At 43.4% G+C, this 57671-nt stretch carries 34 protein-coding genes and 1 riboswitch (2 of these 35 only partly in view); of the genes, 7 read left to right on the plus strand and 27 right to left on the minus strand.

Translation table 11 applies throughout. The features are described 5' to 3' along the window. Positions 1 to 7, minus strand: partial view of a SusC/RagA family TonB-linked outer membrane protein gene (locus tag AC1DUD_RS06880; protein WP_477372924.1) — the start only. Its footprint begins 3020 nt before the window's first position; the window shows 7 of its 3027 coding nt (coding positions 1-7); it begins with the start codon at positions 5 to 7; its stop codon lies off the left edge, out of view. 346 nt (positions 8 to 353) lie between these two features. Between AC1DUD_RS06880 and AC1DUD_RS06885 the strand changes: the two genes are divergently transcribed. The 7 genes from AC1DUD_RS06885 to AC1DUD_RS06915 all read left to right on the plus strand — a co-directional run bounded on the left by AC1DUD_RS06885 (position 354) and on the right by AC1DUD_RS06915 (position 10896). Next, positions 354 to 2723 (plus strand): beta-L-arabinofuranosidase domain-containing protein, encoded by a 2370-nt coding sequence (locus tag AC1DUD_RS06885; RefSeq protein ID WP_477372926.1) that lies wholly within the window; start codon positions 354 to 356, stop codon positions 2721 to 2723. Between the two features lie 28 nt (positions 2724 to 2751). Next, positions 2752 to 5154 carry a glycoside hydrolase family 127 protein gene (locus AC1DUD_RS06890; protein WP_477372928.1) on the plus strand — a complete coding sequence of 801 codons (2403 nt, stop codon included), beginning with the start codon at positions 2752 to 2754 and terminating at the stop codon, positions 5152 to 5154. A 124-nt stretch (positions 5155 to 5278) separates the two neighbouring features. Then, complete coding sequence (locus tag AC1DUD_RS06895; protein WP_477372930.1) at positions 5279 to 5458, plus strand: histone H1; 180 nt, start codon at positions 5279 to 5281, stop codon at positions 5456 to 5458. Between the two features lie 318 nt (positions 5459 to 5776). Beyond that, a complete protein-coding gene (locus AC1DUD_RS06900) occupies positions 5777 to 8644 on the plus strand; it encodes an ATP-binding protein (protein ID WP_477372932.1) in 2868 nt (955 codons plus the stop codon). A gap of 174 nt (positions 8645 to 8818) precedes the next feature. Continuing rightward, entirely contained in the window at positions 8819 to 9424 is a 606-nt protein-coding gene (locus tag AC1DUD_RS06905; RefSeq protein WP_477372934.1) for a DUF1579 family protein, read from the plus strand. 25 nt (positions 9425 to 9449) lie between these two features. Next, a complete protein-coding gene (locus AC1DUD_RS06910) occupies positions 9450 to 10031 on the plus strand; it encodes a cupin domain-containing protein (protein WP_477372936.1) in 582 nt (193 codons plus the stop codon). 22 nt (positions 10032 to 10053) lie between these two features. Next, a complete protein-coding gene (locus AC1DUD_RS06915; RefSeq protein WP_477372938.1) occupies positions 10054 to 10896 on the plus strand; it encodes a hypothetical protein in 843 nt (280 codons plus the stop codon). A 350-nt stretch (positions 10897 to 11246) separates the two neighbouring features. On the opposite strand, the gene AC1DUD_RS06920 is transcribed toward AC1DUD_RS06915, so the two are convergent. The 26 genes from AC1DUD_RS06920 to AC1DUD_RS07045 all read right to left on the minus strand — a co-directional run. Beyond that, the gene (locus AC1DUD_RS06920) at positions 11247 to 13085 is read right to left on the minus strand and encodes a beta-galactosidase (protein ID WP_477372940.1); all 1839 of its coding nucleotides are present in this window, start codon (positions 13083 to 13085) and stop codon (positions 11247 to 11249) included. Between the two features lie 49 nt (positions 13086 to 13134). After that, a complete protein-coding gene (locus AC1DUD_RS06925) occupies positions 13135 to 15567 on the minus strand; it encodes a glycoside hydrolase family 2 TIM barrel-domain containing protein (protein ID WP_477372942.1) in 2433 nt (810 codons plus the stop codon). Positions 15568 to 15586: 19 nt separating this feature from the next. Then, positions 15587 to 17122 (minus strand): glycoside hydrolase, encoded by a 1536-nt coding sequence (locus tag AC1DUD_RS06930; RefSeq protein WP_477372944.1) that lies wholly within the window; start codon positions 17120 to 17122, stop codon positions 15587 to 15589. Positions 17123 to 17176: 54 nt separating this feature from the next. Beyond that, entirely contained in the window at positions 17177 to 18679 is a 1503-nt protein-coding gene (locus AC1DUD_RS06935) for an RICIN domain-containing protein (protein WP_477372946.1), read from the minus strand. A gap of 71 nt (positions 18680 to 18750) precedes the next feature. Then, on the minus strand, positions 18751 to 20457 hold the full coding sequence (locus AC1DUD_RS06940) for a RagB/SusD family nutrient uptake outer membrane protein (protein WP_477372948.1): 1707 nt from the start codon (positions 20455 to 20457) through the stop codon (positions 18751 to 18753). A gap of 13 nt (positions 20458 to 20470) precedes the next feature. After that, entirely contained in the window at positions 20471 to 23668 is a 3198-nt protein-coding gene (locus AC1DUD_RS06945) for a SusC/RagA family TonB-linked outer membrane protein (protein WP_477372950.1), read from the minus strand. Positions 23669 to 23953: 285 nt separating this feature from the next. Then, complete coding sequence (locus AC1DUD_RS06950) at positions 23954 to 28144, minus strand: hybrid sensor histidine kinase/response regulator transcription factor (RefSeq protein WP_477372952.1); 4191 nt, start codon at positions 28142 to 28144, stop codon at positions 23954 to 23956. 169 nt (positions 28145 to 28313) lie between these two features. Then, complete coding sequence (gene idi / locus AC1DUD_RS06955) at positions 28314 to 28856, minus strand: isopentenyl-diphosphate Delta-isomerase (RefSeq protein ID WP_477372954.1); 543 nt, start codon at positions 28854 to 28856, stop codon at positions 28314 to 28316. Between the two features lie 72 nt (positions 28857 to 28928). Continuing rightward, positions 28929 to 29855, minus strand: coding sequence for a bestrophin family protein (locus tag AC1DUD_RS06960; RefSeq protein ID WP_477372956.1), 927 nt, complete (start codon positions 29853 to 29855; stop codon positions 28929 to 28931). A gap of 91 nt (positions 29856 to 29946) precedes the next feature. After that, positions 29947 to 31383, minus strand: a complete 1437-nt coding sequence (locus AC1DUD_RS06965; protein ID WP_477372958.1) for a SusD/RagB family nutrient-binding outer membrane lipoprotein — start codon at positions 31381 to 31383, stop codon at positions 29947 to 29949. A 5-nt stretch (positions 31384 to 31388) separates the two neighbouring features. Further along, the gene (locus AC1DUD_RS06970; RefSeq protein WP_477372960.1) at positions 31389 to 34571 is read right to left on the minus strand and encodes a SusC/RagA family TonB-linked outer membrane protein; all 3183 of its coding nucleotides are present in this window, start codon (positions 34569 to 34571) and stop codon (positions 31389 to 31391) included. Between the two features lie 377 nt (positions 34572 to 34948). Further along, the gene (locus AC1DUD_RS06975) at positions 34949 to 35518 is read right to left on the minus strand and encodes a TlpA family protein disulfide reductase (protein ID WP_477372962.1); all 570 of its coding nucleotides are present in this window, start codon (positions 35516 to 35518) and stop codon (positions 34949 to 34951) included. 118 nt (positions 35519 to 35636) lie between these two features. Then, a riboswitch (SAM riboswitch) is annotated at positions 35637 to 35749 on the minus strand. A 120-nt stretch (positions 35750 to 35869) separates the two neighbouring features. Then, positions 35870 to 36640 (minus strand): glucosamine-6-phosphate deaminase, encoded by a 771-nt coding sequence (locus tag AC1DUD_RS06980; RefSeq protein ID WP_477372964.1) that lies wholly within the window; start codon positions 36638 to 36640, stop codon positions 35870 to 35872. A 19-nt stretch (positions 36641 to 36659) separates the two neighbouring features. Next, a complete protein-coding gene (gene nagA / locus AC1DUD_RS06985) occupies positions 36660 to 37847 on the minus strand; it encodes an N-acetylglucosamine-6-phosphate deacetylase (protein WP_477372966.1) in 1188 nt (395 codons plus the stop codon). Between the two features lie 286 nt (positions 37848 to 38133). Next, complete coding sequence (locus tag AC1DUD_RS06990) at positions 38134 to 38910, minus strand: isocitrate lyase/PEP mutase family protein (RefSeq protein WP_477372968.1); 777 nt, start codon at positions 38908 to 38910, stop codon at positions 38134 to 38136. 137 nt (positions 38911 to 39047) lie between these two features. Beyond that, positions 39048 to 39428, minus strand: a complete 381-nt coding sequence (locus AC1DUD_RS06995) for a YybH family protein (protein WP_477372970.1) — start codon at positions 39426 to 39428, stop codon at positions 39048 to 39050. Positions 39429 to 39499: 71 nt separating this feature from the next. Then, on the minus strand, positions 39500 to 40315 hold the full coding sequence (locus AC1DUD_RS07000) for a DUF6597 domain-containing transcriptional factor (protein WP_477372972.1): 816 nt from the start codon (positions 40313 to 40315) through the stop codon (positions 39500 to 39502). Between the two features lie 188 nt (positions 40316 to 40503). After that, positions 40504 to 42645 carry a glycoside hydrolase family 43 protein gene (locus AC1DUD_RS07005; RefSeq protein WP_477372974.1) on the minus strand — a complete coding sequence of 714 codons (2142 nt, stop codon included), beginning with the start codon at positions 42643 to 42645 and terminating at the stop codon, positions 40504 to 40506. Positions 42646 to 42682: 37 nt separating this feature from the next. Continuing rightward, positions 42683 to 44665 carry an alpha-L-arabinofuranosidase C-terminal domain-containing protein gene (locus AC1DUD_RS07010; RefSeq protein ID WP_477372976.1) on the minus strand — a complete coding sequence of 661 codons (1983 nt, stop codon included), beginning with the start codon at positions 44663 to 44665 and terminating at the stop codon, positions 42683 to 42685. A 14-nt stretch (positions 44666 to 44679) separates the two neighbouring features. Further along, complete coding sequence (locus tag AC1DUD_RS07015) at positions 44680 to 45639, minus strand: family 43 glycosylhydrolase (RefSeq protein ID WP_477372978.1); 960 nt, start codon at positions 45637 to 45639, stop codon at positions 44680 to 44682. A 278-nt stretch (positions 45640 to 45917) separates the two neighbouring features. Beyond that, positions 45918 to 47090 carry an acyltransferase family protein gene (locus tag AC1DUD_RS07020; RefSeq protein WP_477372980.1) on the minus strand — a complete coding sequence of 391 codons (1173 nt, stop codon included), beginning with the start codon at positions 47088 to 47090 and terminating at the stop codon, positions 45918 to 45920. After that, positions 47090 to 49303, minus strand: a complete 2214-nt coding sequence (locus AC1DUD_RS07025) for an alpha-N-acetylglucosaminidase (RefSeq protein WP_477372982.1) — start codon at positions 49301 to 49303, stop codon at positions 47090 to 47092. Before AC1DUD_RS07025 ends, AC1DUD_RS07020 begins: the two co-directional genes overlap by 1 nt. A 144-nt stretch (positions 49304 to 49447) precedes the next feature. Further along, positions 49448 to 51913 (minus strand): TonB-dependent receptor, encoded by a 2466-nt coding sequence (locus AC1DUD_RS07030; RefSeq protein ID WP_477372984.1) that lies wholly within the window; start codon positions 51911 to 51913, stop codon positions 49448 to 49450. Between the two features lie 164 nt (positions 51914 to 52077). Further along, positions 52078 to 54840 carry a family 78 glycoside hydrolase catalytic domain gene (locus AC1DUD_RS07035; protein ID WP_477372986.1) on the minus strand — a complete coding sequence of 921 codons (2763 nt, stop codon included), beginning with the start codon at positions 54838 to 54840 and terminating at the stop codon, positions 52078 to 52080. A gap of 176 nt (positions 54841 to 55016) precedes the next feature. Continuing rightward, positions 55017 to 56030, minus strand: coding sequence for a zinc-binding alcohol dehydrogenase family protein (locus AC1DUD_RS07040; protein ID WP_477372988.1), 1014 nt, complete (start codon positions 56028 to 56030; stop codon positions 55017 to 55019). A gap of 132 nt (positions 56031 to 56162) precedes the next feature. Beyond that, positions 56163 to 57671, minus strand: the 3' portion of a protein-coding gene (locus tag AC1DUD_RS07045; protein WP_477372990.1) for a UxaA family hydrolase. Its footprint extends 144 nt past the window's final position; 1509 of the gene's 1653 nt are visible here — the last part of the coding sequence; its start codon lies off the right edge, out of view; the stop codon is at positions 56163 to 56165.

The raw sequence follows: 57671 nt of genomic DNA on the forward strand, positions 1-57671 counted from the left end.
ACTTCATAAATTAAATTTTGGGGTTAAAGACTATTTATTACACGCTGTATTTCAGACACGTAAAACTATCCGCGCAACGCCCCTCATTTTTTTAAGAAATTTGCCAATACTGCCCATATCTTAACATTCCTGTTACAATAGCATTAATTTGATATTATATTTATATAAAATTGGTAAATACGTTAATATTTTGCCGGCTGGCCTCTTTCGTTAATTAGAAACTTACTATAAACAACCAATACGTTAAAAAAACGGGTAAAATCCTGCTATCAACTGCAAAATATCATTCAAAATACTTGTGCAAAGCACACTAATTTAGTTGATAGTTATTATTACAGTTACACGAATATATCATGCTAATAAAAAAGTGGTTTAAATTGAACTTATGCCTTGTGGCCTGCTTAGCGGGGGCGCAAACAATACAGGCACAATCCTACGTACCCGAATGGAACGACACCCGGATAAAAATAAAACCGGTGGTTCCGGTTAAAGCTTATTCATTTAATTTAAAGGATGTTCAATTACTGGAGAGCCCTTTTAAAAAAGCCATGGATGTTGATGCGGCTTACTTGTTATCTATAGAGCCCGACAGGTTACTTTCGGCCTTCCGCTCACATTCGGGCCTTAAACCAAAAGGTAAAATGTACGAAGGCTGGGAATCATCAGGTTTAGCCGGGCATACGATGGGGCATTACCTGTCGGCTATTTCCATGCACTATGCGTCAACCCGTAATCCTGAATTTTTAAAACGTGTAAACTATATAGTTAAAGAGCTTGATGAATGCCAGGTTGCCCGTAAAACCGGTTACGTAGGAGCTATCCCTAAAGAAGATACCGTTTGGGCCGAAGTTGCCAAAGGCGATATCCGTTCGCGTGGGTTCGACCTGAATGGTGGCTGGTCGCCATGGTATACGGTGCATAAGGTTATGGCAGGTTTGCTTGATGCTTATTTATATTGTAATAATGCCGAGGCCTTAAAAGTATGTAAAGGCATGGCCGACTGGACAGGCGAAACCATCAAAAACCTTGATGACGAAAAACTGCAAAAAATGCTGCTATGCGAATACGGCGGCATGGCCGAAACATTGGTCAATCTTTACTCCATCAACGGCGATAAAAAATACCTGGAGCTATCGTACAAATTTTATGATAAAAAGATCCTTGACCCGCTGTCGCAAAAACAGGATATACTACAGGGCAAACACTCTAACACTCAGATCCCTAAAATTATAGCCAGTGCACGCAGGTATGAAATTACCGGCGATAAAAAAGACAAAGCCATAGCCGATTTCTTTTGGGAAACCATAGTAAACCATCATTCTTATGCTACTGGTGGCAACAGTAATTATGAATACCTGAGCGATGCTGACAAGCTGAACGATAAGCTTACCGAAAACACTACCGAAACCTGCAACACCTACAACATGCTGAAATTAACCCGGCATTTGTTTGCGGTTGAACCTTCGGCCATGCTGATGGATTATTATGAAAAAGCGCTATACAATCACATCCTCGCCTCTCAAAACCATGCTGATGGGATGATGTGCTACTTTGTACCGCTAAGAATGGGCGGAACCAAACATTACAGCACTCCTTTTGATGATTTTACCTGCTGCGTTGGTTCGGGCATGGAAAACCATGTTAAATACAACGAAAGTATCTACTTTAAAGGCGCTGATGGCAGTTTATATGTAAACCTGTTTATCCCATCGGTGCTTAACTGGGCTTCAAAAGGCTTATCGGTAAAGCAAGAAAGTAGTTTCCCTAATGATGATCACATCTCATTTACGGTGAATACCAAAAAGCCTGTTACGTTGGCTATCCGCGTCCGCAAACCAAAATGGACTAATAATGCCACCATCAGCATCAACGGAAAAGCGCAAACAGCAACAACGGATGACCAGGGCTATATCGTTTTAAACCGCAAATGGAACGACAACGATAAAATTGAATTTACAACACCCGAAAAGCTTTATACCGAAGCCATGCCCGATAATGCTAACAGGCGTGCCGTGTTTTACGGCCCTGTATTGCTTGCAGGCGTTTTAGGCAATACCGAGCCTGATCCGTTGAAAGGCGTTCCTGTGTTTGTGACCAGCGAAACCGACCCTAACCAGTGGCTACAGATGGTTGATAAAAAACAATTGAGCTTCCGCACGGTGAATATTTCAAAGCCTGAGGAAGTTACATTGATCCCTTTCAATCAAACTCAAAATGAATACTATTCTGTTTATTGGGACGTATTTACCCCACAGGCCTGGGTTGTGCAGCAAAAAGCGTATGATGAGCAAAAGAAAAAACAGCAGGAACTGGAAGCCCGCACCATGGATATTTTACGCATAGGCGAAATGCAGCCCGAGCGCGACCATAACTTCAGCGGTGAAAACGCTATTACCGGCGAAGACCATCAAAAGAAATGGCGGTCGACAGAAAACGGCGGCTACCTGCAATACGAAATGAAGGTTGATGCCAATGAGCAAAATACGCTCATTAATAGCTATTGGGGCATGGACAACCGCGGCAGAAAATTTGATATCCTGATTGATGGCGTAAAACTGGCTACTGAAGATTTGAACCAGTACAAGGAAAGCCGCTTTTATGATATCAGCTACACCCTCCCTATTGAGCTAACAAAAGGCAAACAAAAGGTAACTGTTAAGCTATTGCCGCAAAAAGAGAATAGTGCAGGCCCTGTTTACGGTAGCCGGATGGTTAAAAACTAAGCAATAATCAACAAAGAAATTTAAGATCATGATCAATACAAAAAAAACGGCCTGTTTGCTTTCCCTGTCATTGGCAGCGCTCACAAGCCCACTATTGGCGCAGCAGAAGGATTATCCCATCCAACCGGTTGCATTTACCAGTGTACATGTAAATGATAACTTCTGGCAGCCTAAAATGGAGGTAAACGCTACAGTTACCATTCCTTATGTACTGGCGCAATGCAAAGCCAATGGCCGCATGGATAACTTTTTACGTGCAGCTAAAAAACTGGATGGTGATAAGTTAAGCGAGTTTCCGTTTGACGATACTGATGTGTACAAGGCCATTGAGGGTGCATCCTATTCAATGCAAAACAAAAAGAACCCTCAGCTTGACAAATCCATCGATAGCCTCATCACTATTATTGGGGCAGCTCAGGAGCCTGATGGTTACCTTTATACTTTCAGGACAGTTAACGCCAAAAAGCCTCATGAATGGATTGGCGACAAACGCTGGGTGAATGAAGAAATATTGAGCCATGAACTGTATAATTGTGGCCACCTATATGAAGCAGCCGTCGCTCACTTCCAGGCAACCGGCAAACGCACGCTGCTCAACATTGCTATAAAAAATGCCGACTTATTGGTTAAAACCTTTGGGCCGGGTAAAATTGAAGAATATCCGGGTCACCAGATAGTAGAGATCGGCCTTTCAAAAATGTACCGGGTTACGGGCAACAAGCAATACCTTGATCTGGCCAAATTCTTCTTAGATGTGCGCGGCCCAAAAGGCGATTCCTATAACCAGGCTAATAAAAAAGTGATTGACCAGCATGAAGCAGAAGGTCACGCGGTACGTGCTGCATATATGTACACCGGTATGGCCGATATTGCTGCACTTACCGGCGATACCAAATACCTGGCTGCCATTGATGATATCTGGAGCGATGTAGTAACCAAAAAATTGTACATAACCGGCGGTATTGGTGCAACCGGTGCCGGCGAAGCTTTTGGCGATGCATATCAACTGCCTAACATGTCGGCCTATGCCGAAACCTGTGCAGCCATTGGCAACGTTTACTGGAACAACAGGATGTTTTTACTGCATGGTGATTCAAAATATATCGACGTGCTGGAAAGAACGCTTTATAACGGCCTGCTGTCAGGTGTATCGCTAAGCGGTAACAGGTTCTTTTACCCCAACCCGCTGGCATCTATGTTCCAGCACCAGCGCAGTGCCTGGATCAGCTGTGCCTGCTGTATCAGTAACATGACCCGCTTTTTACCATCGTTACCTGGGTATGTTTATGCTAAAAACAAAAACGACCTGTACATTAACCTGTTCATGAGCAACTCAAGTAATATCAAACTTACTGAGGGCAACGTAAACATTGTACAGCAAACAGATTACCCATGGAAAGGCCGGGTTGATATTACCGTTAACCCAGACAAAACCGGCGAATTTACTTTAAGGGTACGCATCCCCGGCTGGGCTAAGCAACAACCTGTACCGGGCGACCTGTACACCTTCATGGATAAAAAATCCTTTCCGCTTACGCTGATGATCAACGGGCAGGCAAAATCATTTGAAACCGAAAAAGGATATGCCGTCTTAAAACGTACCTGGAAAAAAGGTGATAAAGTTTCCCTTTTGTTACCAATGGAAACTGAAAAAGTATTGGCTAACCAACAGGTTAAGGACGACAGGGGCAGGTTTGCCTTTGAACGCGGCCCTATCGTTTATTGCCTTGAAGGTCCGGATAACAAAGATAGCCTGGTACAAAACATTCTGATCAATAAAAACGCCATTGCCGACGCTAATTATCATGCCGACCTGCTCAATGGTGTTGACGTGATCAGTGCTGAAGGAAAAAGCGCCAAACGCCAGCTTAAAACCGACAGCATTTTACAAACAGATCAAATGGTGAAGGCTATCCCCTACTACGCCTGGGCCAATCGTGGGCCAAGTGAAATGACTGTTTGGATCCCGTATGAAGCTTCGGCAGTACGCCCAAAACCGGCACCTACCATTGCCAGCACCAGTAAAGTTAGTGCTTCGTTAAAAAACGTACGCATGTTTGCTGCCATTAAAGACCAGTATGAACCAGCCGATTCAAAAGATACCAACTATCCATACCTACACTGGTGGCCCGCTAAAAACACCAATGAGTTTGTGCAGTATGATTTTGATGCTGAGCATACGGTAAGTGAATCGAAAGTTTACTGGTATGATGATGGGCCATGGGGCGGCTGCCGCATCCCGGTATCATACAAAATCCTGTATAAAAAAGACGGTCAGTGGGTTCCGGTAAAAAACACCACGCCTTACACCGTAAGTAAGGACGGTTTTAACGTGGTTTCATTTGAACCGGTTGCAACTACCGCTTTGAAAATGGAAATTCAATTACCTGTTGATAACTCAACCGGCATTCATGAATGGGCGGTTAAATAAATAACTACCTGCAATAACAACAAAGCCTTTCCGTTTCAAAAAAGCAGAAAGGCTTTGTTGTTTAACTACTTCATTTGCCTGTAAACTAATATTGGCTACATTTGCGGCCTTAAAAAATAAAAAAATGGTAAATTTTGAAAAAGTGAAAGAAGTTATCGCAGCAGCAGAAGCTGACGCGGCAAGCTTTTATGAAAAAGGTAACAAAGCTGCCGGAACAAGGCTGCGTAACGCTATGCAACAATTAAAAGTGCTGGCTACGGATATCCGTAAAGAGGTTACTGAAAAGAAAAATTCTGCAGCATAATTACTGTCAGAAATGTTTTTAGATAAAGCGGGGGCTGGTTTTTCCATGTACCCGCTTTTTCTGTTTATAGTGATCTGGCCAAACATCCACGTACGTGGTTTACCAGCGCTTCACATTACCCTTCATTTTTTCTCAATAATTATACTAATTATCAAAACCATAAGCACTTAATGGTGTTCAAGATTGGTAACCCATGTCAAAATATTATTTTTGACTATCACAGATCGAGTTGTTAATTTCATGTATCACGGAAGTATCTTTTCAAACAGGCTTACCCGTTGGTGTACATTTTTATTGTGCATGCTGTTAGCGTGTGCTGTGAAAAGCACGTATGCACAGGATACTATTCTGTTACACTCCCGTAGTTTTGGTGCAGCACATGAGATCTATTTTAATGATTCGCTTTGGTTTTTTCATCCGGGCGAATTACCCAAAGCCCGGCAACACGAAGTAAGTACAACCGGCTGGGATACCTTGCATTATACGGGGTTCGGAAATCAAAATGCCCCCCGCGGATGGCACGGCGTAGGCTGGTTTGGTTCGTGGATCAGGGCCGACACAGGTTTAGTAAATAAAAAACTATCATTACGCATCAATCACGATGGCGCTTCAGAGATTTTTCTGGACGGGAAACCTATTGGTGGCTATGGCACGGTTGGCAATTCGGCAAAAGCAATGGAAGCAATGACCGCAAGGAGAGAATTGATCCCAATCTGGTTTGCCGACACCCACCCGCATCTTATCACTATCCACTATTCCAATTTCTTTGAGGTTTATACCGACTTTTACGGCTTCCAGACCTGGATAGGCGATTACCAAAAACTCGCTCCAAAAATACGAACCGCCAATGAGCGATTTAATTATATGCTCATGTGCGCAGCTGCGCAGCTTATATTAGGATTTGTACATTTTCTGTTATTCCTCTTTTATCCCAAGCAAAAACTTAATCTTTACTATGCCCTTTTTGTACTGCTAGTAGGCTTTAACGAGATAGGGATATACCTGTTTTATCGTACAAATACGCCCATCGTACAATTTTTTGCGCAATCATTAATAGATGAAGGTAAGGTCATCATGATGTGGGCGGCCATAATGCTACTTTATACGCTTGATTATAAACGAATTCCCCGCTGGCGAGTAATTGTTTTAACTACTGTAAGCTCTTTATATTTTATAGCTTATCTTTTTAAATTTTCAAATCATATTGAGTATTGGTCTGATTATTTCTCCCAAGTTTTCTTTCTTTTCGTATTAGATGGATTTTGGTCCGTATCCCGTCTCATCAAAAAGAAACAGAAGGGAGTGCGACTCATACTCGCTGGTGTGGTAGTAGTTATATTACTCTATTACCTTGCATGGGACGATATATTTCATTTGTGGCCCTACCAGCTTAACTCCATGCGGCTATTTGTAATGGCTGCAGGCGAATTAATTTTACCACTTTGTTTGTCGCTTTATCTTGCAATAGATTTTAAAAGAACGAATCAAAATCTAACCGCAAAGCTTTCGGAGGTGGAAAGCCTATCGGCCCTTGCACTTGCGCAGGAAACTGAAAAACGGGAACTGATAACCGGCGAAGCTAAGCGCCTTGAAGAAATTGTACAACTGCGTACCGCCGAACTCAGGGAACAAGCCGATAAATTGCGTGAGATGGATCTGGTAAAATCGCACTTTTTCACCAATATTACCCACGAATTTAAAACACCTTTAACGTTGATCATCAACCCGGCTAAAGAATTGATGGCAAATAATACTGATGAAGACGTTCAACGATATACAAGGCTCATTGTCAATAATGCATCACGGCTACTGCAGCTCATCAATCAATTATTAGACCTCAATAAGCTTGAAAATGGATTGATGGAAGTAAGCCGCGCACCTCTTGACCTCGTAGCACTTATCAGGATGCATATCCTGTCTTATGAGTCGTTAGTGAAACAAAAAGGTATTTCATTTCATTTTACATCACACCAGGAAAAGCTTTGGATGCTGGGCGACAGGGACAAGCTGGACGCAATTGTTATTAACGTAATATCAAATGCGCTGAAGTTTACTGATGAAGGAAAGGTAGAGGTTATTTTGCAAAAAGATCCTGAATTATCAGGCGATGCGTTCAATCTCATCATACTGGATACAGGCCGCGGTATTTCACAAGCGAAAATACCATTCGTTTTCGATCGATTTTACCAGGCCGATCCTTCAGATACCCGATCGGCCGAGGGCACAGGCATTGGGCTGGCGGTTACAAAGGAACTGGTGGAATTGATGGGAGGGCGAATCAGTATAACAAGCCAGGAAGGCTCATTTACACAGGTAAATATCGGTATGCCTTATCAACCTGCTGACGCCGGGACCGAGCCGGTGTCGGAGATCATTCCTCCTGGTGTAATATTACCCAATACCGATACTCATCCCCCCCCAATCATCGATGAAGAGAAACCTTTAGTACTGATTATAGAAGATCACCGGGAGCTCCGGGACTTTATACATCAATTGCTGGCGGATAAATACCGGGTGTTAATTGCTGCAGATGGAAACGAAGGGATAACCCTTGCCCTGGAGCAGATCCCCAACCTGATCATCACCGACCTCATGATGCCGTATGTTGATGGTTACGGGGTTAGTGCCACGCTTAAAAAGGATGTAAAAACCAGCCATATTCCCATCATTATCCTGACAGCGAAAGCAGATTTGGACAGCCGGATCCAGGGGATTGAAACCGGGGCAGACGCTTATCTTGGTAAACCTTTCGAAAAACGTGAATTGTTTGCACTGATGGAAAACCTGATCAGTGTACGCAATCAACTACGTGAACATTACAGCAAACAGGATCTCTGGTTTAGTGACGCATTGTCTATGCCATCGATAGAACGTGATTTTATAACCCGTGTACGCAATGCGGTAGAAAGCCATTTGAACGAAGAAGGATACAGCGCCGACCAGCTTGCCCGGGATATCGGGCTGAGCCGAACCCAATTACATCGTAAATTGAAAGATCTCATTAATCAGTCGCCCGGCGAGTTGATCCGTATTGTGAGGCTGCAATATGCTCATGAGCTGCTGCAACGCCGCGTTGCCACAGTGGCTGAAGTGGCTTATATGGTTGGCTTTAGCAGCCCTGCCAGTTTCTCGGCAAGTTTCTCCCGTCATTTTGGGTTTGCTCCCAAAACTGTGAGCGCCATATAATTTGTTATTTATTCACAAGTTTAAAATGCAACAAATTCGAAAGTATTTGCAACAAACTCGAAAGTGATTTTATTATTGCTTCTGTTCCTTTGTACATATCTCCTAAAAAATATCTTCAACCAGGCAACGACTGACCAAGGGGTGTTGCAGGTGAGCTAAAATCAAATCTATAACATGAAATACTTACTCAAGACCTGCTCAACTCTTTTATTGGCAGTAATTACAACCAGCATCTCCTTTGCTCAGGATAAAAACGAAATGGCCGAACTTTCAAAAACTAATGCCAACCACTTATTATTGGCGCAGGTTAAAGGAGAATGGTCATTTACCGGCAAACACACCTTTGCAGGCGGACACAAACCAATAGAATTTACAGGCAGCATGACCGGTAAAGATTTGTGGGATGGAAGGTATTTCACAACTGAGGTAACCGGCCAGGACATTCCTATGCCATGGTCGGATGGGAAACTAATTACCCTTCACGAAATGATGCTTTTTGGATACGACAATGTTAAAAAGAAATTTGTTGCTTCCTATATCAACAATGAATTTGAAACCGGCATCATTTCTTTAGAAGGGGCTTATGACCCAACAAAAAAGATCATTACTTATGATGGAGAAACATTATCGCCGAACCGGCCAAACCTGCCGCCGGGAGCCATGCGAAAGTTTCACGCGCTCCTGAAATTTACTGACAGTGATCATTATGAACTTGACTGGCATGAAAGCGTTGATGGCAAGGAGCTTTTTGATACCGTACTGAGTTTTACCCGTAAATAACAGATCAAGATTAACCTATACCTATATGAAACGAAACACATTTATACACACTCTGATAAGTGCAACAGCACTTTTGGCTATTTCATTTGAAGGAATTGCCAAAATCCTATCCAAAATCAGGGAAAAGAAAGGTTATAAAACTGATTCAGGGGCAGACCGTGCCTCAAAACCGATGCACCTGTTTGAGGGCGACACGTTCTATACCAAAGTTTCAACCACCGATACCGATGGCGATCTGTATGTTTATGAATCAACCCGGGTTAAAAAAGGCGGCCCAAATCTGCATGTGCATTATGAGCAGGACGAGTGGTGGTATATTTTGGAAGGCGAGTTTCAGATCAAAGTGGGCGACCAGCTTTTTCATGCCAAACCCGGCGATAGCGTATTTGGCCCGCGCGGCGTTCCGCATGCCTTTACTAAAATAGGCGATGATACGCCCGCTAAAATGCTGACCACGTTTCAGCCTGCCGGTAAAATGGAAGCTTGTTTCCAGGCATTAAGCGATGGCCTGATGAAGGGTAAAACCGAAGCCGAACTTGATGAATTCAGAAAGCAACACGGTTTTGAACGGGTTGGCCCTCCGCTTGACTTATTTAAAAAGTTTTAATTAACCTGTCACGCTAATAACAATGAAGTCACTCTCTGTTACGCAGAAGCTAAGCCTTGTTTATTTATGCCTTGTACCATTAATAGTTGTGGCTATTGGTTTCGGCATCGGCCATGTAAACTATAAAATATATTTGCCGGTTTGGATTGTTAATGCCTGTTTAATGATAGCAGCAGCACGAAGCCTGGGTGATTATCAGTTTAAAAAGAGCGATGGAAAGATAAAGCAACAGATAATCACAGCTTTATTACTATTTACGCCCTGGCTCTTGTTTTCAATTTTTGCGGGAATGGGGCCGCCGCCTGCTACCTTACAGGGCTGGGTTAATACTGCTGCCGAACAGCAGGTCCGTTATACTATACTCATTGCTGGTGGTATTTTATTTGCACTTGGCTCTGCATTGTTGAAAGCAAAATTACAGGCAGCGGGTGAAAATATATATTCGGTAATGGCTTCAGCAGCGATCAACCTCGCGTTGCCGCTCTTTATTATCAACATGGCTTTTTGGGGATATTACCTAACGGACGCATTCCGGGTTTTCATATTACAGGGTGCTGCAAAACGCCCCGATTGGTACGGGCCGGTAAAAAGTTTGTTTTATGTGATCAGCATAGCAGAGGTATTATTGATGTACCTTGGTACAGTGCTTTTTGCCATTTCGTTAAAAGTTACAGGGCTTTTTAACCCGGTTGCCTGCCGGTACTATATCATTTTCGGTTTAGCCGGTATTGTACTGGTTGTGTTACCCCCCTCCTGGCCCGAACCATTCGGTACTGCCGGTTATCTTGTTGCAATACCCGCCATCCCTTTCATAATGCCATACCTCATTGGTGTTCATTTATTAAAACATATAAAAGCTGACTAAACAACTGTCGCAGGTTTAGCGACAGCGTAACCTGTGACCCGGCATACCAGAAGCTTTCAGCTTCAGTCTTCAATCAAATAAAAAGGGGGTTAACATGTTTCCTGCATAAAAAACACTCAATTATCTGATTACAAACAACATAGACAAATACTAACCATGAATTATATTAGCCCTGTTAACCCCCTTTTGTTAGTAGAGTCAATCCCACCCAAAGCTACATATCGCTTAAGTATCTGAATACGACAAAAAAAGCTGATCATGGTTTTATGATACAGCCTCCTTCAAAAACAAAAAGGATGTCACTTCAAAAAGCGACATCCTTTTTTATTGGATTTACAAATGCTCAGAACCTATTTCCCTAAAACATCCAAAACAGGATGATCAATAGCATTTAATGTATTCTCTGATGATTTTATCAACTCAAGTACGGTAATTTGATTATCGCCCTTTTTCAACCACTCAGCAGGCACATAAACAGTTTGCTGCGGACCGTAATACCAGTAACGGCCTAAGTTATGCCCGTTGATCCAAACAATGCCCTTACCCCATTTGCTCATATCAAGATAAGTATCGGCTAATTTATCAACCTTGAAAACGGCTTTTTTCAATTGTGGTGCGTTATTCGCAACTACTTTTTTAACTGATGCAGTTACCTTCACTTTATTAATATCATCAAAAGGCAGGGAATACATTTTCCAGTTTTTCAACTCGGTACCTGCAAACAGCACTTTCTCGGTAATGCCTTTTTTGTTTTTAAGCAGGTACGGGCCAAAATTGATGCGACCAAGGTTTTCAACCAAAATATCCAGTGTTACCTTTCCTTTAGGCAGGTTGACCAAAAGACTATCCTGATATTTACGCCTGTCTACAATACCTACACGTTTGCCGTTTACATAGATCAGCCCGTAATCGCGCAGGTCTTTTATTTTAAGCAAACCAGATTTGCCGCCGCTAATTGTTGTGCGATATAACACAAAGCCATAGGCCTGGTTAAGGTCTTCAAAAGAAAGCGGTGTGCTATTGATCTTTGCGGCCGGCAACACATTAAACAAACTGGTTGATTGCGTAAATTTAATAGCCGGAAGGCTCATAACAGGCTTAGCTGCCGGAACTTCGGGAAGCGTTACACCGGCAGGCAGGTGTTTGCTGATCACCGCCCTGAATTTCATAAACTTATCGGTAGCATTACCTGCCTCGTCCAGCGGCGCATCATAGTCATAACTGCTGATCTGCGGCTCGTATGGGTTTTGATCGTTGTAGTTTGCGCCGTTCATGAAACCACGGGTTGTGCCACCATGAAACATATACATGTTGATAGAGATCCCTGCTGCCAGCACCGAGTCAAGTTTCGGAACATATTTATCTGCAGGTATGGTATGGTGTGCAGTTCCCCACCAGTCAAACCAGGCCGGGTACCATTCGGCAATAAAATAAGGGCCTTTGCCTGCATGGTTTTCGCCAATCAGTTTCTTAACCTTTGCTACATCATCAACACCGTTTATAGCTGGTAAAAGGCCCGGTAAATGACCGTCTTTTATAGCAGGTTCAGGATCGCAGGTATAAAGCTGACCATCGAAACCGGCATCAATAAACATTTTACGGTTAAGGGCAAGGTAATCTTTATCGCTGCCGTATGAGCCATATTCATTCTCTATCTGCACCATTAAAATATTACCGCCATGGTTCACCAGCAGCGGCGATAGTTGTTTACCAACTTCGGTAAGATACTTTTTATACGCTTCCAGATACTTAGGCTCCTTGCTGCGCACCACTAATCCCTGCTCCTTTTCGAGCCAATAAGGATAGCCGCCAAACTCCCATTCGGCACAAACATACGGGCTGGGGCGCAGGATCACCCAAAGGCCTTCCTCCTTTGCTATCTTCACAAATTCGGCTATATCATGATTGCCTGTAAAATCATAATGTCCTTTTTGCGGTTCGTGTACATTCCAGAAAACGTAGGTACCTATGGTATTTAAGCCCATAGCTTTAGCCATTTTCATACGTTGGCGCCAGGCTTCGCGCGGAACCCGGGTATAGTGCATTTCGCCGGAGATGATCTGCAAAGGCTTGCCATCAAGCAGAAATGTAGTATCGCCAAGAGCGAAAGTGTGTTTAGCAGTTTGCGCCTGCGACCTTGTGGATGCAAACAGGATAGCAAAGAGGAACAATAATTTTATAAGCTTCATAAATTAAAAGAATGCAGGATTTTAGTTTTATTAATGATTTTGATGATGATTATTTTACGGTTAATGTTACGGCTGATGATTTAAGGTTACCGGCGCTAAACTGCACCTGTACTTTACCCGGTTTACCGGTAGTTTGTATATATGCTAATAAGCGGCCGTGTAATGCCTTGCGTTTGTCGGACTGATAGTTTTCATGACTGCTGGTGCTGCCGCTTTCTAACCCCTGTAATTTGGCCGGGCCTGTTACAGATACTGTTATCTCATCCGTAGCAGTAAATACCGGGTTGCCGTCTTTATCGGTAATGTAAACTTCAATTTGGCTTAAGCCTTTTCTATTGCTGCCAAATGAGGCATTATCTGCTACCACTTTTAACTGGTAAGCATCGCTGGCAGTTTTTATGCTGTTGGTACAAACTTGAATGCCATTGTTATAGCCTTTAACAATAAGTTCACCGGGCTCATAGTCAACCTGCCATGATGGTACTTGTCCCTTTGCGGTGCTGCGTGATTGTTTACCGAGTGATTTACCATTCAGAAACAGTTCTGTTTCCTGGCAATTGGTAAAGCAATCAACCTTTACTTTATTACCGGGCTGCCAGTTCCAAACAGGCTCGGCAGTGCGGTGGCTCCAGATGCCTTTGTCTTCGGTACTGGTTATGGCACGCGCGCCTATGTAAACCATTGGCTTAGCCGACCATAAACTTTGCCTGAAGAAATACTCAGGCTTTTTAAACCCAGCCAGATCAACCAGACCGGCACCGTTACTACGCTGCGGCCATTTACCGGCCTCGCCAAGGTAATCGATACCTGTCCATAAGTATTGAGCAGAAATATATTCGTTGCTGTCAACCGCATTCCAGGCTTGCTGAGCCATGCCGTTTTCGCTGCCGTAAATGATCCGGTTAGGGTATTTTTTATGATCTTCGGGATAGCGGTATTCCTGGTAATTATAGCCTACAACATCAAGCACATCAGGATAACCCACCTCGTTAGACATTACGACACCGGCTAAGGCAGCAGTTACCGGGCGGGTAGTATCAATGGATTTTACAGCTTTAACTAACTGTTTTGCAATAGGAGTTAATTCGCTTGCCGGTGGATGATCGGGCAAATAACCTTTGCCATAGATCTGCGGATTGCGACCAGTATTCAGCACTTCATGCGTGTAAGGATCATTTGGATAATCGATCTCGTTACCGATACTCCACATAATAATTGAGGGGTGGTTACGCGCACGTAATACCATATCGGCTACATCCCGATCCGCCCATTCCTTGAAATATTCGTGGTAGCCATTTTTGGATGGTGTGCCTACGTTCCAGCCGGCTACCCATTTGTTTTTTCCAACCTCCCACTCATCAAAAGCTTCGTCCATTACTAAAAAGCCCATCTTGTCGCATAGGTCGTACAAATAATCGGCGTGTGGATTATGGCTTAACCGGAGTGAGTTTACGCCGGCATCTTTCAATATTTTCAACCTGCGTACCCAAACTTCCTCAGGAACGGCCACACCGAGTGCTCCGGCATCATCATGGATACAAACGCCTTTTAGCTTGGTGCTTTTATCATTCAAAAAGAAACCTTTATCCTTATCAAAACGGATACTCCTGATCCCTACAGCTTGTGTTACTTCGTCAAACGATTTACCATTACGGCTAAGCGATACTTGTAGTTTATAAAGGTTGGCTTTTTCGGTATCCCATAACTGAGGAGATGATAATTCTTTCTCAAACTCAACATCATGAACACCTGGCTTTGCTTTTATTTGTTTTTGGAGGACTGCAGCCACTTTTCCCTTATCATCAAACAGGTTTACTTTTACCAATACAGCAGCATCCGTAGCCTTGCTATTGGTAATGTTCACCTTAATTTTTACGGTAGCTTTTTCGGCCGAAACTTCAGGCGTAGTAAATGCCACATCCCAGGGGGCAATATGTACAGGGTCTTTAACTATCAAGTACACGTTACGGTAAATCCCCGAACCTGTATACCACCTTGAGTCGGCAAAGTCGCTGTGATCAGCCTTAACAACTATAGTATTAGTACCTTTCAATTTCAGGTACGGGCTTAACTCATACTGAAAGGAGATAAAGCCATTCGGGCGTTTACCTAAATAATGCCCGTTGATCCATACCTCGCTGTTTTTGTATACACCGTCAAAATAAATATATACTTGTTTACCCTGCCAACTGGTGTTACCGGCAAAACTCTTTTTATACCAGCCGATGCCGCCGGGTAAATAGCCGGTTGCACTTGCCCATTCATCGCTGAAAGGCCCCTCAATGCTCCAGTCGTGCGGAAGATCGACAGTTTTCCATTGGGTTTCGGAAGCGATCCCGCTGATACCCGCGCTGATGTCCCCTTTGTGAAAACCCCAGGCCGAATTAAATAAAGCAGGTTTGCCTGTACCCTGCGCGTTGAGCAAGCCAGGCAGCAATACCATGCTGAGTAAAAAAAGAAGTGAATAGTTTATATTTTTCATTGCGATAGAAAATAAGATGCTATTTAATGATACCCGTAAGGGTGACAATGGAACGGGCCGCGATAACATTTTTATCCCCGGTTATTTTAACCGCTTTAAGCTCGTCGGTCACCGATGTCCGGTATGATGTTGTCAACTGAACCTTAGCATTATCCAAATGAAGTGCCACAGTTACATCAATAGCGCTGGGATTAATCACAACCACTGTTAAGTTTTTCCCATTTTTAAATGCTGAAACAAGCAAAGGTTTGTCTTCGGAAGATGAGGAGACTTCGGCATCAACTCTTACAGCCCCAGGGTTAACAAACCTGCTGTAATTGCCCATTGCCCAAAGCATTTTGCTCGCGTAAAAATTACCGTCGGTTTTATTTTTATCGATATAGATAAGGCCATCCTTATAGTCATAGGCCGAAATAGCCGTCCACCATTGCCAGGCCGAAGCATTGGCAGCGGTAAGGTCAGTATGAATTACTGATGCCAGATACAGTGCTGCGTTGATACCCAGATCACGTTTGTTACCGTCAATTTCACCGGCGTTATCACCTAAAATGCAATATTCCGATTGCCAGAAATCCAGCCCTTTAATGGTCGCCACACTATCGGCCAGTGCATTACGATTTTTTACCGACGATGCCATTGGCGACGTAGTAAAATAGCTATGCGCTGAAATGGTTTTGGTTACCGAGGGCAGATCGCCTAAATAATTGGCCGATCCCGGTTTAAAAAAATCATCAATCTGGCCGCCCTTCCCCGGTTTATCGCCTTTGGTGAATAAATAATTAATGCTCCCGGCTTCGCCAACCAAAATTTTTGAGCCAATCTTATTACTCGTAAACTCTTTATTGATAGCGCGGATCACACCTGCTATCTCGGTATTATTATACGGTGCCCCTTCCTGCCCGCCATCGCTCCAATCCCACTGTGGCTCGTTGATCGGGCTTATATAATCAAATTTCACTTTGCTTACCTGCTCAACGCCCTTTACCACTTTGGCCAAAAACGTAGCATAAGCATCATATTTATCGGGAGCTATATTTACTTTACCACCATTGGCATAAGCCTTACCATTAACGGTAAACTGCACCGGCGGACTGTTATTAAAACCTAAAAATTGTTTAACCCCACGTTGCTTAGCAGCCTTCAGAAACCACACCTGCCCGGCTTGGTTTTGCCAGTTATAACTGCCATCATTATTTAAAAAAGATTCAGCACGACGCCACTCGTCTTTAATGCCACTCTCGTTCCCCTGCTGGGTGCTGCCTGCACCAATATTAAACCGCCATAACGATAAACCAATACCTTTTGGCGAGCCATCGGTGTAGGTATCCTGGCTAAAAAGTAAATCAGCAATTTTATTGCGCTTATCATCATGCCAGTTGCCCACAAACTGGCATGACCATGCATCCGACGCACCAAAATTGCTGATAGTTTGGTACGTTTTTGAGAAATTGATATCAATAGTAACTTCTTTGCTTTGGCTGTTTGCAAAAGGGATATTAAGCCCTAAAACAGCGGCAGCCAGCAGCACTTTTTTTATAGTAGTTTTTATTATCATCGTATTTAAATCAACAAATAAAACAGCACTAAACAGTGCTGTTTTATTGCAATATTATTGTTGCACTATTTGCCATTGCTGGTTAGCGCTACCGCCATAAGGCCATTGTATGATGCCTGCGCCATTAGTTGTAGACGCTCCGTTAACATCAAGCGCAAGCCCGCTGTTGCGGTTAATTACTTTGTAAATACCATCGCTGGTTGCAGTAAGCTGCCATTGCTGGTTGTTCCCTCCGTTCCATGGCCATTGTATAATGCCCGCACCGTTAGCTGTCGAACTCATATTAACATCAAGCGACTGGCTGCTGTTGCGGTTAGTTACCTTGTAGTAGCCACCGCCGTTGGCAGCAATAACCCATTGCTGGTTATTACCTCCGTTTTGAGGCCATTGAATGATACCTGCTCCGTTAACAGTTGAACCGCCATTAACATCAAGCGCCTGGCCACTGTTAACGTTTAAAAACCGGTAGTAAGCACCAGTATAAAAAGTGTCGGTACCACCGGCACCTACGCCCCATGCATATTTGATCCGGCTTAAGCCCGATGTATTTGTTGTTGATACGGTAAGACTTGTACCTGTACCGCTTAATTGTTGGATGGCGTAGCTATCGCCTGTACGCACACCCGGCCAGTAAACAGCACCCATGCCAAATGCACGCGCCTGGTTAGTTAAACCCTGCAGGTAGGCTATTTCCTGATCGCCACCGATGGCGCTGGTATAGTTTTTACCGCCTGTCATCGGGATACCAAACTCGGTAAGCACTGCGCGGCTACTGTATGCGCCGATATTGCCTTTTAAGCGATTTTCCCATTGCAGGGCGGTCGTAAGTGTGCCGTTACTAAAAAAGGTATAATCATGTATCGACAACAAACAGCCCGAAAAACGGCTGTCGGCACCCACCCCGGTAATATCCTGCGAATAGGAAGTACCGCTGATGAGGATCCTTCCCTGCGGAACAGAAGGATAATTGGTTAACCACTGGGCACAGATGGTTGTCCAGTCGGTTAGCGAATAACCGTGTGGTTCATTAAATATTTCAAAGTACACATGCGCATTACTGCCGTATTTGGTAACTATGGTTTGCCACATTGACCAAAACTCGGTCGTGTTATCTATCTTTCCGTCTGCCGATGATTTGGCTTCCCAATACCCCAGTATCACGTTCATCCCTTTGCTCAATGCTTTGTCAATAACACCGGTGTATGAGTTCCACCAGGTTTGTGATACGGTGGAATAATTTACAGGCAGCCTCACGGTATTTGCACCTGTATTGTTTTGGATGCCGGTTAAAACGGCATCGGCTTTAGCAGATACCGTGGCATAGCTATCGGCAGATGTTAAGCCGCTTAATACCAATATCCCATCACTAAAATTATCACCATCGGCAGCCCAGTTCACGCCTTTCAGCGCGCTTGCCGGTGTTGAATCTGTAGTAACTGTTTTATCTCCTGTTTTTACTTCATCCGGAGCTGATGTTTTTTTTACTGATACGATATCCTTCTTACACCCCGCCGCCAAACAACACATCGCTAAAAATGCAATACTTAGTTTCTTCATAATTTGCTATAGGTTAGAATTGGGTAGAAAAAAGGGGGAAGAAAGAAGCTCTTCCCCCGGAATATTGGTTGTTAGTAACCTGGGTTTTGTTGCAACTGACCACCCGATGCCTGGATCTCGCTCCTTGGTATCGGTAACCAGTAATGTTTGGTTGCAAATGTGCGGCCATCCAAAGCTACTTTAGATGTATAAACAAAGCTGCCATTTGCATTTTTGGTAATGATCACCCCACCTGCAGGTTTGTTCTCAGTAACGTCGGCAATTTTCCAGCGGCGTACATCGTAAAAACGGTGCTCTTCAAACGCAAGCTCAACACGGCGCTCATAACGTACGGCATCACGCATTTGTGATTGTGAAAGCCCTCCGGCCAAAGCCGGCATATTAACACTTGGACGGGAACGGATCAGGTTGATAGCTGTACGCGCCGATAACGATGAACCTGAAGGAACAACATCCGGCCCGTAAGCTTCGTTAGCAGCCTCAGCAAAGTTTAACAGGACTTCAGCATAACGGAAATAGATCCAGGGCTGGAAACCCGCGTTACCCCATGGGTTTTGCAATGGGTAAGCATCATTCATGTATTTTTTAAGATAGTAACCAGTTTTGGTGGTGTTCCAGTTATCAGGTCCGTCTTTGCTATCCTTACCACCCGGAATATAAGAATCAACTGTTTGTCCGCGGTAAAGGGCACCATTGTATAACACGGTAGCAGCAAACCTTGGGTCACGGTGATCATACGGATGTGTTGCATCATAACCTGACGTTGGATCGGTAATGGCTTTACCATTATCCATTTCATAATCATCAACCAGGTTTTGAAGCGGTGTATTACCAGCCCAGCCGCCATAACCATTAGGTCCATTGGCTATTTCAAGGTGTGTATGGTTGGCATTTTTTGTATATAAACGCTCAAAAATGGCCTCGTTGGTTTCATTGGTTAAAAACAGGTTACCGTAACCGCCAGTGTAAATACCATATTTGTTAAGGCTAATAACCGCCTGAGCAGCGGTAACAGCGTCAGCCCAGGTACCGGCAGCGTAAAGCGGGCTTGCTGCATATAATCGCAGCCTTGATTTTAGAGCCAGCGCCGCGCCTTTTGTGGCACGCCCTAAAAGCCAGCCGCCATCATTATCTAACGGCAATTTTGCAGCCGCATCATCAAGCTGTGCAACCGCATAATCGATACTCTCTTTAATCGAAGCGCGCTTAAACAATGAAGGATCCTGTAAATTATCGGTAAGCTGAGATACTTTATCACCCACTAAAACAACACCACCATAGTTACGGATCAAGTCCTGATAGCGGAAAGCCCTGATAAATTTAAGCTCACCTTCAAGGCGTGTTTTACGCGCCGCGCTCATTGTTATTTTTGGCAGAATGCTCAAAGCATAATTACATTCCCTGATGCTACGGTAGCTACGTGCCCAAAGTACACCCGCACCGCCTAAATTTTCAGGAGCCAGCTGGCCTCTTTGAATAAGCCAGGTAGCATCATCGTTATTATAGATGGATTCGTCGGTTAGGGAGCTCCACATGCTGTATTCAAAGCCGCGGCCAAAACCGGGGTTTGATCCGTCGCCTTCTTTGTCTTGCAACCTTGCACCTATGTAACGGTTAGCTACGAATGCCTCAAATACAGCTGTATCCGTCTCTACTGCAACTGTAGAGATCCTGTCGGTAGCCTGCACATTCAACAGATCTTTTTTACATGATGTGATACTTAGCATAGCACCGCATATCATCATCATATATAATGGGGTTTTATATTGTAGTTTCATTGTTATTTACTGATTAAAATTTCACGTTAACACCCAGGTTAATAATTCTTTGCTGCGGATAAAACTGACCGCTGCCACTGGTTCCTTCCGGGTCATAATCTTTCACTTTGCTAAAGGTGAACAGGTTAAACGCGCTCGCATAAACCCTTAAGCCGCCAAGCTTAATTTTTGAAAGGAATGCTGAATTGAAGCTATAACCTAACTGCGCATTCTTTAACCTTAGGAACGATGCATTATTAAGCCAAAAGGTGTTATTATACAAACCACCACTAATAGCGTTTGAAGCACGGTCGGTTACCCTTGGGTAAGAACCGTTAGTGTTTGAAGCACTAAACCGGTTATCGGCCCAACTGCTGTAAAAGTTACCTACGCTACCTGCTTCTGGTAATACATACTGGCTAACCTGGGCCTGGCCTGCAAACAGAACAGACAGATCAAATCCTTTGTATGCAGCGTTAAAGCTAAACCCGTAAGTGATTTGTGGTATATTACCGTATTTGGTACGAGTTTGGTCATCAGCAGTGATCTTCCCGTCGTTGTTATAATCGAGGTATTTAAGATCACCTACTTTTGCTCCGGTTACATGCGGATAAGCATCAAGATCGGCTTGGGTGCGGAAGATACCGATAGCATCATAAAGCAGTGATGTACCTAAAGGCAAACCGGTTTGACGCTGATAATCTAAAGTACCACTTGCTTCATCAATAAAGATGATCTTGCTTTTGGCATAAGTGATGTTACCGCTTACTCCCCAGCTAAATTCACGACCTGTATGGTTATAACCTAAAGTTGCTTCAAAACCCTTACTGTTTACTTTACCGATATTTTCGGAAGGCACTAAAGGAGTATATGTTGAAGAACCATCATTGTAAGGGTTCACGATGCCTGAAGATCCCGGAAGAGAAGCACTTCTGTTTGTGAGGATATCAGATCTTTTTTGCTGGAAATAAATAGCCTCAATAGTGAAGTTATGCAGGAAAGTGGCATTAATACCAATGTCCAACTTTTTAGCAACTTCCCAGGTGATATTGGGATTGGCAAGTTTTACAAGATTAACGTTAGGCTGAGCAGTGTTTGAACCACTTCCCGGTGCGGTTGCCACCAAACCATTATTAACCAAAACATAATTGTCAAAATACTGGAAACCACTTACGTTATCGTTACCTAACGAACCATAAGAAGCCCTTATTTTTAAGTCATCAAAAAAGTTAACGCTGTTTTTAAACCAGTCTTCTTTCGTAATTCTCCAGCCTACTGATGCAGAAGGGAAGTAACCCCATTGTTTTCCCGGAGGGAAAATCGAGCTGCCATCTGCACGAAATTGACCTTCAAATAAATACTTCTCATCGTAAGCATAAGCCACACGGCTGATCACGCTTCGGCGGTTGTAATTTGAACTGTAGCCTGAGTTAAGATAATCAGTAGCCGCACCACCACCCTGTGAAAGTTCAGGTAATTGCGATGACAAGTAGTTAAAGCGTGTTGCATCAAAATACTCAAGATGGTTTTTGCTTTGCTCATAACCAACAAATGCGTTAATATCGTGTAAACCAAATTTGCGTACAAAATTCAACTTTATATTTGAAGTAATAAGCGACTGGTTGTTTTGCGACTCAAAAAGTGTTGCCTTGTTGTTATTACCCCCCACAATTACAGGTGAATATACCTGCGTAGTGGCGCTGTAACTATAAAGGTTGTACGGTTTGCTGAAGTTTTTATCAAAAGTATTAGACTTATCTACAGAAAAGAAACCATCTAATGAAAGACCTTCGATACCCGGAATAGAGTAGCTGCCTCTCAAAATACCATTGAAAACCTGCGTTGGATTATTGTTAATACCGCCAAGATCGGTTACCTGTACAGCAGGGTTATTATTTTCGATACCTGTTGTTGGTAATCCGTTAGGATAATATGCTGCAACAATAGGTTTTGCCCTGTACACAGAACGGAACAGATCACCAGCCCCTGTTACAGGGAACTGCCTGTCTTCCTGACGGCCCGATAATGATAAACCTACTTTTAAACGTTTGGTAACATTTGCATCAATGTTTGAACGGAAATTGTACTGGTGATATTTGGTAACACCGCTTTTGTAAATACCATCCTGGTAAAGAGTACCTAATGACACGAAATATTTTACATCTTCGCTACCACCGTTAACCGATAGGCTATGCTGATTTTGCAAAGCAGTACCTTTAAGGGTTTGTTTTTCCCAATCAGTATTTGGATAGTTTAACGGGTCAGATCCATCTTTGAATTTCTGGATCTGATCAGCAGTGTACGCCTGGTTCGGGCCGCCATTCGGGTTCGAATCAAGGTTGATCTCGTTCATGATCTGAGCATAAGTTGCAGCATCAGCCATTTTTGGTAAACGGGTTGGTGAAGCAAAGCCCTGGTTAAAGCTGTAATTGATAGTTGGTTTGCCTGTTTTACCGCGTTTAGTAGTGATGAGGATAACACCGTTTGCAGCACGGTTACCGTAAATAGCGGCAGATGCATCCTTTAATACCGACATGCTTTCGATATCGTTAGGGTCGAGCCTTTCCAAACCACCTATCTGGCCTGGGATACCGTCAACTACAATAAGTACGTTGTTGCTGCCGGTTGTAGCCAAACCACGTACAGTAATGTTTGAGCCGTCATAACCAGGTTCACCACTACGGTTATTAACAATAACGCCCGAGAAACGACCTGCAATGGAATTTGACAAGTTGGGTTGAGGGCTTTTTACCAGTTCGGCACCTTTTACCTGCGAAATTGAACCTGTTAAGGTTGCTTTTTTCTGGGTACCGTAACCTACAACTACTACCTCGTTTAATGACTTTGAATCGGCTGTTAATTGTACGTTGATGGTGGTTTGTCCATTAAGAGCTACCTCTTGCGATGTGTAACCGATGTAACTAAACACCAACGTACCTGATGAAGCATTTGGAACGTTAAGGCTAAAGTTGCCTTTGATATCGGTAACCACGCCAGTTGATGTGCCTTTAAGCGATACACTTACACCTGGTAATGTTTCACCTTTTTCGTCGGTAACTTTACCGGTTATCCTGGCATCAGGTAAGCGCTGCTCATTAATAGTACCCGCAAAAGCCATTACCGGCATTTGGATTGTAGCGAAACAAGCAACGGCCATGCTGGCCGCAACGACGAAAAAGCGGGGTGATCTTTTCCGATGAGGAGAATCCTTTTCGAGTAAATTTGGTTTCATATGGTTTTTTAAATTGGTTTTTTAATCGGCTTAAACCTTTCAACTGCGAAGCGCACAAAACATGAAACGGATTTGGTATTGATTAACTACCGCGTCCTTTTCTGTAGTAACTTTCATGCACAGTACAAAAGTTTGGTTTAAACCTTGGTTATTGGTAGGGCTAAATTGCGTTTTTAAGCAAAAATCAGTGAGGGGTAAATTCTGATTAAGAGAGGGGGTATTTAATAAAAAAGCCTCAAAAACAGTGATTTTGAGGCTTTTTAAAGAGGGGGTAAATTAATATTATCAATTCTCTTTGATCACGTCACGGTTCACATTGTAATTGTTATGAAATGGCTTGCGATATTTCTTGATATAATCGGATGGGTTTATTCCAAACAGCTTATTGAATTGCTCCCTAAAGTATTTCAAATCATTTAATCCCACTTTGTAAGCCGTTTCATAAACCGTGCTATCAGTAGTGAGCAAGATCTCGGCAGCTTTACGCAGGCGGATAAAACGGATAAAACTGTTTGCCGATTGCCCCGAAATGGATTTGATCCGTTTGTATAAATTAGAATGGCTCATGCCTATTTCGGCGGCAAGCGTTTTGATACTGAAGTCGGGATCGGTTAAATGCTGCTCAACTATCAAAAGGCATTTTTCCAAAAACTCCTTGTATTCCTGAGAGATCTTCAGATCATTCGACTTGTTAAGCGTTATTTCATTATAGAAATACTTTTGCAGGTTGTTCCTGCTTTTCAGGATGCCGTTAACACGGGCCACCAGGATCTCCTTTTCAAAAGGTTTGCTGATATAATCATCGGCACCGCCCTCAATACCTTTGAGCTTTATTTCTGGCGATGAACTGGCGGTAAGCAATATCACCGGGATGTGGTTTAAAACTGGATCCTCCTTGATACGGCTGCACACCTCAATACCACTTAAACCCTGCATCATTACATCGCTTATCACAATATCGGGCACCAGGTGATAGGCAAGTTCGAGGCCATCCGTACCGTTATCAGCCTCAAAAATCTCAAACTCACCGGTAAAGATCTGTTTAAGGTATGTGCGGATCTGCTGGTTATCATCAATTAGCAGCATAGTTTTGGTATCGGAACTTAAGGCTTCGTGGCTTTTATTAACTATCACAGTGCTTGCGTGTTCTGCTGTATTTAATTCACCTTTGTTCTCCATCAGCTCATCCAGAAACACGGAGGTTTCTGCCACGTCTTCAAAAACAAACTGCTGCCCAAAGTGCTCCCTACCTTTTAACAATGACACATGAAATGTCGTGCCCTGCCCCTCCTGGCTGGTATAATCAATACTTCCTTTATGGTTTTCGATAAATGCTTTAACCAGGTAAAGCCCAATACCAAAGCCGCCTGCCAATGGTACCGAATTTTGCAACTGATAAAACTTGCCAAATAACTGATCGCCGGTACCTTCCGCTATACCACAACCACTGTCTTTTATTTCGATAGTAATTTTATCGTTAAAATCGGTTATCGCACAGCTTACAATACCATATTCGGGCGTAAATTTCAACGCGTTTGAGATCAGGTTAAACAAGGCTATTTCCATCTTTTCCCTGTCGGCATAAATCTCTATCGCATCCTTTTCACTTACAAAATCAAACTGAATATGTTTGGTGCGTGCCTGGTGATTAAAACACAAAAACACCTCATGACAAAGCGATACCATATTAAGTCTTACTATTTTAAGCTTATCGGTATCACTTTCGGCTTTCCTAAACAGCAAAAGCTGATCAACCAGACTCAGCAGGCGCCGGGCATTCCGGTAAATGATGTGCAGGTTTCCAGCATCATCGGTAGCCTCGCCCTTCCCAAACAGCATATCCTTTACCGGGTTAATGATCAGCGTTAGCGGCGTCCGGAACTCATGTGAGATATTAGTAAAAAAGGAAAGTTTACGCTCATTAAGCTCTTTATCTTTTTCGGCCGAAAGCTGGGCCACTTTAACTTCATATTTAAGCCTGGTTTGGCGGGTTTTGTATAAGATGTAGTAATAGGTAACAAGCCCCGCTGCTGCAATGTAAATCAAATATGCCCACCACGTTTTATACCATGGCGGCAGGATCTTAACCTGCAATGTGGCATAATCTTCAAACCATAAACCATCCTGATTGGATGCTTTCACCCTGAAGGTGTAATCGCCGGGTTCAAGATAACGGTAAGTAGCCAACCGCTGATTGCCAACATAGTTCCAGGTTTTATCAAGGCCATCCAGTTTATAGGCAAACTCGCCCTTATCCGGATAGGTATAGTTTAACGAAGCGTATTGGATAGAAAACACGGACTGATCAGGCTGTAGTGTAATTTGCCTTGCTTCGTTAATGGCTTCGGGCAAAGCCGTATGGTTCTTGTCAAGATCCCCAACTTCAACCTGCTTGCCAAAGATCTGTAAACCTGTTATAATAACTTTTGGCTTGTAGTAACTTTGATTTACTTTTTCGGGGTCAAAGAAATTAAGTCCTTCCGTTCCGCCAAAATACATTAAACTGTTAGCGGAATCAAACAAAACAGATCCGGCGTTAAACTGTCCGGCCTGTAGCCCATCCGACTGGTCATAATTCAAGAGCTTGTTATTACGGGTATCCAAATTTGATAGCCCTTTATTAGTGCTTAACCATAAAGAACCATCAGCCGATTCTTTAATGGCCGATACCGTATTATTAGCAAGGCCATTGGTTTCATTAAACTTTTTAAAAACCCTGCTTTTAAGATCATAGGAAATCAAGCCGTCGCCCTCCGTCCCTATCCATAACCGGTGTTGCTTATCGGGGTGTAATGAAAAGATCACCTGGCCGGGCAAGTTGCTCTTTTCATCGGCAGATTTAAAATACCTGCTGAATTTCTTTTGTTCGGCGTTATAAAAGTTGAGCCCCCCACCATAAGTACCCACCCACAAATTGCCATTATCATCTTCTGCTATCGATCGTACATCGTACGAAGTAATGCTACTATTAGCTGGTGTATAATTGGTAAAAGTTTTCGTAACAGCATTAAACAGACACAAGCCACCGCCATTGGTGCCAATCCATAAATTTTTATGCCTGTCCTGGTAAATTACACGAACATCATTACCACCCAGGCTTTTGTCATTTCCCTGGCTGTGTGCATAGTTTGTAAATGAATCTGTTTTTTTATTATACAGCAAAAGGCCTTTTGCATAAGTACCAAACCATAAATTACCGTCCTGATCGGTATATCCGTATAAAATAGCATTATCAGTGATGCTGCCTGGTTGCCCGTCTGCCTTGTATTGTTTTATCAGGGTACCGTTATGGCTGGTTTTGTAAATCCCCTCTCCATCAGTACCCAGCCATAAAAAGCCGTCGAGGTCCTGGCATAGGCCGTAAAACCTTACCAAGCTTTCGCCGCTGGCCCCATATCGTTTTTTGGCGATCTTGGAAAATTTCTCCTTGATGCTGCTTACCATGTAAATGCCATCGCCATAGGTACCTACCCAAACGTTCTTATCCTTATCTATATAAAGTGTTTGGACAGAGCGTTGCGTAAGATAATAGCCATCATCACCGGTTACAGGCTGCAGGAAAAAGTTGTTTGTATCATAGTTAGGGCTTGAGCCAATATTAACTTTAAACAGCCCGCCATCCTGTAAACCAACAAGCAATTGCTTATCACTATCCTCAATAACCGATATGTATCGCTTACTTTTAATACCCGGCTGACTGGTTTGCAGTAAGGTAAATTTGTTTAATTGCCTGTTGTAGTAGCCAAGCCCGCTTCCGGTTGCTATCCACATGTTGTGAAAATGATCTTCAAAGATATCATTGATGCGGGTGGCGGGCAGGTTAGCTACCGGAGATCCTATGCCTTCGAGGTTAGCTATCACACCATTTTTGTGACTAAAAACATTGATACTGCCTTCCTGCGTGCCTATCCATACCAGGCCCTTTGAATCTTCATACAAGCAGATAACCCTGTTGCTTGACAACCGGGGTAAATTAGCCTGCGTATAGTTAAAAACCTTTGCCGATTTGGCATTGAAATAAGAAAAACCCTGCCCGTAAGATGTTATCCATAAATTCCCGTCATGGCTTTGGATGATATTACCAATATCATTTTTGCCTGCACGGTTAGAAGCAAATTTATAATGGACAAATTTTTCGGTACGGCTATCAAATTTGCTGAGGCCATTTCTTGACGACACCCAGATACTGCCGTGGGCATCGCACAAAACTTTCTGTACATAGTTACTGGCCAAAGCAGTTGAATCGCCCAGGCGCGATTTAAAAACCTTAAAAGTTGTGCCGTCAAAACGGTTAAGCCCGTCATTAGTGGCAAACCACATAAAACCCTTATCGTCCTGCGTAATACTATTTACAATACCAAAAGAAAGACCATTTTTTAAAGAATAGTTGAGGATCTTATTTTTGATAGGCGACTGGGCATGAGCCAAAGAAATGATCAAAAAAAGAACAAAACAGCAGAAGGATCCCTTTTTCATTAACAATTGCAGGTTGTGAATTACACAAATAATTGGAAGATTAAAGCTACCTAATTAATTGTTGAATGTACAACTATATTGCGAAAAATGTAAAATACCCGTTACACTAAGTAGAGTTGGCTTATTCAGATATAGAAAACTTGTTATCCTAAGTTGTTGACAGCAGCAATTACTGCATTTCAGATATCGATAATTGTTGGTAATGTGCCATTACTTCGTCAAAACAAATGGCAAGCCATTGGGTGTAATCATCGGGGTTATTTTTCAGCCCGGCTGCCAGCTGAGCCATGGTTGTGTATTTAAATGCAGATACCTCATCAGGGTCCGGCACCGGCAACTCATCAGTAACACCGAAGAACACGTGATCATACTCGTGTTCAATGAGCTCATCCTGGATAGTTGTACAGTAGATGAAAGAAAAAACAAAATTAAGCTCGCAGGCCATTCCCATCTCCTCCTCTAACCTTCTATGTGCTGCCTCAAGTGTGATTTCGCCGGGCCTTGGGTGACTACAGCAGGTATTTGTCCATTTACCGCCCGAGTGATATTTGCCGTCGGCCCGTCGCTGCAATAACAATTCACCTTTTTTGTTAAATATAAAAACAGAAAATGCACGGTGCAGCTTACCCTGAATATGCGCCTCCATTTTTTCCATAGTACCTGTTTGCTGATCGTCGCGATCAACCAAAATCACGGTTTCTTCTATCTTCACTCGCTATAATTATTATTATCTTCAGGTGAAACGCTGATCCCCTGAATTTTGTGTTATTTTATTTTTATACGATTAGGTAAGGTTAGTCGATGATCCGGTTTCAGCTTCCTTAAAATCAGGTAATGGCTGTCCGGCTATTTCAAGCAGGGTGGTTTCTATCATCCGGCACATGGCATTTAAAGCGAGATCATTGTCCTCGGTTCCAAAAGGTTCTTCAATTTCATCAGCAATGGCTTCAAACGCGACAAAGGTATAGGCTATGAAAACGACTATGAGTGGCGTTAACCAACCCAGGCTATCAACCAGGCCAAAAGGCAGCATAAAACAATACAGATAAACGGTGCGGTGCAATAACACCCGATAACTGTACGGGATAGGTGTTGACGCTATCCGTTCGCAACCGCCAACAATGTCCGATAATTTATTGAAGCTTTCCTCAAATGCAGCCTGAATGATCGAATCAATTTTCCCCTGTGCCTTAACCGTACGTACCCAATTCCCCATTTCGCTCAAAAGCATTATCGGCTTATACCTCGTCTCCCCTATTCGCGAAGCCAAATCGGCGGGTAGTCTTTGCTGCAGATCCGCATTCGCATCTGTTCCCCGTAATTGATGCTTTAAGCTGTACGTAAAGGTTATAAGCAATTGAACAAAATATTGCGGCTCCTGATCAGCAATTTGATAGCCTGTAGTGGTAAAAGCCTGCCGGGCCAACGAACGGGTATCATTTAAAGCGGCTCCCCATAGTTTTCTGCCTTCCCAAAAGCGGTCATAACTGGCATTATTCCGGAAACCTAAAAACAAGGCAAGCGCTAAACCAAACAAGGTAAATGGCGCAGGATTTAGCGGCACCTTGAACGAAAACAAAGAGCCATGCAAATAAACTATAATTATAGATACCACCAACAGCAAACCCAGGCGGGGCAATAAGCGTGGCAGTACAGAGCCATGCCAGATAAACAGCATCCTGAACCAATGCTCTTTTTTCCTGATAATCATGCTGCAAATTTCAGCTTTATTTTCAATAAAAAACGGATTTCCCTTTTGGAGAAATCCGTTTTTCAGTTTTATTTAATGAAAGGAAGCTTGCTTAGTTTACATCAAACCAAAGTTTGGTAGTAAGCGCATCGGCTCCCTGTGCGGCAACTGCCGACTGATAGTTAGTTTTGTTTAATGATTGTTCGGTACCCGGGTAAATAAACCTTACAGGTATTTTACCGTTCAGCGTACCGGCAACTGCCGGCTGCAATTGCGGATAATCAAGCCTGCGCCATTCTGTCCAGCCTTCAAGTCCCTGGCCAAACAAGGCCAACCATTTTTGCTCGCCAATTGATTTTTTATAGTTAGATGCATCGTATTTAACAGCCGGCTGTGCTAAATAAGTGGCAATATCCGCCGAAGCGATACTATATTGAGCCAATGCAGCAGTAACAGCCTGTCCATATAAAGAAGCTGCATCTTCGCTAGTAAAACCACGTGCGGCTGCCTCTGCCCTATCGAACAAACTCTCGGCATAGCTCAATATCACAGCAGGGGCGTGTGGCGCTCTGAAATATGTGCCTGGTTTTGATGTTTTGGTAAAACCGTAATTGCTGGCATCACCTACCAATAAGCCATTTGGCAAACCAACGTATTTTTGTGGTGTTGCATCCTGCGTTGGAGCAGCATATATAGATAAGCGCGGATCGTTAAGCGCAAACAGCTTATCAACTATAGTTTTGCTGATCCGATAATCATCACGCGTATCAAACAGGTTGCTTACAGGGTTTTGATTTGGTGAATCAATATAGGTGAACTGAGCTGTTTCAGCGTTCGAGCTGATGTATGAGCCGCCTTCGGCCTGGATATCTGCCAGCACTTGTTTGGCTTTGGCCGGTTCTCTATCGGCTATACGTAAAGCAATGCGAAACCTTAAAGAGTTGGCAAATTTTTTCCATGATGCAATATTGTTACCATATATCACATCACCAGCTATAGCCTTGCCCGAAGGATTGAGCGCTGTTTGAGCGGCTTTCAAGTCATCCAGCAAAGCAAAGTAAACATCCTTTTGGGCATCATATGCTGGTGTAAGGTACTGGTCAATATTGGCTGCCTGCTTGTAAGGGACATTGCCATAAGCCTCTGTCAACAAACTGAACGTCCATGAACGTAGCACCAGCGCTACGCCTTTATAGTTGGTATTACCCTGTGCATCGCCAATTTTAATGATCTGGTTAAGGTTTACAATACTTTTTGCATAGCCCGTGCTCCAAAGCTCTTCAAAAGCGCTGCTGGCATAAATATACCTGTCGGGATCGGTATACTGGATTTTAGACCAGTATTGCACAAAAAGCAAACTGGCATCCATGTTATTGGCTACGCCCCAATAAGTATCGGAAGTGGCTTTGGTAGCTGCGGTCAACAAGTAATCGGGTTGCGCCGTTTGCGAACCGTTAGGGTTTTGATTAAGCTTTACAAGGTCTTTTGTGCACGATGTAACCGACAGTAAAACCGCGGCAGATAGTATGCTGATATATTTAAGTTTCATGATGTTTAAAATTTAAGGTTTACGTTAAAACCGATGTTGCGTACAGTAGGCAGGGTAAGGTCTTCCAATCCCTGGCCGTTTCCTGTATTAAAGGCAGTTTCCGGATCGATGTTCGGAGCATTTTTATGGATGATCCATAGGTTACGGCCAACTACCGAGAATGTAGCCCCCTGGAAACCTATCTTATTAACCCATTTAGCCGGTAAAGAATAACCCAGCTTTACTTCACGAAGCTTGATGTAAGAAGCATCATATACAAATGCCTCGTCAATATTGGTAAAGCCTTTATAATACGACTGTGCCGGTATAATAGTAGTATTTGGCGAACCATCGGCCTTTACCCCTTTAAATATCATACCGTCGTTATATACGGTTACACCTGCCGGAGCTGCACCGGTTACCTGTATTGCCGCTGCCGATGTATTATTGCCCGGATAGTAGTAGCTTAAACCGCCGTTAGCTGCGCCGCGGCCTGGTAAAGTTGAGGCCAGTACACCGGTATAGGTACCTGTGCGGTTTGTGTTTGAATAAATAGATCCGCCAAAGCGTGCATCAACCAAAAAGCTTAGGTTAATACCTTTATAGGTAAAGCTGTTATTAATGCTTCCCAGCCAGTTTGGTGTAAATTTACCCAGATAGCGTTTAGTGGTATTGAATACCGGTGTACCGTTGGCATCAATAATGATTTGCCCGGAAGCGTTACGTGTGTAAGCTGTACCGTAAAGCGCACCATAAGGCTGCCCAAGCGATGCTAAAACCTGTACCGTACGATCCGTGCCTAATACCACACTTTGCAAGCGGCCATCAGCATCAAGTGCAGCTACCTTGCTGCGGTTTAATGAATAGTTGGTGGTGATATCCCAGGTAAACCCTTTAGATTTAATCGGGGTTAAGCCCAGCTGAACCTCAAGACCTTTGTTGTTGATACGGCCCCCGTTTATTACTTTGTAACCATAGCCTGTTGATGAACTTACCTGTACGGTAAGGATCTGGTTGGTACTATTGGTGTTATAGGCACTCACATCCAGGTGTACCCGGTCGTGGAAAAAACCCAGTTCAAAACCAGCCTCGGCTGATGTTGTAGTTTCTGGCTTAAGATGATCATTCAGCTCAGTAGCCGAAAAACTTTGTTGCGGATTTGAGCCAAAAAGCGTTGAAGAGGTAAAAACATTAAGCAATTGATAAGGATCAGTAGCCTTACCTACTTTTGACCAGCCACCTCTTAGTTTTGCATAAGTAAGTACATCGCTTTTAATACCCAATGCTTCAGACAGCACTAAACTTCCGTTAACTGAAGGATAGAAATATGACAGCGCATCTGCCGGTAAGCTCGACGACCAATCGTTACGGGTTGTAAAGTTAATAAATGCGTAGTTCCTGAAACCAAGCTGTGCTGAGCCAAAGTAGCTGTAGGTTTTAAGTTTACCATATTCGCTGGTTGAAACCAACGGATCGCGGGAATTACTCAATGTGTATAAACCTGCAACCGCAAGTTTAGGCGCTATCTGGTCATTTCGCTCGGTTGTTCTAACGGCTATGTTACCACCGCCAAATACGTCAAGCGAAAAATCATTGTTAAGCTTTTTAGTGTATTGCAACCTGGCCTCAGTATTGTTTTCGTTTACGCTGTAAGCATCCTCTTCGTATGAACCAAACGGCGTTCCGTTAGTGCCATACGCCACTTTGATCTTACGGCGGTCGTTATAATAATCAGTCCCGGTACGGAAGTTTGCCGAAAGACCATCAATGATCTTATAATTCAATTCGATGCTACCTATCAAGTGGTTTTTGTGCTGCCCAACTGTATTTTCATAAGCCAGCCAGTAAGGGTTACTGTAGTAGCTGTTATTCCAGTTAAAGGTATTGCCGTTAGCATCCTTATAATTTTTAAGCCTGTTGATATCAACCTGGCGGCCAAACCAGGTAAACTGCAGCATGGTACTGGTTGCGCGTTTACCATATGCGCCAGGAAGGTTATCAGCATCATCTTTACTAAAATCGACAATAGTGTTTACTGTTAATTTAGGATTAATACGATAGCTTGAGTTTAAGGCAAAAGAGTTGCGTCCCTGCGAAGTATTAGGTACAATACCTGTTTGATGCAAGTTATTGTATGATAACCTGAAATCGCTTTTATCGCTGCTGCTTGCTATCGCGATACCATTATTCAAAGTAACACCGGTTTTGAAAAAGTCTTTTACGTTATCGGGATGCGCCACAAACGGAACAGCCTGCCCGTTTGAATAAAATTGCGGGATCAAGGAACCATCCAATGCAGGGCCCCAGCTTTCGTCAACACCATCGTTAACACCGCCGCCTTTGCCATCTACATAACTGAATTTACCATTTGAGCCCTGACCATATTGGTTCTGGTAATTTGGAAGTATCTGCACATTTGAAAAGCTGGTGTTGGAGTTTATCGTAACGCCCAATCCTTTCGCGCCTTTACCTGTTTTAGTCCTGATGAGGATAACGCCTGCGGCCGCACGTGAACCATAAAGTGCCGCAGCGTTTGGACCTTTCAATACGCTTACCGATTCAATATCTTCAGAATTCAAATCAGAAATAGCGTTGGAAAAATCCCTTGAACCATTAGTTCCCAAAAACTGGGTATTATCAACTATAACCCCATCCACTACAAATAGGGGCTGGTTATTGCTGGAAATAGAAGTTTCGCCACGGATAATGATACGCGATGAACCCATATCACCCTGGCTGTTGGTAACCTGTACACCCGCAATTTTACCTGTCAGCGCATTTACAAAGTTGGTTTCTTTTGCCTCAGATATATCTTTTGATTTTAAACCCTGTACGGAATAACCCAACGACTTTTTATCTTTTGAGATATTGAGGGCTGTTATGACAACTTCATTTAATGAATTGGCTGCTTCAACCAACACTATATTTAAGGTTGATGAATTTTGTGTAACCGGTACCTCCTGTGTAGCAAAGCCGATGTAACTTACCCTAAGCACATCATTAACATTGGCATTGATGGTAAATTTACCATCCACATTGGTTTGAGCGCCCGTAGTTTTACCTTTAACAGATACACTAACACCAGGCAGCGGCAGCCCGTCGGTCTTAGCGGTTACCACCCCGCTTATTTTAACGGATTGCGCCGCAACCGTTTGGACGAGAATAAAAGGCAATATAATTGCCAGTAATAGCTTGTAAATTTTTAACATGATAATTAAAATTGTATTAATTTTTGATGCCGATACAGGTACAAAAAACATGGCAATAGCCTTAGCAGGCATAAAATGCCAGGCTTATAAACCTAATTGTAACTGTAAAGAATTGATTAGGGGGCTAGTATTTATTAACGCCATAGCAAGCTGCAGCAAGCGCAGACATTAATACCATACATGCTGTAAGAAATTAACAGCAACAACGCATGCTTTGCATACTTGAATAAAAGGGCTTGCAGGTTGACTGGTTCAATGGAACTAAAGCATTGTTGTGTAAGGGGGTAGTTTTTGCTTTCATAAAAACGGGTATTAAATAAGTGCAGATAGATTGTTTTTTAATTGACGACAGCAAACAGGGCTGCCATTAACGATTTTTAGTTGATAGATGCTGTTTTATTATTCACCAAAGCATCAACAGCTTTTACCATGGATGCAAATTCTTGTTTATCATATAAACGGGTGAGGTAAACGATCTTTCCATCGCGGTCGATAACTACATTGCGGGTAACTCCACTTTTTTTGTTGGCAAACCGGCCAAAAATATCGGCACCAGGATCAAGCGCCAGCGGGTAGCTGATATTTATATCATGATGGAAACCTTTTACTTTTTCGAGCGGCTCATCGCGGTCAACGCCTATTAAAACCAGGCCTTTATCTTTATAAGCCTGCCAGATCTCCTTTTCGAGATGGGGCATTTCCTCGCGGCATACACTGCACCAGCTTGCAGTAAACTGCAGGATAACCACTTTGCCGCGTAATTGCTTTAATGATGTTTTAGTACCGTCGGTGAGTACAAGTTCGAAATCGGCAGGAGCAACATCGCCTGTTTTTACGATATAACCGCGATCTACAGTGGCAGGATCGGCAGCAGTTTGTGTTTGTGCAGCAGCCAGCAATGTGGTTATTGAAAGCGAGCAGGTAAAAAGTAAATGTTTAATGTTCATTGCTATACATGTTAAACCGTAATATCAGCCGGTGATATTTCAATATTTTGTTAGCAAGAAAATGAAGAGAGAAAAGGAAGTATACAACGCCCTGCACTATGCAAGGCAATAGCGTATTACATTATCTTTTCCGCCCCATTTGGACAGATAGGAATTAGCACCTTTATAACAGTGGGCTTACAGGTTGCTAAGACATCACAGGGCCTTTCCCTCAGTCTTTCTTGATAATAAAATATTCAAAGAACCGTTTGATGATACAAATATATATAAATTCTACTAAAACCATAGACTTTATATAATTATTGCAATAAAATGAATTAAGCCCGGGAAGACGTGTCATTTTTAATGCTGCTAAACCTGCTTAATCAGGCTAAAACTATCAGCATCAACAAAAAGTATAGCATTATTATGTGCTTTTAAGATGGTGGAAGGATAACGCTCCGACACAGGTTGTTGCAGGGTATATTTTACCGCATCCGCTTTATTAGCGCCGGGCACCATGCAAAATATATAGGAAGCAGCCACCAGGGCGGGGATAGTTAATGTAAGTGCGTATTCGGGTACTGCATCTAAAGTTTCAAAGCAACCGTCGTTAACCTGCTGTTGCCTGCAGGCCTGATCCAGCTGCACTGTTTTTATTATTTCCGGATCATGAAAGTTTGCTACATGAGGATCGTTAAACGCTATATGGGTATTCTCCCCTATCCCCATGCAAACAATATCAACAGGGTTATTTTTCAACAGCAAGGCATAGCGTTCACATTCGGCTTTGTAGTTTGCCGCATTACCATCAATATAATTGACTGATGCAAATGGGACCCGTTCAAAAAGCATCCGCTTAAGAAAACTGCTGAACAATTGAGTGGCAGCATGAGGTAAACCGAAGTACTCATCCATGTGAAAAGCATTTATTTTTTGCCATTCAATACTGCCGTCGCTCACCAAAGCATCCAGAAATTCATTTTGTGAAGGCGCTGCCGCAAAGATCATATTGATTACAGGCTTATTAAGCAGCAATTCTTTGATTTTTTCGCTCACCATTTTAGCCGCCGTTTGACCAAGGGATGCCCGGTTTTCCAGCACGATCACCTCGAGTTTTTCTGCCTGTATTTGCTTTAACATGGAAGTATTATCAACTATTTTAAATGGAATAAACAATTTTACCGCCGATGATGGTTTTGTGCAGATTGATTTCATCATCAAAGATCACCAGGTCGGCATTTTTACCAACAGTTATTGATCCCATTATATCATCTGATTTCATAATTGTAGCCGGGGTTGTGGTCATCATTTTCACGGCATCAATTACAGGCACGTCGGCAAGGGTGATCATATTTTTAACCAGTTGAATAGTAGTTGCAACGCTTCCGGCAAAGGCGCTTCTGTCGGGTAGTTTTGCCACATTATCTTCTACTATCACTTTCAGACCGTTACGAAGATCGCCTAAAATACTTTCGCCTGGCGGCATTCCGGCGGCACGCATCGCATCGGTTATCAGAGCAATTTTTTCCGGTCCCTTGATCTTATAAACAAGCTTAAGTAAAGCCGGTGGCAGGTGCCTACCATCAGCAATGATCTCCACTGTCATATCCTCCAGCAAATAACCGCTTTCAACAACCCCGGCATACCTGAAAGCGTTACGCCGGGTTACACCCGACATGCACGAATAAAAATGAGTGATATGCGTATATCCGTTTTCATAGGCTTCAAGCACCTCTTCATAAATGGCGTTAGTATGCGCTATGGAAGGTAAGATGCCCTTTGATTTTAGGAAGCGTCCAAATTCAACCGCGCCTTTTAACTCGGGAGCTGCACTCCATCGTTTTACTATGGATGAATGCTGTAAAATTTCATGATATTCTTTTGGATCAGGCAAGCGGATAAAGCGGGGATCCTGCGCACCACGCTGTTCCATAGCGAAGTATGGCCCCTCAATATGCATCCCCAAAAACTGTGCCCCGTCTTTGTTTAACGGTTCCGATTCTTCATACAAACTCAGGGTTTTGAGTAAAGCATCCTGCTCACAGCTTAATGTTGTGGGCATAAAGGCAGTTGTACCGTGACTGGCGTGCAGCTTTGCAATTTCGAGATAAGCCTCTACGGTATTATCCATAAAATCATGCCCGCCGCCGCCATGTACATGAATATCAATAAATCCGGGCGACAGGTATTTACCACCCGCATCAATTACCGTTTCACCTGCACTATCTATATTGCCTTCAGCAATAGCGATGATCTTCCCGTTTCGGGCCAGTAAAGTACCGTTCCTGATGATCCGCGTTGGGGTGATAATTTTTGCATTGACGATTTTTAAATCCGGAAAATCCATTAATGATACTGATAATGTTAAATTCGAAACCAATACGTGTACGTACACGAAAATAATAATTTATTATATTCCTTACAAACGCGACATAAATTATTCACGACTCGGTTTCATAAAATCATTGAAACACTACGCCGTTAATCCTATAAAAAACAAAAAGCCCCTAACGCTCGCCGCAGGGACTTTTAACCTAAACTTATTTGTAGATTTATAACTACATCCACAATAACCTCAAGTATTGCAAAAAAGTTTTCATCTCCTTACAACCTATAGTTGAGATTTACCGGCTTCAATTAAAGAGGCTCGCAAAACTATTTTCGGCAGTTATCTTTTCAATTGAGCTTTCCAACGCCTTGTAAATGTTCATATTCAAAAAAGGGCCTGCACTGATCCTTTTAACACCTGCATCCTGTAATTTCTTAAAATCCGGGAGCCCGGGCATGCACATTACATTAACGGGGAGACGGGACAACGCAGTTACTTTTTCAATATCAGCTATTTGAGTGATACAAGGAAAAAACAAGCCATGTACACCTGTATCCTGGTAAAGTTTAGTCCGGGTTAAGGCGTCTTCCAGTGCATTGGGTAAACCAAGCAGGAAGGAATCAGCCCGCACGTTTATAAATATTTCTATTCCGGCAGCAGTTAATAATGAGGTTATTTGTTTAAGTTTCGTAGCAAAGCTATCCGCATCAACAATACTTCGCTTGCCATCTGTTACTACAGAATCTTCTATGTTGATACCCACCACTCCAATATCATATAGCTTTTTTATGTTATCACTAATCTCCTCCGGTGTATCGCCATAACCACCTTCAAGGTCAACTGTTAGCATGGCTGATGTTGTTGCAGCTATCCTTTTAATAACAAAAAGATAGTCTTCGAAACTCATTTCTTCGCCGTCTGCAAAGCCTAAAGAACCGGCAACAGCCGCGCTTGATGTGCCGATTGCTTCGAAATTTAACTTATCATAAACCTGGGAGCTTTGTGCATTCCATACATTGCCGATCTGCACAGGAACTATTTTATGATGCAGGGCTAAAAATTCTTCAAATCTATTTTTCATGATCGCATTTTTTAATTTATGTTTCAAAAGTAGCTGGGCTGTTCCTGCTTTAATTGTATAAAACGGAACAGTTTTAAGGTGAAAGGTGAAACAAAAATGGCGGGGTAAGCCCTGCCATTTTTGTTTCTGAATTTAAATCAGGCTACGAGATTAGCTTCTGCTCCAAAAGCGTGATCGATGATAATTTTCCAGCTGCCGTCTGGTTGCTGCTTCATCAGCTCGATACCTTTTGCGGCAACCTGTATTTTGCCATTGTCCGTAACGCTCCACTCCGACCGGCCTACGGCTACATCGCCCGATTGCAGGCAGTAAACGGTTTTAATTTCCATTACTCCCGGAACAGCGCAGATGCTTTTTACAGCTTCCTCAAACTGGGCCCTGCCTGACACTTCTTTTCCTGGTTCAGGGAAAATGATACCGTTGGCATCGTACACGTTCATAACTACATTTACATCTTTGGTGTTAAAAGCTGCCGCGAGTACTGCGTGCACTTCCTGTGGTGTTTTTGCTGATTTCATTTTGTTGTATTTTTATTAACAGCAAAACTATGCGGCTTAAATAGCCTAAAATTGTATAAAACGGAAGTGTATTAACCGCCTGCCAATACCTGGTTTATTGGCGATGCCTGCGCGGCAAAAGAATTGGGCGTAAAACCTGTAAAAAGTTTAAACTCTTTTATAAAATGGGCCTGATCAAAATAACCGGAGCTGTAGGCTACGTTGGTCAGCTTTTCTTCGGTAGAGCTTACCAGGTTAAGACTATGCTGAAAGCGGTTTATTTTATAAAACAATTTGGGCGGCAAACCGGTGCATTGCGAAAAAAGGGTATTCAGGTGCCGTGCGGAGATATTATATCGGGTTGAAATGGACAGGATATTATCGTCGCTGTAGTTCTTTTTAAGATTACTTACAATATCCCCGATGAATTTGATCTTCGAATGCTTCTTTTCTGAAACAGATAAGCGGCCCCACAGATAATCTTCGATCATGGCCACCTTTGCATTCAGGTCGGCGGTTTCCAATAATTTTAAATAAAGCGTTCTTAACTTAGGGCCAAACACATGGGTGGCATCAACAATTTCGTTATTAAATTCTGATACGTTTTCGTCAAAAAAATAAGCTGCCGAATGCGGGTAGAAACGGAAACCAAGCATCGTATTTCTTCCTAAGGATTGTATGGCCAAAGGTTTGGTGATCTGCCCCCAGAGCTCCACGGGAGGCGTGGTGTAAAACGTATTGCCTTTTTTTGATTTCCAGTTTCCGGTACCGAGGTTAAAGATCACTTCCATGGTTCCGCTCGGGAACACGATATCATCATAGCTTCTATCCGAATCGGATTCGTACAGGTAGAAGCACTTGGTATAAGGCTGTAGCCTTGGGCCCGGAAGAATTTCTTTGAAAACCATTAATACAAATATAGGATACTACAGGGTCTGCTGAATTGTAAAAAACGGAACAAATTATATAAAAGCTGAAGGCTGAATGCACAAAGCTTAAAGCTAATACATTGACTTTTAATCTCATTTCATATAAAAACAAAAAAGCCATGCGAACTATCAATGCGTTCACATGGCTTTTATTCAATGACCAGGGTTTACTTTTTTACATGTACCGGTTTAATACCTTCATGTGTAGGCGTAACCTGTTTGATCAATCCCTTATCATCAAATTCCATTTTATCGATACATACTTCGCGGTTATATCCTGCGGCATCGCCCATGGTAATTCCTTTAGGATAATTGAACCGGTGATAAACAATATACCACTCATCGGTACCCGGGATCTGGATCACAGAATTATGGCCGGTACCATAAATACCTTTGGCTGCATCTTTGGCAATAACCGTGTTTTGCTCAGGGATCTCGATTGGCCCCAAAGGAGATTTAGAAGTACCGTAATGCACGCTGTAATTAGGGCTGCGGGTATCATTTTCCGACCACATGAAGTAGTAGGTGCCATTACGGTAAAACACATAGGTACCTTCATTATAGTGGGAATACGGGGTTAGGATTTTAGTGGTGCCCGGCTTCAACGAAACCATATCGTCATTTAATTCGGCTACGGCCATATAACCATTGCCCCAGTACAAATAGTTTTTACCGGTTTTCGGATCGGTAAAAACATCGGCATCGATCTGTTGCCCGCCTTTAACACCTTCAGGCAGCTGCGCTACCAAAGGTTTCCCCGAGTCGGTGAACGGCCCGGCAGGATCATTTGCGGTTGCAACTCCTATTTTTTGAGCTGCAGCAAAATAGTAAAAGTATTTATACTCCCCGCCAACCTTTTTTTCGATGATGCACGGTGCCCAGGCGTTCTTTTTTGCCCAGCTAACATCTTGCGGCAAATCAAGGATCTTGCCCTCATCGTTCCAGTTAACCATATCATCCGAAGAAAAAGCTTTAAAATACTTGCCCGACCAGCCATCAAAACCATCGCTGGTTGGATAGATATAGAACTTACCTGTCTTTTCGGCATACAATATCTCCGGATCCGCATAATATCCTGCTATAGCCGGGTTATGAGTTTCCTGAGCGGTAACTTCAAAAACCTGCGCTTTTTTACCCGCGATGCTTACTGAATATTTAACCGCACCTTTTGTAAAATCCTGCGGCTTTGCCGGGCTGATAGTGACGCCGGGAAACAAAGTAAACCGAGGGTCAAAGGATTTTAAATTAGTCCCTGGTTTTACAGGCAGGTGAACTTTATGGCCTACTGTATCTAAAACTATATTGATGGTTTTTATCTGCTTATTAAGATGTGAAAGAATTACGTCCTCGGGCGTTTCCCATTTTGCTGTTAATGCAGCCGCTTCTTTTGAGGTTATTGGCATCACCGTGCCGTGGCGCGGATGGAAATTCATGGATACCTCGTCGTCGATCAGTTTAAAGTTTTCAAGATCGGTTGTCCTCGTAAACTGGTATTTACCTTGGGTATACATATCATACATCAAAATATAACCGCTGCCGTCATTTAACTTGAAGGTGCCTGCCCCTTCTACCGGGTCCTTGGTTTGCTGTACATACTTATCGCGCAATACATATCCCGAGGTTAGTTTATCCGATACTGCAATTTTTATACCGGCGCCAGATCCTTCTGTTTTGAAGAACAGGTAATATTTATTGTCTTTATAAACGATATCGCCATCAATACAGGCACCGCCATCGGGCTTAAAGAATAGCTGTTTTGGCTCGGTTTCCAGGCCTGTAAAATCCTTATTGGCATAAGCGTAATAGATTTTGTCAGCTTCTTCGCCAAAACGCATCGACCAATAGATCACATACTTTTTAGCCTGCGGATCATAAATAGTTTGCGGGGCCCATACCCTGTTTACACCTGCAAATTTTTCATAAAGTTTGGTAATATCAATTGTTTTTGAGGTCCAGTGAACCAGGTCGGTTGATTTTAGCAACACCATCGAATAATCCGGCCCCCAGCCGTATTTTTCGGTGTTCATATCAGTTGCCACCATGTAAAAAGTTTTACCGTCGGCAGCACGCATAATATGAGGATCGCGTACGCCTCCTGTAATACTGATATCAGCCGAGTTTAAAACAGGGCGGTTGTTATTCAACGCGCGGAAATGATAACCATCGTTGCTAAGGGCAAAACGAATTTCTTCTCCGCCTTTTCCACCTGTAAAATAAGTAAAGAGGTAGGCACTATATTTTTTCTGCGACTGCGCTACAGCCGCTGTATACAAGCCAACTAAAACGCCCAGTAAAACTATTTTCTTCATGTATAATTGGTTTGTTTTTTTCGGATTTTCAGGATAATTATTTGCTCTTTTTCGCATTTGCACTGCTAATTCTTACTACGGTCAATGAATAAGCAGGTACATTGAAAGCCCACCTTTTTTGCAGTTTTATAACTGAAGTTTTTGGAAGAATGGCTTGCGGGTTATCGGCCGAGTTTTTCACTTCCGGCTTTCCTGTAATTACAGCAAGCGTTGCCGATTTAGGCAGTTGACCAATTTTTGACAGATCAGCTTCTCCCGAAAGCTCGGTATTGCCGGCATTAGCTATTTTCAGGATAATATCCCCGGTCGCAGAATCACGTACAACCGAGGTGTCCGCCGTAGTGTCAATTGCTGTTTTTTCACCTTTCAGTTTTATTATACCCGGCAAATACTCATTGCCCGAATTAGCGGCAAATTGCTGCTGCACATAATAGTTTACCGTTGGGAAAACCTTAGTACCATTAAAATATATGAGGTTAGGGTTCCAGGAAGTATGACCTATCCTGGCGATAAGCGGAGCGTATGACGCCATCCTTACAACATCACCATTACGCTCTAAATTGGTCATGTATACAGCTTCTGCCAGGGCATTGAACAAGGTATTGCTCCACGAAGCATATTCGCCTATATATACTTTTGATCTTAGCCTGTTATATGAATCATAACGCGCGGTATTTTTTAAAAACCACTGCGGTTTTTCATAATAATGTTCATCAACAATACCAACCGAAAGCTGATCGGCCAGTTTCCACCCCTTATCAAAATCTTCCCCTTTCGGGCTTGGTCCAACGGTACCGATGATCTTAATTTCGGGATGGGCCTTGTGCACAGCATCATAGATCATCCGGAAACGTTCTTCAAATACACCGGTGATCTTATCTTCATTACCTATACCAAGGTATTCCAAATTGAAAGGTGCAGGATGTCCTGCCGCGGCACGTTTTGCACCCCATGTAGAGGTGGCCGGTCCGTTGGCATATTCAATGAGGTCAAGCACATCCTGTACATAGGCGCTCATTTCTTCCATAGGAATGCCCTTTTGCCCGGTGCCGCCTATTTTCCAGGTACCACCCGAATTTTGACAGCTCACGCCTGCCGCAAGTACCGGCACCGGCTTCGCGCCTATATCTTCACAAAACTGAAAATATTCAAAATATCCCAAACCTACCGACTGATGGTAATTCCAGATATTACGTTGTTCTACACGTTGCTCAACCGGGCCGATGGTATTTTTCCAACGGTAAATATTGGCAATGCCATCACCGTGAGTAAGGCAGCCGCCAGGAAAACGCATAAACTTTGGCTTTATATCTGCAATAACTTGCGCCAGATCGGCCCGTAATCCATTTTTATGATTTTTAAAAGTTTCCTCAGGAAACAAAGACACCATATCAATCCCGACTTTCCCTTTTGCCTTGATCAACAACACCAATTTGGCGCTGTCATTATCAAAATTCACATGAATCTGTTCGGCATATTTTTTCCAGCCCTTATTAGCTGTTGTAAATGAAGAAGAACCTAATTCTTTACCCTTCCGGTCAACAAGAGCCACCTTTACAGGTAAAGACTGCCCCGACAGCGAATTCAAAAAAACCGAAAAATTATAGTTTTTACCCGCCTTAACAGGGATACCATCAAACCCTGAATTTTCAAGCCCTACCCCTTTTTGCCCTTCATCCTGAATATCAAGCAAAATATAATGCGGGTTATTGGGATGAACGGGAGCCGCAGTTTCAACCGAAATTGTACCATAACCAAAACCATCGGTCTCATATCTCCAGGCAGTCATCGAATTCCAGTCGCGGTTATCTGCTGGGTTGTATTCAAAAGAGCGGTTTTGAATAAGTTCGGCATAAAGCCCACCATCAGCAGCATAACTTAAATCTTCAAAAAAGATCCCGAAAAGATCAGGACTGATCTTTTTTGGTTTTGCAGCTTCGGCTTTTTGCTGGGCAGAGGCTCCCAACCAGGTAAATGCCAACGTTAACACCAGCATTGTGTAGCGCATTTTTCTCATCATAACAGGTTATAAGGTTAATTGAACTTTTGTACTCCTTTGGTGCTCACCTTTTTGATATTACCATCCGCATCAAAATTTAAACTATCCAGACACAGCTGCCTTAACACAAATGATTCCTTTTGCGGAAAAATGCGGTGATATAAGATATAGCGCTGTCCTTTTTCAACAAAGGTGGTGTGGTGGCCGGGGCCGATCACGGTGCTATCGGCAGAAGTATTTAATATAACCCGGTGCTCATCTTCCTGAAAAGGGCCGAGCGGGCCTGCACCTTTCGCATAACCTACCTGGTAGGTGGCATCAATAGCCTTACCTTCCGAAAACATGAGGTAATAGGTTTGATTGCGTTTAACCATATGTGCGCCTTCAAAAAAATGCGGGGTGGTGATGTCTTTTGGTGATCCATAAAACGAAACCATATCGTCCATCAGCTTTACGGCCATGCAATGCCCGTTGATCCATTTATAGCCCGATCCCCAATACAGATATGCACTGCCATCAGTATCAATAAAGCAATCGGGATCAATATTATGCACATTGGGGTAATCGGTAGATTTTACCATGGGCGTATTGTCGCTTTTTAAGTTTTTCCAGGGGCCAAGCGGTGTATTGCTCACGCCTCCCCAAACCTCGCCCCCTACGGCTACATACATGTAAAACTTATTATCTTTTCCTTTTACTACCGATGGCGCCCAAACCATTTCGTTAAGAGCCGTTGGACTGGTACAGGCTTGTTTGGTAGGCCAGTTGATGTGGTGCCGTTTAAACTTGATAAAGTCGGTAGTTTCCAGCACCGCCAGCTCCTTATCGCCCCAGGGATCAATTGTGGCATAAATGAAGAAATGGCCCTTATCTTTTACAATAGTTGGATCGGCAAAATATCCACCAGTTATTGGATTGGGGATCATTTGCTTCTGCGCACGCGAAGCCGAGCCAGCCAAAACAAGGATAAAAAAGAGAAACAGGCGCTTGGTCATATTGGTAAAATAAAAACATTTCAATATTAAGTGTTATTTTAACAATTAACTAATTTTTCATGATTTTATCTCAATTATTTATTCAATTCGCTCTGCGACTGAGGTAATTCTAAGTAACTGGTAATTGGGTTTTAAAATATTTTTATGTAGAGACGCATAATTGCGTCTCCCACAGGACAAGCCGCTTTGCAAGAGGTTTAACTGCCTTAACCTTCATGCGGGAGACGCAATTATGCGTCTCTACATTCAAAACCCTCAAACTTAAACAGTATTCAAACTTATATCTTCAGGAAAATCTTATTGCGGTATAAAAAGTACAACAAGGCAAGCTGCACAAAAACAATGGAAATAGCCGCCCATACCGGCTGCCAGCTTTGAGCAAGATGCCCTATAATTCCTCCGAAGAAAAAATTAGCTGTATGCTGAAAATCGATCACCCCTTCAGCTGCAAGATAGATCGCTATAGAATTTACCCCGATCAGCACAAAAGGAAAGGCCCATTTTTTGTACCCGGCAACATCTATCACCAGGTAAAATACCGACAGGAAAACCAGGCTCCACCCGCCTACAAACATTACAAATGAACTTGTCCATAAACGTTTATTAATAGGGAAAGCTATATTCCATAACAAGCCTAAGCCAATAAGTAAAATGCCTGCTGCTAATAGCCCAACACCCTTTTTCCACATTGGCCATTTTGCAGATTCAAACTTCAGGAACTGGCCTGTAAAAATGCCCAGCATAGCGGTACCGATAGCCGGAATAGTGGATAATATGCCTTCCGGGTCATGCACTTTATCATGCAATCTGCCCGGGAGTAATAAACGGTCTATGTAAGATTCCAGGCTGCCGTTCATTGTTAAAACCCCTGATCCGTAACCGGGCACCGGGATCAGTTCCATCGCCGCCCAATAGCCCAGCAACAAAATACCGAACCACAAAACCTGCCCCCGGATGTTAAAATTAAGATAAATGACACCCGCAAAGAACCACGCAAGGCCGATACGTCCCAGCACACTTGCAAACCGGGTATTCTCCAAACCATTAAACTTAAACAAACCGTTAACAACCATTCCTAAAAAAAGCAGGATAATGGTACGCCTGATCATAGAGCCATAAATCTCCCGTTTAGCGGCAGATGGCAATAGGTATGGGTAAGCAACTCCATGTTTACCGGCTTTACCTCCCATTGAATAAGGCATGGAAACGCCTGCAATAAACAAAAACAAGGGAAAGATCATATCATAAAAGGTGATCCCGTTCCACTCAGTATGATGCAATTGTCCCGACATCCACACCATGAGCGGCCAGCCGGTGGCTTTAGCGAGTGCGTGCACTACCCCTTCCCCGCTCATGATCCAAAACATATCAAAACCACGTAGGGCATCTAACGATAATAACCGTGCCGGCTTGGTAACAGTATTTCCAGGTTTAGCTGCTGATGTATCCATTATTTAAGATCGTTACCCATGATTGTTCTGTATTTATTATATAACTGTTGCGCAACAACCGCGCTGCTGCCGGCAGGAGCAACAGGATAAGCTTTGGATGAATTAACCCATTGCCATTCCCAGTTGCTTATTGATTTGTCAAATAGCTTAAAGTCGGGTTCTTTACCTGTTTCTATTGAACCCTTTAGTAACTCAAAGAATTTTTGCCAGCGCACCTTGTAAAAATCATTGAGCAAACCGCTCCATTGCCTGCAGGAGTATTCATGCAGCGGACTATCGGCATCGCCCCAAAGTGTTATCAGGTTACGGGCATTTTTTTCGTAAAGTACTTTTTCACCAGAGGTTGTTCCCCAGCTGCGGGCATCGGCTATCCAGGGGCCAAGCATAAAATCCTTGCGGGTAGCCAGCAGCTTATCCATATCGGCTATTAGGCCAATATATTCGGCAGTATACCTGCCAAAAGCTTTATCATCTTTATCGTGATATGCTTTGATCCATTTTAACTGGAGCGGTCTGCCGTAATTAGCCAGTACCTGCCGGGTTACATCAACCAGGTCATAATTAAAACCGCTGCTTTGTTTACAAGCAGGGATAGCGGCTATCATTTTATCCCAGGCAGGTAGCAGGTCTTTGCGGTTATAGTTTAAACGTGTACGGGTCCATACCGCAGCCGAATCAAGCGTTGGCCGACCGGTTATGATCGATTCGGCCCCGTCGCGAATATCCTTGCCGTTGAAAACAGTGGTCCTGAGCGTTTGCCAGGCATCCAGCGCATTCTGGCTTTTCACCCCATAACGGTTAAATAAGTATCCCGGAAGCCATTGATCAAGATCAATAGGTTTCTTTTGCCAGGTATTTTGCGTCATCAACTCATAAAGTACAGGGGTTTGCTCAATGGCTTCCATGGTTAAGCCAATTCCGACCATACGCCCCGACTTTGGATCGTTAAGCGCCTGTGCCGGCTGAGTTGCCACTGCCTCTATCCTGCCAAATAAACTGTTATTACCGCCGTAATTATGCAGCATGTTCCAAATCCATGGTTTACCATAAAACGCTTCAGTCCGCTTCCATATTGGTTCATAGTCGGTATTGAGGTCAAGTACAATCATATGATCATCAGGCACCGCATTCAATAATGCCTTGATCTGCTCGTTTTGCCAGAATTTACGGTCGCTGAAAAACAACCAGCCTTGCATCACCCAAACAGCCTTCGGATCGGCACCTTTCATGCCGTCATAAACCCTGGCGCTCAGTTCCGACAAAAATTTCGGGTCATTTGAAGGCGGCTCATTCTCATTAAAAGTATCGGCAGAATACAAATGGTCAGTTCCATAAACCTTGGTTTGTTCCTGTATAAATTTCTTGCCTATCTCTGCAAACAACGGGTCTTCCGAATCAAGGATATAAGTATCGGCAAAGCCATTATTCCAGTTGGTTTGTTTTAATTTTGCATTGGGAAAATGCGTTTTAAACGATGCGGGCACATGCCCCGTAAATGCAGGAAGCACCGGTTTTATCCCAAGCTCACGCTCTCGCCGCAATATTTTAACCTGTAAGTCTTTATGACTGGTTATCCAGCTTGTAGGCAGCGGCCCATCCCATTTATCTATATTGCCCATATAAAACCAGCCAAAATAGGCCGGTCCGGTAAAAAAGTCTTGCATGTCCTTATTACTAAAGCCCATGCTTTTATAAACTTTATCCCATACATACTCCTGCCCGGTTATGGCCAGCGGCATATTGATTCCGTGAAGGGCCATCCAATCAATTTCTTTTTCCCATCGTTTCCAGTCCCACCAGCTCATACTGTAGCTATAGGTACAATAGTTAAGATAATACCGGTATTGGTAAGGGGTAGTTTTATGGATCTTTTTGGCAGGTACGGGCAAACGCGCAGGTAAATTAAGGTTGGTTCCGTTCCATGTGATCTGGCAATGTGCATATTCGGTGAGGTAATAATATAAAGCTGATGCCACCGCGACGCCATTATTCCCCCGTAATATAATTTTACCCTTACTCCCTTCTACTTCAAAAACGTCCCTGGCTTCACTTTCAGCGAGTGGCTGAACAACAAAATTTTGTGCATAACCGGGCACCACCCGTTTAATTAAAGCATAAGAAGATGATACATGCAGCTGTGCCTGAGTGCTGATTATCCCACCGAATATACCGCACAGCAGCATGCAAATGAAAACCTTTGATTTACCTGTCATTTACTTTGAATGTTTTAAAGATCACTGAGTTTTTATGAACGTCGGCCGATGATTTTTGATTTTTCACCGCGCACTCACATGATGTACAATCTCAGGGCAATAAAAACAAAAAAAGGCATATTTCATTGAAAATACTTCAAATAATCAAAAAGGGAAAATCGCCTTAAAACTAACATTCCGCCCAATATTATAAATACCAAGGTGCCCGTTTGGTGACGACTGATAATATTCAAAATATTTCAAACGGTTAAGGTTGGATTGGTAGGCTTTATCAAACAAATTATCTACCTGCAAAAAAACCTCACAAATGGTTTTGTCCGATTTATTTTTGATAGTAGTGCCCGCTCCGATATTAAACAAGGCATAGCCGGGTGTAGCTGTCTCTGTATTATCCAAAGCATAAAAGCGGTTTTGCGTGGTGTAGGCATCCATTTCGGCCTTGAAATAAATTTTTGAAAAAGCGCCGTAAGCCTTCTGCAAGCTCGCCTTAAACTCCGACCGGATATGCAGCGGCGGGATAAATGGCAAATATTTAGCTGCACCGTTAGATTCATCAATAAGCTGTTTATTACCGTTGATCCCTGTTACATACGCCAGGCTGTTGTTAAAAGCCAGCCATTTAACATTTTGTGGATGTATGTTAACAGTAAACTCGGCACCATACAAACGGGCGCTGCTTTGCTGGTACTGATAGGTGCTGTTACCCGGCACAATTACTACGGGGTTGCCATTGGCATCGGTTAGTTTAGCCTGGTAAATGTAATTGTTGATATGGTTATTAAACAGCTCGGCAATCAGGTCGACATCCTTCAGGTAAGCGATGAAACCCAGGTCCTCCTGCAAGCTAAACTCGGGGTTAAAGCTGCGGTTGCCTAAATATACAATGTGCGCACCGGGGTCAAGCCCGTTGGAGCCAATTTCGGTAATATTGGGGGCACGGTATCCCCGTGCGATGTTAGCCTTAAACAATAAGCGCTCACTGATATTATAGGTTATGCCCAAACTACCCGAAACACCCTGGTAAACATGCATGAAGGCGGGAAATTGCAAATGTGCACCTGAAGTATCCGGCAATTTCACATGCTGCTCAAATCCGTTTTTAGGGTTCGGCCCCACGTAAAAATCATTCCAATGGATGTGCCGGTTATCATACCTGATCCCGCCCGAGATGTCGACTTTCCCAATAGTTTTTTTGGCGAACAGAAAAGTCCCTGCATCAAACAGGTTATAATCCGGGATCGGAAAATCTGTTGCCGCCTTGCTGCGGTTGGTCTGGTACATACCATTTACGCCGAGGGTACTCTCTATGCCTGCAATGGTTGGCAAATTATATTTCAGATCGTAATTAAGTGTATTAAGCACTACGTACAATCCCGGCTGATCCGCCAGTGTAGGATGGTTATATTCCCTGCGGATACTCTGCTGTAAGCCGAGCGAAGCACTGATACTACTGCCTTCGCCCAGTTTAAACTCGTTGTGCGAATAGATCCGGTAATGCTGAATACGCTGGTGCAGCGGAGTTATGCTGTACGATCTTAACTCATCGTCACTTACAATTGGCCTGTTCCTGATATTATCAGTACTGCTTTCGGCTATCTGTTTGGTAAACTGTCTTGTAAGCGAATCCCTGCTGCCATCAGGAATTTCCTGCCGGTTATCATAAACAGTTGCCGCTATTTGCGAGTATCCCCAATTTTTATCAACCCTGGCCATACCCGATAGGTTGTATTCGCGGAAACCCGTGTTGTATACATAGCCGTCAATGCTGTTGTGGTAATCATGCGCCGCTTTTGCCGTTGCCCGAAAGGCATACCTCCATTCGTTTTTTTTATAGGATAAGCCCAGCGAGGTGCCTATCATGCCGTTATTGGTATGGTAATCGACAATATAATCTCCCCGTAAAACATTGTTTTCACCAACTGGCAGGTATGGGATCATGTTGATCACTCCCGCCAATGCATCCGAGCCATAGGTCAAACTTGCCGGGCCTTTCACTACTTCAGCGCGACCGATGCCATACTGATCTATTTCAATACCATGCTCATCGCCCCATTGCTGCCCTTCCTGGCGCACGCCGTCGTACAGGGTTAAAACCCGGTTGTAACCTAATCCCCTGATAAACGGTTTAGAAATATTAGGCCCTGTAGTAACCGCGTTAACCCCCGGCACTCCTTTCACAATGGCATCAATAACGTTGTTGTTGACATTCTGATCCATCTCCTTCTTCGTCATTACCGCAATGGGTATGGGATTACTCCGCAGTTCGGTTTTACGGGAAACCCCTGTCACCGTTACTTCACTCAATTTGGAGCTGCTTTCCTGGAGATTGCCATTCAATAAGGTAGCCTCATCAGGCTTTACACTTACGTGATAACGCTCGGTAACATACCCAATGTTTGAGAATACTATAGTATATGTACCTGCGGGCACATTTTTTAAATGGTAATAGCCTTTATCATTTGTAGTGCCTCCAATAGAGGTTCCTGTAAGGACAACGGTAGCAAAAGATAGCGGTTCGCTGCCGGCCGTTAACTTTCCTTTGAGGGAACCTTGCTGCGCCGAAACGGCTATTGAGATCATTAAAAAGTATAGTAGAGGTAATAATTTCATTTTATTTGCTTTAGCACACTGTAAACAATATGCAAAGCAAATAAAAAAAATTAGTCTTACCTAATTTTAATAATAAGATTTATAAAATTATACTTTCCCAATAACGTCCATCATCAAAAAAGAAAAAATGATCTGAAATTATGCTTCATCGTTTACTTAATATTTTACTTAGCAATAAATGTGTAATTACCTGAACCTGCCTTTATTTCGGCTTTGCCATCTTGATAACCAACCAGCTTCATATCATTCCGGGTTTTGATATTTTGCCCATCTACCATAATTACAGCATTACTTTTAACAGGCAAATAAATACTTGCAGTTGTATTTGAAGGGATACTTACTTCAAGTTTAAACTGGCCCTTATCCTTTTTCCAGCTGCTTGAAATATTGCCATACGGCGACTGGTAGTTAGCCTTTGCCCAGGTAAGGTCACCAACAGTTTCAGGCCTGATCTCAATTTTATTAAACGCAATGGCATCATCCGCCGGGCGGATACCTGCCAGACCACTGTAAAACCATTCCATCAAATGCCCTAACATGAAATGGTTGTTGGATACAGATGGCAGCGCCGCCCATGATTCGGTTAAAGCCGTAGCACCGTGGGCAAGCTGGTAACCATAGCCCGGTACATCTGCACGGCTATTCATATCATAGATCACATCCGACCGGCCTTCATCATCCAACACACGCAGCAGGTAGCGGTAACCGATATCGCCTGCGGTGAGGGCATTGCCGCGATCACGAATATCTTTTACAATGTTGTTAACAACGGCTGCTTTATATTGAGGATCAACCAATCCCGCGTAAACAGACATTGCGTTAGCTGCCTGGCTGCCGGTGCCATATTGTTTGGTATTGACGTTAAAAAACTTTTGATTGTAAGCCTGTTTAACTTCGGCAGCCAGTTTGTTATACGATACAGCATCATCATTTTTGCAGAGCAGAGCTGCTATCTTACCCGCGATATTCAAGTCATAATAATAAAGCGAAGTGGCCGTAATACCCTGCGGCGTTAGCTGCGAAACGCCGGGCGGCTTCGGGCCCAGGTCATACCAATCGCCCAGTCCCTGGTAAAGTAAATGGTTTTGAGATTTTTTATCGAGATAAGCCAGATAGCGTTTGATCATATCATAGTTTTGAGCAAGCACCTCTTTATCGCCATACCATTGGTATACATACCAGGGCAAGATCACCGCGTTACTCCCCCATTCGGGCGAATCACGGAACGGCTCATCAAACTTTACATACTCGGGCGAGATCTCGGGGATCAGCCCATCTTCGGTTTGGGAGATGCCCATGTCATTGATACATTTACGCGCCAGGCCTACTATGTCATAATTATAATGCAGGGAACTGCCAACCAAATGAGCTTCTTCCAACCAGCCCAGCTTTTCGCGGTGAGGGCAATCGGTAAATACGCTGGCCATGTTGCTTTTCATGGCCCAGTCAATCAACTTAAAAGTTTTGTTGAACAGTTCGTTTGAACAACTGAAATTACCAACAGTTTCGGCAGCGTTGCGGGTATGCAAGCCTTTGATATCGATAGTAATGGGCAGTTGCTGTATATTAGCTTCATTTTGAGGAACGGCACCCTGCACCTGCAAATACCTGAAGCCATAATAAGTAAACAAGGGATGCCAGGTTTCAATTCCATTGCCCTTCAATACATAGTCATAATAATGCGGACTGCCAGAGGCTTTTTGATTAGCGCTACCATCGTCATTTATTAATTCAGCAGGAATAATTTTAACAGTATCTCCCTTTTTACCCCGAACGCTGATTTGCGGAATCCCTGAAAAGTTTTGACCAAAATCGTAGGTCCATGTGCCGTTAGCAAGTTGTTTTTTACTTTGCGGCTTAAATTCCTGCATGACCTTTAAAGGCTCGGCCGTTTGTGCATTTAGCTGCGGTATGCCTTCTACCTTAACTACGCTGCGCCACTTTAAGTCATCAAAGCTGTTGGTATCCCAACCTCGTTGTTCAAGGTTGGCGTTATAATCCTCGCCTCCATAAATGCTGCTAAAAATAACCGGCGAAGGTGCGGTTTTCCAGGAGCCATCACTCAATATATTATCCAATTGGCCATCACTATACTCCAATACCAGGCGGCAGATCATTTTAGGATACCCAAAAGCACCGGTAAGCTTGCGGTAGCGCTTATCGCGCGGGATGTAGTAAAACCCATTTCCCAGCATTACACCAAGGGTGTTTTTACCGGCGATGAGCTGATTGGTCAAATCAAAAGGCACATACAATGCCTGCCTATCATATTTTGTCCAGCCAGGATCGAGGAAATGATCACCTACTTTTTTACCGTTCAGGCTTAATTCAAAATGGCCTAATCCGCATATGTAAAGTGTCGCTTTCTTCAGCTTACCGTGAACGTTAAAGGCTTTGCGCATTAAAGGCAAAACATCATTAGCTGCCCCTAACTTTTCAGGGCCGTTACCATGATAAAACGGCACAATAGCCAATGAACCGGGCAATTTATCGTAGGCTATCCAATCCGCACCATGCCAGTCGGCTTTAGACAGCAAACCCATTTGCCAGGTGGCGATGTTGCTCCAGGCTGATGCTTTGCCATGGTTGTCCCAAACCATTACTTTCCAGTAATAAGTTTTGGCAGCCTGCATGGCCTTTCCATTGCAGGAAATCTGTAATGATTTGTTTGACGGCACTTTTCCCGAATCCCATACATCAGCATTATTGCCTGCCAGTTTACTTGCATCATCCGCCACAACAACACGGTAAGCCGTTTGCATTATGCTGTGATTATAGCTTTGCAACTGCCAGCTTAGTTTTGGCGCAACCGATTCAATACCCAGTGGGTTTGTTTTATACTCACATTGCAGATTAAGCACTTTCAGGCTTTGAGCAAAAGCACCAAAAGGCAATAACAAAAATAACAGGCAGACCTTTTTTATCATCTTAATATTTTATTGCATTTCAATCCCCAAAACCTCCAAACCATCGGCTTTGATACCTGTAATTATTAGCTTATTACCGGTATTGATACTTATGCTTTTTGGGTCGTAACCGTTTGCTTTAAAATTTTGGTTGTCACAAAAAACCAAGCTAATCAAAACGCCCCTATATTTATCGCCTATACTTCCACAATTGCTTTTATAACGCCGTTGGCCGGGTTCAGCCAGCTTTCAAACTGATCTTTCACGTCGTCAAAAGCTACACGATGGGTGATATACGTTTGAGGATTTACCAGTCCACTTTTCATGGAGCGGATCACATGCTCGAAATCCTCGCGGGTAGCGTTACGGCTGCTCATGAGGGTAGTTTCGCGTTTATGAAATTCGGGGTGACTTACAATGATCTCATCCCGTTGCAAACCAACCAGTACGTACCTGCCGCCATGCGCCAGATACAGGAATGCTCCGTTTATTGCTCTTTGATTGCCGGTAGCATCGATAATCACGGTAGGCATGTCGCCATTGGTGATCTCCTTTAAACGTTCAGCTACATTTTCATTTTTTACGTTGATGGTATATTCAACTTTCAGGTTTTCGCGGCAAAAATTAAGGCGCTGTTCATTTACGTCGGCAGCTATGACCTTTGCACTGGCAATACGGGCAAATTCCATAATGCCTAAACCTATTGGGCCTGCACCTATCACCAGTACAAATTCGCCCGGTTTAACATCGGCACGCCGCACGCCGTGGGCACCGATAGCCAAAGGTTCAACCAATGCCAGTTCGTCAAAGCTTAACCCCTCGCCATGGACCAATAAATGCGATGGTACTTGTAGGTATTCGGCCATACCGCCATCGGTATGCACACCGCAAACCTGAATATTTACACAGCAATTTGGTTTACCGGAACGACAGGCAATACAATACCCGCAGTTGAAATACGGGATAAAAGTAACGGCTTCACCATTTTCAAAACCTTCGGCACCGCCGGCTTCAACCAATTCGGCTGCAAGCTCGTGACCTAAAATTCTTGGATAACTAAAAAAGGGCTGGGTACCTTCAAAAGCATGCAGATCGGTACCGCAAATGCCTATGCGTTTTATTTTGAGCAGCGAATAACCCGGTTTTAATTGCGGAGTTTCGGCAATGCCATATTCCAGTTGGCCGGGTGTGGTACAGGTTAATATTTTCATTTGTTTTTCGTCATGTTTTTCCCCGTTTCCGTGTCCTCACGGAAACAGGATGTCTTTTTTACAATTCCCAATTAATGTTCATTCTCTGTAACTCGTCTACGGGTGTTCGTGGGGACACGCACACAGGGGATATTAGAGCGACACCCCTCTTTTCCAAGGAATAAAATCATCCTGCCCGTGGCGCACAGCGTGGACTTCAATCTCTCCGCTGGCAACTTTCACTACATAGTCCAGGATGCGTTCGCCGGCCTGTTCAATGGTTTCATCACCCTCCACAATGGTACCGGTGTTAATGTCGATAATATCGCTCATGCGATTAAATAAAGCGGTATTGGTGGCGATTTTCACAACCGGCACAATCGGATTACCGGTAGGTGTTCCCAAGCCGGTAGTAAATAATACAACGTTGGCTCCCGAACCAACTTCGGCCGTAGTTGATTCCACGTCATTGCCCGGGGTGCAAAGCAGGTTAAGGCCCGGTTGCGTTACCTTTTCGGGATAATCCAACACATCGGCCACAGGTGATGTACCACCTTTTTTTGCCGCCCCTGCAGATTTGATGGCATCTGTAATCAATCCATCTTTGATATTACCCGGCGATGGGTTCATGTAAAAGCCTGAACCGGCTTCTTCAGCGCGTTGGCTGTAGGTACGTACCAGGTCGGCAAAGCGCTCAGCCTTGTTTTTATCCAGGCAGCGGTCAATCAGGTTTTGCTCCACGCCGCATAGCTCCGGGAACTCAGCCAAAATAACTGAACCACCCATAGCCACCAGCAAATCGGAAGTGAAACCGATAGCCGGATTTGCGGAGATGCCTGAAAAACCATCAGAGCCTCCGCATTCCAAACCAATGGTCAGCTTACTTAAAGGTGCCGGTTTACGGGTGTATTGGTTAGCCTGCATTAAACCTGCCAGCGTTTGCCTGATGCCCTGCTCCATTAAATCGGCCTCTTTACCTGTTGTCTGCTGATCTAAAATATACAAGGGTTTGTTAAACTGCGGTGAACGTTTGTTGATCTCCTCCTGCAAAGTTTTCACTTCGGCATTCTGGCAGCCAAGGCTTAATACAGTGGCACCTGCAACGTTAGGATGCGTAATATACCCAGCCAGCAAACCGCAAAGTGCTGTTGAATCCTGGCGGGTACCGCCGCAGCCGCCTGTGTGCGTTAAAAACTTAATACCATCAACATTAGGGAAAACTTTGTTACCGGCATTTTGAGCGGTGTCGCTGCCTATTTCGGTATATAAAATCTCATCTATCCGGGCACCTGCTTGTATTTTGCCGATCAGTTCCTGCGCTTTGATCTCATATGTTTTTTTGCGGCCGTAGCCCAATGGTTTTACCAATGCTTCCTGCAATACTTCAATGTTGCGGTTTTCGCAAAACACCATCGGTACAACCAGCCAGTAATTAGCCGTGCCCACACTACCATCTTCGCGGTGATAGCCGTTGAATGTTTTACCTTCCCATTTGCTGATATCGGGCCTGTGCCAATCGGTATGGCTTTGGCCGGTTAAGAAGCTGTTAGCCGCGTGCTTTACATTGACAGTACTTAGCAACCCGCCAACCGCTATCGGGCTCTGTGCCTTACCCACCAATACACCGTACATAATGATCTCCCCACCTTCAGGAATATCTGC

The sequence above is a fragment of the Mucilaginibacter sp. P4_A11 genome (genome assembly GCF_056402535.1).

Excerpts from the sequence above, each read along its gene's own strand:
- AC1DUD_RS06885 (WP_477372926.1), top strand. The coding sequence starts at position 354 with ATGCTAATAAAAAAGTGGTTTAAATTGAACTTATGCCTTGTGGCCTGC.
- AC1DUD_RS06890 (WP_477372928.1), top strand. The coding sequence starts at position 2,752 with ATGATCAATACAAAAAAAACGGCCTGTTTGCTTTCCCTGTCATTGGCA.
- AC1DUD_RS06895 (WP_477372930.1), top strand. The coding sequence starts at position 5,279 with ATGGTAAATTTTGAAAAAGTGAAAGAAGTTATCGCAGCAGCAGAAGCT.
- AC1DUD_RS06905 (WP_477372934.1), top strand. The coding sequence starts at position 8,819 with ATGAAATACTTACTCAAGACCTGCTCAACTCTTTTATTGGCAGTAATT.
- AC1DUD_RS06910 (WP_477372936.1), top strand. The coding sequence starts at position 9,450 with ATGAAACGAAACACATTTATACACACTCTGATAAGTGCAACAGCACTT.
- AC1DUD_RS06915 (WP_477372938.1), top strand. The coding sequence starts at position 10,054 with ATGAAGTCACTCTCTGTTACGCAGAAGCTAAGCCTTGTTTATTTATGC.
- AC1DUD_RS06920 (WP_477372940.1), bottom strand. The coding sequence starts at position 13,085 with ATGAAGCTTATAAAATTATTGTTCCTCTTTGCTATCCTGTTTGCATCC.
- AC1DUD_RS06925 (WP_477372942.1), bottom strand. The coding sequence starts at position 15,567 with ATGAAAAATATAAACTATTCACTTCTTTTTTTACTCAGCATGGTATTG.
- AC1DUD_RS06930 (WP_477372944.1), bottom strand. The coding sequence starts at position 17,122 with ATGATAATAAAAACTACTATAAAAAAAGTGCTGCTGGCTGCCGCTGTT.
- AC1DUD_RS06935 (WP_477372946.1), bottom strand. The coding sequence starts at position 18,679 with ATGAAGAAACTAAGTATTGCATTTTTAGCGATGTGTTGTTTGGCGGCG.
- AC1DUD_RS06940 (WP_477372948.1), bottom strand. The coding sequence starts at position 20,457 with ATGAAACTACAATATAAAACCCCATTATATATGATGATGATATGCGGT.
- AC1DUD_RS06945 (WP_477372950.1), bottom strand. The coding sequence starts at position 23,668 with ATGAAACCAAATTTACTCGAAAAGGATTCTCCTCATCGGAAAAGATCA.
- AC1DUD_RS06950 (WP_477372952.1), bottom strand. The coding sequence starts at position 28,144 with ATGAAAAAGGGATCCTTCTGCTGTTTTGTTCTTTTTTTGATCATTTCT.
- AC1DUD_RS06960 (WP_477372956.1), bottom strand. The coding sequence starts at position 29,855 with ATGATTATCAGGAAAAAAGAGCATTGGTTCAGGATGCTGTTTATCTGG.
- AC1DUD_RS06965 (WP_477372958.1), bottom strand. The coding sequence starts at position 31,383 with ATGAAACTTAAATATATCAGCATACTATCTGCCGCGGTTTTACTGTCG.
- AC1DUD_RS06970 (WP_477372960.1), bottom strand. The coding sequence starts at position 34,571 with ATGTTAAAAATTTACAAGCTATTACTGGCAATTATATTGCCTTTTATT.
- AC1DUD_RS06975 (WP_477372962.1), bottom strand. The coding sequence starts at position 35,518 with ATGAACATTAAACATTTACTTTTTACCTGCTCGCTTTCAATAACCACA.
- AC1DUD_RS06980 (WP_477372964.1), bottom strand. The coding sequence starts at position 36,640 with ATGTTAAAGCAAATACAGGCAGAAAAACTCGAGGTGATCGTGCTGGAA.
- nagA (WP_477372966.1), bottom strand. The coding sequence starts at position 37,847 with ATGGATTTTCCGGATTTAAAAATCGTCAATGCAAAAATTATCACCCCA.
- AC1DUD_RS06990 (WP_477372968.1), bottom strand. The coding sequence starts at position 38,910 with ATGAAAAATAGATTTGAAGAATTTTTAGCCCTGCATCATAAAATAGTT.
- AC1DUD_RS06995 (WP_477372970.1), bottom strand. The coding sequence starts at position 39,428 with ATGAAATCAGCAAAAACACCACAGGAAGTGCACGCAGTACTCGCGGCA.
- AC1DUD_RS07000 (WP_477372972.1), bottom strand. The coding sequence starts at position 40,315 with ATGGTTTTCAAAGAAATTCTTCCGGGCCCAAGGCTACAGCCTTATACC.
- AC1DUD_RS07005 (WP_477372974.1), bottom strand. The coding sequence starts at position 42,645 with ATGAAGAAAATAGTTTTACTGGGCGTTTTAGTTGGCTTGTATACAGCG.
- AC1DUD_RS07010 (WP_477372976.1), bottom strand. The coding sequence starts at position 44,665 with ATGATGAGAAAAATGCGCTACACAATGCTGGTGTTAACGTTGGCATTT.
- AC1DUD_RS07015 (WP_477372978.1), bottom strand. The coding sequence starts at position 45,639 with ATGACCAAGCGCCTGTTTCTCTTTTTTATCCTTGTTTTGGCTGGCTCG.
- AC1DUD_RS07020 (WP_477372980.1), bottom strand. The coding sequence starts at position 47,090 with ATGGATACATCAGCAGCTAAACCTGGAAATACTGTTACCAAGCCGGCA.
- AC1DUD_RS07025 (WP_477372982.1), bottom strand. The coding sequence starts at position 49,303 with ATGACAGGTAAATCAAAGGTTTTCATTTGCATGCTGCTGTGCGGTATA.
- AC1DUD_RS07030 (WP_477372984.1), bottom strand. The coding sequence starts at position 51,913 with ATGAAATTATTACCTCTACTATACTTTTTAATGATCTCAATAGCCGTT.
- AC1DUD_RS07035 (WP_477372986.1), bottom strand. The coding sequence starts at position 54,840 with ATGATAAAAAAGGTCTGCCTGTTATTTTTGTTATTGCCTTTTGGTGCT.
- AC1DUD_RS07040 (WP_477372988.1), bottom strand. The coding sequence starts at position 56,030 with ATGAAAATATTAACCTGTACCACACCCGGCCAACTGGAATATGGCATT.